A 55,999-nucleotide genomic window follows, 5' to 3' on the forward strand; every position below is an offset into this window, starting at 1 on the left:
CCGCGTAGAGTCCGACCGACGCGATGTCGATGGCGATCCACAAGTGCCAATTCTCGATCCAGCGCCGCGCCATCATCACCTGCGCCGCTATGCTCGCCATCGCGATGCCGGCGTCGATCCAGGGGTATGCGGCATCGGTAAGCCGCGCCATCGTCAGCCCCCAGGCCAGCGTTGCCGCTACCACGCCGATCCCCCACGCCAGTCGATCGCGGGCCGGCATTGCGACCACCGTGACCTCGCCGTCATGCGCGGCATGGCGCAGCCACTGCCGCCACCCATAAGCGTTCGCGATAAGAAAGAAGCCCTGGAGCAGCATGTCGCTATAAAGCCGTGCATCGAAGAAGACGACTGCGCTCACCGCCACCATCACGATCCCGAACGGAAAATTCCAGACGCTCCGCCGCACCACCAGAACGATGGTGACGATGCCCAGGACGAACGCGATCGCTTCCAACGTACCCACGTCCGCCACCTAGCATTCGTGTGCCGCAATGGCAGCCTCGAGTCCTTACAAATGCCGGTTTCCGCGGCCGATTACGTCCCTTGCGCACCGGCGAGCCGCTGGCTATACGCCCGCCTCCAAGCACCGCCCGCGCGTGTCAATCGACCGTTCGGATTCCGTCGGGGAGTAGCTCAGCCTGGTAGAGCACTGCCTTCGGGAGGCAGGGGCCGGAGGTTCGAATCCTCTCTTCCCGACCACTCATCCGTCCGATTATACCAAAGCCCGCGCCATCCGCATCATCGGCACCGCGATCCCGTCCACGTCGGCCGCGAACGCCTCCACCTCGGTATAGCCGCACGCGCGGTACAGTGGCACGCCCGCCAGCGTCGCCATCAGTTCGGCGCGCGCAAAGCCCGCCCCACGCGCCGCATCTTCGCACGTGCGCAGGATCGTGCCGCCGATGCCGCGGCGGACGTGCGCCGGATCGGTGTACATCGCGCGGATGCGGGCCGGCTCGCGCGCCGGATCGAGCATGCGAGCATCGCGCGGCACCACGCCTGCGTCGCCACCGAACAGCGTCGCGCGCCGGCTCCATCCGCCGCATCCGGCCAGCAGGCCGTCGATTTCGGCGACCAGATAGGTGCCGTCCGACACCAGCTGCCGGTCCAGCCCCATGACCTGGTGGCTGGCGACGACCTGCGCGGGCGTCAGCACGTCGTTCTGGAGCATGGCGATCGCACGATCCATGAGCGCGGCGATCGCAGGTATGTCGTTTTCGGAAGCCCAGCGGTATGCAATCATCATATCGCGGTTCCGCTCAGCCCCATGGGCCGTCAAGTCGGTGCGACCAATCGACACCCCGTTCCGGCTCGGCTAGATATGGGAGAATGACCGATCTTCCCGCAACACCTCTGCTCGATACCGTCGCCACGCCCGCCGATCTGCGCCGACTCGCGCCCGAGCAGCTGCGCCAGCTCGCCGATGAACTGCGCGCCGAGACGATCTCGGCAGTCGGAACCACCGGCGGCCATCTCGGCTCGGGGTTGGGCGTGGTCGAACTGACCGTCGCGATCCATTACGTTTTCGATACGCCGGGCGACAAACTGGTCTGGGATGTCGGCCATCAATGCTATCCGCACAAGATCCTCACCGGGCGGCGCGATCGTATCCGCACGTTGCGCACCGGCGGCGGGCTGAGCGGCTTCACCAGGCGCAGCGAGAGCGAATATGATCCGTTCGGCGCGGCGCATTCATCGACCTCGATCTCGGCGGCGCTGGGCTTCGCGACCGCCAGCAAGCTGCAGGGCGCCGCGGCCAAGGGCATCGCGGTGATCGGCGACGGCGCTATGTCGGCGGGCATGGCCTATGAGGCGATGAACAATGCAGGGGCCGCGGGCAACCGGCTGGTCGTGATCCTCAACGACAACGACATGTCGATCGCGCCGCCGGTGGGGGGGCTGAGCGCCTATCTCAGCCGCATGGTGTCGAGCCGCGAGTTCCTGGGGCTGCGCGAGTTGATGAAGCGGTTCGCGCGCAAGCTGCCGCGCCCGCTGCACACCGCCGCGCGCAAGACCGACGAATTCGCGCGCGGGATGACGATGGGCGGCACCTTGTTCGAGGAACTGGGCTTCTATTACGTCGGCCCGGTCGACGGCCACAATCTCGACCACCTGATCCCGGTGCTGGAGAACGTCCGCGACGCAGAGGAAGGACCGATCCTGGTCCATGTCGTTACCAAGAAGGGCAAGGGCTATGCGCCCGCCGAGGCGTCGGCGGACAAATATCACGGCGTCCAGAAGTTCGACGTTATCACCGGTGCCCAGGCCAAGTCGCCGCCGGGGCCGCCGCAATATCAGAACGTCTTCGGCCAGGCGCTGGTCGATGAAGCCGCCGGCGACCCCCGCATCTGCGCGATCACCGCGGCGATGCCGTCGGGCACGGGCCTCGACAAATTCGCCGCGGCCTATCCCGACCGCTTCTTCGACGTCGGCATCGCCGAACAGCATGCGGTGACCTTTGCCGCGGGCCTGGCGGCGCAGGGGATGCGGCCGTTCTGCGCGATCTATTCCACCTTCCTCCAGCGCGCCTATGACCAGGTCGTCCACGACGTCGCGATCCAGAACCTGCCCGTCCGCTTCGCGATCGACCGCGCCGGGCTGGTCGGCGCCGACGGGGCGACCCATGCCGGATCGTTCGACGTCACCTATCTGGCGACGCTCCCCAATTTCGTGGTGATGGCCGCCGCCGACGAAGCCGAGCTGGTCCACATGACCCACACCGCGGTGCTCCACGACAGCGGCCCGATCGCGGTTCGCTATCCGCGCGGCAACGGCACCGGCGTCGCACTGCCCGCCGCGCCCGAGCGGCTGGAGATCGGCAAAGGCCGCGTGGTGCGCGAGGGCAAGACCGTCGCGATCCTGTCGCTCGGCACCCGGCTGGGCGAGGCGCTGAAGGCCGCCGAGGTGCTGGAGGCCAAGGGGCTGTCGACCACGGTCGCCGACCTGCGCTTCGCCAAGCCGCTCGATGTCGCGCTTATCCGCCGCCTGCTGACCACCCATGAGGTCGCGGTGACGATCGAGGAGGGCGCGGTCGGCGGCATGGGCGCGCACGTGCTGACGATGGCGAGCGATGAGGGTCTGATCGACGGCGGTCTGAAACTGCGCACGATGCGTCTGCCTGACACCTTCCAAGACCAGGACAAGCCAGAGGTGCAATATGCCAAGGCCGGGCTGGACGCCGACGCGATCGTCGAAACCGTGCTGACGGCGCTGCGCCACAATTCCAGCGGGGTGGCCGAGGCGCGGGCTTGATTCGAATTCGTTGGAGCTTGGCCCCCGCGATCGTCCCCTTGCAAGGAAGGATCGCCACCCTGTCCGCTCCTGAAGAAAACGACACCGGCTTGCCCGCAAAAGCGCGATGATATACATTGACGGCACCGTATAGCAGGGAAGGGTGTCATGCAGGTCGCGAAATGGGGCAACAGCCTGGCGGTACGCATCCCTGCCGACGTGGCCCGCCTGCTCGATTTGAAGGAGGGCGACAACATCGACCTTTGCGCGCTCGACGGCGGCCAGATCGCGGTCATTACCGACCAGCAGCGCCGGGCCGAGGCGCTGAAGCGCCTGAGCGACTTGGCGGTGACCTTTCCTGCCGATTACAAGTTCGACCGCGACGACGCGAATGCCCGTTGAACGGCATTTCTTCGACAGCAACGTCCTTGTCTACACGATCGAACGCGACGCCCGGCGGCAGAGCATCGCGCAAGACCTCCTCGCCCAAGGCGGCGTAATCAGCGTTCAGTGCCTCAACGAATTCGCACGCGTCGCACATCGCAAGCTCGGCTTGTCCTGGCCCGAGGTCGAGCAGGCACGCGACGGCTTCCTGATCCTGTGCGAGCCGGTTCTGCCGCTCACCCTCGCCATCCACAAGGCGGGCATGTCGCTGGCATCGGCACTACGCCTGTCGATCTACGACGCGCTGATCGTCGCTGCGGCGCTGTCGGGGAATTGCGATGTCCTTTATTCCGAAGACATGCACGCCGGCCTCGTCATCGACGGGCGGCTGCGCATCGCGAACCCGTTCGCGCCCACCTGATCCAGCCCGCCCGATCCGTCAGCCGCGCAGATGCGGCGCGCCGTCCGCCGCCTTCGTCGCCAGGATCGCGCGGGCATCGCCCGGCGTGTGCGCGCGGCCCTGCCGGTCGCCGCTGGCGGCGATCACCCGTTCCAGCAGATCCTGCCCCTCGGCCCAGGCGCCGATCCCGCTCGCGGCGTTGAGATGCCCGAGCGCCCCGGCTTCGATGAACAGGCTGCCCCAGTCCGCCGCCATCGAATGCGCCCGCGCGATCGAGACCCAAGGGTCGTCGGTCGATGCGACCACGATCGAGGGGAACGGCAGCGGCACGCGCGGCACCGGCGCGAAGCCCGCCAGTTCGCGCTGGACCCCGGCGCGGTCGGCGTCGGCAGGCGCCACCAGCAGCGCGCCCGCCACCGGCCAGCCATAAGGCTGCGGCGAAAGCTGCGCCCACCACGCCACCGCCTGGCACCCCAGGCTGTGCGCGGCGAGCACCACCGGCGCGTCCGCCCGCCGGATCGCTTCGTCGAGCCGGGTCACCCAGGCATTGCGGTGCGGCGTATCCCACATGCCCAATTCGACCCGCAGCGTGTCGAGCCGCGTGCGCTCCCATAGGGTCTGCCAGTGCGCAGGCCCCGATCCGCCGAGGCCAGGCACGGTAAGGACGGTTGGACGAACGGCATCGAACGGTGCGAACGAACCCATCAGGCAGCTCCTTCTCCAAGGTGAAGGGCGTGGTCGAAACGGCGCTCTAGGGTGCGCCGACACGGCCACGCCCCCGCTGTCGAACCTGTTCCCACCGGGTCGATAGGCAATGGCTCTGCGACGAAAAGATGGCGGCTTGCGGCGATCCGATCGGGCGGCGATATGACAGCGATGGCCAGACAGCGCGCGGACCAGATGCTCGTCGATCGGGGCCTTGCCGAGTCGCGCACGCGCGCGCAGGCGCTCATCATGGCGGGGCTCGTTTTCGCGGGTACGCGCAAGGTCGACAAGCCGGGCCAGGCCCTCGCCGGCGACGTGGTCCTCGACGTCCGCGGCCGCGATCATCCCTGGGTTTCGCGCGGCGGCATCAAGCTGGCGCATGCACTCGCGCATTTTGCCTGGGACGTTCGCGGCGCGGTGGCGATGGACGTCGGATCGTCGACCGGCGGCTTTACCGACGTGCTGCTGACGAACGGCGCCGCCCGCGTCTATGCGATCGACAGCGGCACCAATCAGCTCGCCTGGAAGCTCCGCCAGGATGCGCGCGTCGTCGTTCACGAACAGACCAGCGCGCGCATACTCACCCCCGCCCACATTCCCGAGCCGATCGACCTGATCGTCTGCGATGCGAGCTTCATCGGCCTTGCCAAGGTGCTCGGCCGTCCGTTGACCTTCGCGCGGGCTGGGGCGCGTCTGCTCGCGCTCATCAAGCCGCAGTTCGAAGCAGGGCGCGACGAGGTCGGCAAGGGCGGCGTGGTTCGCGATTCCAGCATCCACGCCCGAGTCTGTGCCGATGTCGGGGCGTGGCTGACGACATCCGGCTGGAGGGTCGAGGGCATTGTCGAAAGCCCGATCACTGGCCCGGAAGGCAACGTCGAATTCCTGATCGCGGCGCACTTGGGTTAGCCCGGCGTTCGAGCCTCGCATCGTCCGGGAATGGATCACCCGCGGAACGAGGCGCGCTTGCTCGCGGTTTACGGATCGCCCGCGCTGCGGCAAGGTCGTCTTGGTACGGACGAAGGGGACTTGCGTGGGTGGTATCGCTTCCAGGGGACAGTTGCGGATGTCGTTCTTCCGCTGGGCGGTGGTCACCGTCCCCTTGGTACTGCTGCTCGGCTTCGCGTCCGGGCTTGCGGTGCCCGCGGGCGACGAGAACCGCTGGTACATGGCTCTCGTGAAGCCCGCGCTGACGCCGCCCGGCTGGGTCTTCCCGGTGGCCTGGACGACGCTTTATATCCTGCTCGGGCTGGCGATCGCGGTGATCCTCCACGCCCGCGGTGCGCGGGGCCGTGGGCCGGCGCTGGCGCTGTTCGCGGCGCAATTCGCGCTCAACCTGGCCTGGACGCCGTTGTTCTTCGGGATGCACCGTGTCGGCGCGGCCTTTTGGGTGATCGTGGCCATGCTGGTGCTGAGCATCGCGACGACCTTCGCCTTTGCGCGCATCCGCATCCTGGGCGCCTGGTTGATGGTGCCCTATCTTGTGTGGATCAGCTTTGCCGGCGTGCTTACCTGGCGGATCGGCCAGCTCAATCCCGACGCGCAAACCCTTGATCCGGGCTCTCGCACGTCCCAGATGCTGTGACCAAGGCACTGCCTCGCGCACCGAAGGACGATTGATGCAGACCGAAAACCGCCTGTTCGACGATATCGCCAAGATGCTCAACGGCGCCGCGGGCACGCTCGCGGGCATGGGCCGCGAGGCCGAAGGCAGCGCCCGGACGCGTGCGCGCGAGTGGATCGGCGGACTGGACTTCGTAGGGCGCGACGAGTTCGAGGCGGTCAAGGCGATGGCCGCGGCGGCGCGGGACGAGGCGGACGCCTTGCGCGCTCGGCTCGACGCGCTCGAGGCCCTCAGCGGGGCGGCGGACACCGCTGCCGAGGCCGCGCTGGGGTCTGCGGCCTGACCCGCGACAAACGTCCGCGCTTGCGCCGCGAGGCCGTCCGCGAGACAAGCGCGTCATGACCATGCTCGATCAATCCGAACATGACGATGAATCCCAGGCGCCGATCGACATGCTCGAGGCCTATTACGACGCGCACGGCTGGGACCACGAGCGCCAGGACGACGAGGTCGTCGCGACCGTCAAGGGAAGCTGGACCACCTACGAACTGCGCGCGCTATGGCGCGAGGACGACAGCGTCCTTCAGTTCCTGGCCTTTCCCGACATCAAGGTGACCGATGACCGCAGGCCGGCGGTCTATGAGACGCTCGGCCTCGTCAACGAGCAGCTGTGGGTCGGCCATTTCGAATTGTGGTCGTCGAGCGGCGTCCTTCTCTATCGCCATGCAGCGATGGTCGATGGTGGGGGGGAGGGGACGATGTCGCTCGCCGCCGCCGAACTGCTCGTGGAATCCGCGATCGAGGAATGCGAACGCTTCTATCCCGTCTTCCAGTTCGTTCTCTGGGGCGGCAAGACGCCCAGGGAAGCGATCGCGGCGGCGTTGATCGAGACGCAGGGCGAGGCGTGACCTCGGGCATGACACTTGCGGCCGGTCCGCTGTGGCTGATCGGTTGCGGAAACATGGGCGGCGCGATGCTGCGCCGGTGGCTCGCCGCAGGACTTGATCCTGCCGAGGTGACGGTCGTCACGCGGAGCGGCCGCGGCGTTCCCGAAGGCGTCCGATCGGTACAGGCGCTGCCCCGCGAGGAGAACCCTGCGACGATCCTGCTCGCGGTCAAGCCGCAGCAGATCGACACGGTCGCGCCGATGCTTGCCGAGGTCAGGCCGGGGCTGCTGATCTCGATCCTGGCCGGAGTCGAAGTCGCGGCGCTCGCCGCGCGCATCCCCGCCGACGCGATCGTCCGCGCGATGCCCAATCTGCCGGTTGCGATCGGCCGCGGCGTGGTGGCGCTTCATGCGCCCGCGCTTGACCTTGACGGAAGGGCGACCGTTGAGGCGCTGGCGGCGCCCCTGGGACATCACGAATGGATCGCCGATGAAGCCGCCTTCGACGCGGTGACCGCGCTTGCGGGGTGTGGCCCCGGCTTCCTCTTCCGCTTTGCCGATGCGCTGGCCGCAGCAGGCGCAGCGCTCGGCCTGCCCGCCGATCAGGCGGCTCGGCTTGCGCTGGCCACGCTGGAAGGATCGGCGATCATGGCCGCCGCGTCTGACGTTTCCCCGGCGATGCTGGCGGATCGCGTCGCTAGCCCCGGCGGATCGACCCGCGAAGGGCTGAACGTCCTCGATCGCGACGACGCGTTGGTGCGGCTCCTGACCGATACCCTGGCTGCCGCCGCCCGTCGCAACGCAGAAATGGCCGCAGCGGCGCGCTGATCGCGCTCGACGGGCTTTACAGCCGCGGGAGCGTCACGCCGCGTTGGCTCATATATTTGCCGGCGCGGTCCGCGTAGCTCACCTCGCAGGGTTCGTTGCCTTGCAGGAACAGGAACTGGCACGCGCCTTCATTGGCATAGATGCGCGCGGGAAGCGGAGTGGTGTTGGAGAATTCGAGCGTGACGTGCCCTTCCCAGCCGGGTTCGAGCGGGGTGACGTTCACGATGATGCCGCACCGCGCATACGTCGACTTGCCCAGGCATATGACCAGCACATCGCGGGGAACGCGAAAATATTCGACGGTGCGGGCCAGCGCAAAACTGTTCGGCGGGATGATGCACACGTCCGTCTTGCGATCGACGAAGCTGTTGGCGGCGAAATCCTTCGGATCGACGATCGCGCTGTCGACGTTGGTGAAGATCTTGAACTCGTCGGCGACGCGCGCGTCATAGCCGTAAGACGACAGGCCGTAGCTGATGCAGCCGTCGCGGCGCTGCGATTCGGTGAACGGCTCGATCATCGCATCGGCCAGAGCGCGCTCGCGAATCCAGCGGTCGGACATTACGGACATGAGCGATCCCCCTTCGCGGCCCTCTTCGCCGGATTGACGCACCTGGGCAAGGCGGCTGTCGGATCATCAACCAATGCCCAGATCCGCTGGGCCAAACGCATCGGGCAGCAACTCCGACAGGCGGTAGGTCCGCACCGCATCGCCCTGCGCTGCGCCGCAATGCACGGGAAGGTCGATGCCTGCCATCTGCGCAGCTTCGTTGATGACCTGGCGGCAGCGGCCGCAGGGGCTGACCGGGGTATCGCCGGTGGCCTGACCGCCCGAGTCCATCGCGCCGCCGATAACGCCGATCGCGACGATCTGACGCAGCCGCCCTTGCGCGCTGGCGGTCGCGATGGCGACGGTTTCGGCGCAAAGCGACAGGCCGTAGCTGGCGTTCTCGAAATTGGCGCCGGTGACCAAAGTGCCGTCGCGCATGAGCAGTGCCGCGCCGACCGCGAAGCGCGAATAGGGGGCGTGCGCATTGCGTGCCGCCGCCCGCGCGGCTTCGATCAGCATCGTGACTTCTGCCGCCGTCGTCATGGTGCCACCACGTCCCAATTCACCGGACCCTCGATGCCGTCGATGCGGCGGATGTCGCTTGCCCGCCAGATCCGCCACGCGCTGCTGGCGTAATCGGGCGGGAAGGCATTGCCGACCGCCCAGATCGGGCGGGCGATCGTCGTGGACAGCGCATAGTCGCGCTCCATCGGCCGCGAGATGCGCAGCAGGACGGCCTTGCCGGTATGTGCCTCGATCCGTTCAACGAAGCGTGCGAGTTCCTTCGCCAGCGCCGGTCTTTCCGGGCGAGCGATGCAATCGTCGCGATAGTCGAGGTCGACGGCGGCAGGCAGAGCGTCGGTGCTGCGGGGCACGAAGGTGTTGAAGGCGTCCGCCTGGGCGACCGCGCGTTGACACAGCGAATAGAGGTGAACGGCACCACGGCGCAGCCCGGCCTGGGGCAAAGCGGCCCAATTGGCCTCGAACCGCGGATCGCGGCGGTCGGCGCCGGATGTTGCGACGATATAGGCGAAGTCCGCGCCGCTCGCGCGTACGCTTCCCCATTCGACGGCGGGCGGGTTTTCGGGCAGGTCGATGCCCTGCAACGGATATTTCGCGGACGACGGGTGCCAGGCGGTGGCCCAACTCCATGCGCCAACGCCGGCGGCGGCGATCGCGGTGAGTCCGATCGCGGCCTTTGCGACGAAACTAACCACGGATGTGCAGCACGCAGATCAGCGTGAACAGGCGGCGCGCGGTGTCAAAATCGACCGCGATCTTGCCCTCCAGACGCTCCATCAACAATTCGGCCGCTTGATTGTGGATGCCGCGCCGCGCCATGTCGATCGTCTCGATCTGTTGCGGCGTGGCGGCGCGGATCGCCTGGTAATAGCTGTCGCAGATCGCGAAATAATCGCGGATCGGGCGGCGGAAGCGGCCGAGGGCGAGGACCAGCGTCTCCAGCGGCGTATCGTCCTCCCGCCGGATCGCGATCGCCAGCCGGCCCTCCTCGACCGACAGAGCGACCCGGTAGGGGCCGACATAGCCGTCCGCATGGACGCGCTGCGGCGCGAAGTGGTTCTCCTCGATCAGGTCGAAGATCGCGATCCGCCGTTCCTGTTCGACGTCGGCCGAGCGCCACAGGATGGTGCGTTCGTCGAGCTGCACGTCGATGATCCGGGGGTCGGCCATCCAGTTGCGATAGAGACGATTTCACGCAGCCACAATCTATCCCGTCATTCACCGCAAGGTCGTTTGAGCCGGGCCGGGGAGCAGATAAGGGCTGAGCATGGCTACCCTAGCACTCGCGACTCCGCCCGCCCCCGAACTCCAGCAGCTGCCGCGCAATGTCGAGGCCGAGGCCGCGATGCTGGGCGCGATGATGATCGACAATCGGCTGGCCGACGATCTGGTCGACAAGCTCGACCCCTCGCACTTCTTCGAGCCGTTGCACGGACGCATCTTCGCGGCGATCAAGACGCTGCGCGGCAACGACATGCTGGCGACGCCGGTGACGCTCAGGCCGATGTTCGATGCCGACGAGGGCATGAAGGAACTGGGCGGGCCGGCGTATCTGGCGGGGCTGACCGGGTCGGGCGCCGGGCTGATCGGTGCGCGGCAGTTCGCGCAGCAGATCTACGACCTGGCGATGCTGCGCGCGCTCGTCAGCGTCGGGCGCACGCTGGTCGACCGGGCGATGGACACGTCGGAGGAGGTCAATCCGCGCGCGCAGATCGAGGCGGCCGAAGAGGAGTTGTTCAAGGTCGCGGCGGACGGCGGGGCCGAAAGTTCGGTCAAGACCTTCGCCCAGGCGACGACCGCGGCCGTAAAGATGGCCGAGCGCGCGCTGAATTCGGGCGGGAATCTGTCGGGCGTGACGACCGGGCTGGACAGCATCAACGCCAAGATCGGCGGCATGCACCATAGCGACCTGATGATCCTGGCCGGGAGGCCGGGCATGGGCAAGACGTCGCTGGCCACAAACATCGCCTTCAACGCGGCGCGGCGGTGGATGCGCGACATGGCGGACGGCATCGCGCCCGCTGATTCGGTCGGCGCGAAGGTCGCCTTCTTCTCGCTGGAGATGAGCGCGGACCAGCTGGCGACGCGTATTCTGGCCGAGCAATCGGGGATCAGTTCCGAATCGCTGCGCATGGGCAAGATCAGCAAGGCCGAATTCGGGCAACTGGCCGCGGCCGCCGCGGAACTGGAGAATTTGCCGCTGTTCATCGACGACACGGGCGGGCTGAGCATCGGTGCGCTGCACACCCGCGTGCGGCGGCTGCAACGGCGGCACAATAATCAGATCGGGCTGGTCGTGGTCGATTACCTCCAGCTGCTGACCAGCGGCGGCAAGAACAAGGACGGCAACCGCGTCCAGGAAATTTCCGAGATCAGCCGCGGGCTGAAGACGATGGCCAAGGATCTCGACGTGCCGGTGCTGGCACTGTCGCAGCTCTCCCGCGCGGTCGAGCAGCGCGAGGACAAGACGCCGATGCTGTCGGACCTGCGCGAATCGGGATCTATCGAGCAGGACGCCGACATGGTGTGGTTCGTCTACCGCGAGGATTATTACGTCGCGGCCAAGGAGCCGAAACGCCCGATCGAGGGCGACAGCGCGAAAGTGTTCGAGGATCATGCCGCGTGGATGGTCGACATGGAGCGCTGCTACGGCCTGGCCGAATTGATCGTGGCCAAGCAGCGCCACGGCGCGACGGGCAAGGTGCGGATGAAGTTCGACCCGACGATCACGAAATTCTCGGATTATGCGGGGTATTGAACGCCAAGGATCCGTTTGAAACACGCTCTTTCGCGCGTTTCAGATTTTCAGCGATAGGGCGCGAGGGCCAGCACCAGTTCGGCCTGGCGGCGGGTGCCGGTCTTCTGGAAAATCGCTTTTAGCTGGCTGCGGATCGTCTCGACGCCGACATCGCGCCGCGCTGCGACGGTGACGAGGTCGTGGCCCATCGCGAACAGTTCGGCGACCGCTGCCTCGGCGACGGTCATGTCGAACGCCTTGCGCAACGCATCGGCGGCGGAGGTCGGCAGATCGGGTCGCTGCACGCGGATGGTCAACAGGACTCGCGCGTCGACCGGCCCCTCATGGTCTCGATCGGGCAGGCGATGAATCTCGACCAGGATCGGCGAGCGTTGCTGCGCGCTGGCGATGACGAGCTTGACCGGGAGGCCGGCCGGGGTTCCCGCCTGTGTCGTCTGGCGGAAGGCGGCGGCCAGCGCCGTCTCGCACTGCCCGACCACGGCGGTCAGACGGCCCGCGCGCACGGTGAGGTAGGATGCACTACGCACCAGCTGCTCCGCGGCGGCCGAGATCGCGATGATGCCGCGGCTGGCGCCGAGCAGGATCGCGGGTCCGACCAGCATCTCCACGGTGTCGAGCAGCGTCTTGGTTTTCATGTCGTCGAGATGCGTCGCGAGCGACAGCGATGCCGACAGCGAGGGGGCGAGCGCCTCCAGGACTTTGCGCTTGTGGTCGTCCGCCGGACCGGCGCTTCCCGGCCAGAGCATGGTCAGCCCGCCGAGGCGGCCGCCCGGCGGACCCGCGAGGCGGACCAGCCCGCAATGCGGCACGTCGTGTGTCTTGAAGAGCCCCTGGTAGATCGGTGAACGAGCGATCTGCTGCTGGTCGATGAAATCCTCGTCCACCAAGCAGCGCATCGCCGGCCCGCTCACGATCGCACGACTGCGTGGGTTGAAGGCAGGATCATAGCCTCGGCAGGCCATGTATTCGTCCGCGGCGTCCAGCGCATGCTGGGTGAAGACGTTGAGCATCAGATTGCCGTCGTGATCGACCAGCGCCAGCTGGCCCATCCGCGCGCCCAGCATGTCGGTAAGGGCGGTCAGCGGATCGGCCCACGACGTGCGACCCGTCGCGGCCGAGCGAAAGTCCTCCTCCAGAATGGCCAAAGCCTGCATCGAATCCCCCGATCCCGTCCGGAACTTTGCCGAAATGGCTGGCTTGCGCAAGCCTCACCCGAACGGGTGATGAAGCGCAGGTTGGCGGCCGGTAAGGAGCCGGACGCGGGGGCCGATCGGGTGGGACCGGCGCCGCGATCACAGGGAGCATGTATGAATAGGATTTCGCTGATTGTCGCCGTGGGAGCAGCGTCGCTTTCCGGCCAGGTCGCGGCGCAGGATGCGCCCGCGTCCGCTCCGGGCGATCGTGGGGTGATTTCGGCGGCGGTGACCGCGGGGACCCTGGGCATCGGCCCGGAGGTTGGCTTCCGCTTCTCGGATCACATCGGCGTGCGGGGCAGCGCGACGTTCTTCGGCGTTTCCAGCGACTTCGATTCGGACGACATCACCTATCGGGGCAAGCTGAAGCTGAAGTCGTTCGGTGCGATGCTCGACGTGCATCCGTTCGGCGGCGCATTCCGGGTTTCGGCGGGCGCACGCATCAACCGCAACCGCGTCAACGTCTCGGCGACGCCCGGTCCCAACAATACCGGCACGGTGACGGTGGGCGACGAGGACTTCACCGCGGCGCAGGTCGGCACGCTGTCAGGCCGCGCTACCGTGAAGAAGGTCTCGCCGGCGCTGACGCTGGGTTGGGCGGGCAAGAACCAGCCCGGCCTGTTCTTCCTGGCCGAAGCCGGCGTGCTGTTCCAGGGTGCGGCGCGGCTCCGCGATTTCCGCGCCAGCGGATCGGCCTCGACCAACCCGCGGTTCACTGCGGCGCTGGAGCGCGAGCGGCGCGACCTGCAGGACGATGTCGACAAGGTGAAGGTCTATCCGATCCTGCAATTCGGGATCGGCTACCGCTTCTGAGTGCATCGTCCGGCGCCCCTGGGGGGAGGCGCCGGACGATCAGAACACCGGGTCTTTCGCCCGGCTTCGTGGCGACGTGGATGCCGCATTCCACCGTGTCCCAGCAGCGCCAGCGGCCGGCCCTCGAAGCGGGGCGGGCGTGCGGGTGCCGGACTGGAACCGTTGCGGCCCGTAACGAGATTCACGCATATTGCGGCCACACATGCGCAAGGTCACGGGAAGGTCGCGCCAAGGAGCGTGCGTGTTGGTGGGCTTCGGCGGGGGCATCCGCGGATGAACATGGCTGCAGACCGCGACGCTTCACACCTTTCACGCCGATCCTGCATTTTCCTGTCGCAGTGGTGAAATTAAATTGCGCGATAGGAGCGCGACTTCCGACGAGGCGGAGCGGACGAGGCCATCGCGCAGGGTTCAATCGTTTCGGGCATTTCAGAGAGCGGTCGGGCGAGACGAAGCCTGCGCGAACCCTGGCACAGGTGTTCGGCTGTAGGACAGCGGCTGGTTAGTCGGCATGCTTGGCTATCGCTACGATCGTGTCGAACGCGGTTGCAAACCGATCAACCGCGCGAATCCTTGACGTCTGTGAGGTCGAGCGTTTCGAACCCGTCGGCGGATACCCGGCGGCGTATGAGGCTGCCGACTGGAGTGACGTAGTTCGATCCCTTGGTAATTCGCTCTATATGATAGACACTCTCTGCATCCGGCATGGCCGCATCTGCGGGCGGGTTGGCCGCGGCGGCATATCGGCGACCTTCGATCTGTGCGAGCACCGCATCGGCCCAGGACGGCGACTTGGAACTGCGCAAGATCTCGACCTCGGCGGTTCGGCCATCCGGACGGATCCAGAAGCCGACATCCATCCACTCGACACCGGAGGCATCCGTCGACCGCGCCTGAAAGGTATCGGCCTGGCCGACCTTCCTCGCACTGGCGTTGGCTGCCGCCAGCCGGTCCGGCTCGAACGGCGGAGACCATATAAGCGCGGGCCTCGCCGCCTGGCTCCGACCGATGAGGCCGGCCAGTGTCGTCATCTCCGCATCGTCGGCGTCACGCGCAGCGATCCGAAAGCGCATGATTCGCAGGGCGATTCGCACGCGTGGGTCTTTCGCCGCCGGACGCGCTTCGATCGCATCGAGCATCCGTCTTGCCTGTGCCTTCTGGCCCGTCGCAGAAAGAAGCCAGACACGCCGTACCGCAACCATCAACGCGGCCGTGTCCTGTCCTGCGTCGACGGCATTTCGCTCCGCCGCACGATAGCTGGAGTCGGCCCGTTTATATTGGCCGAGCTTGATCCACATGTCCCCCAGCGCCGGAGCCGCAGCGCGGACCGCAGGATCATCGGCGGGCAGATTGTCGCGCAGCGTGCGAACCCGGTTCGCGACCGCGCGCTTGTAGATGTCCTGATCGCCTTCGTGGAGCGCCACTGTGGCATAGGCTTCGTACAGGGCCGCGACCGGCCTCGGCGCGCTGGCGGCGTGTCCGCGATTGCGCTTGATCGCCGCGGCGAGTGTGCGCTTGGCATCCAGATATCGACCTTCGCGGAATTGGACTTCCGCAAATGCGATAGACGCCCGCGCATCGCGCAGCGGCGTACATTGTCCTCGACGACATATGGCCTGCTCCTCCAACAGGCGCTTGCCCGTGACGATGACGTCGGGCGTCGACGCCTGAAGCAGCAGCAGAAGTCCGAAGACCATGGACACGCCAACCCCTTGCAATCCCGGCCGATAGGCTGCCCGCATTCGCATTGGGGATCAAGAGAGGCCGGGCCGCCGGCGGCTAACGCCAAAGCTCGGCGATCAGCCGTTCACCGTCCGGATCGTAGGCGACGAGTTCGGATCGCGTGAACGGAAAGAAATCGTTGCGGCTGAAATAGGCTTCGCTCAGTTCGGCGAAATATTCGGCCGCGTTGGTCCGCGCATAGGCGTCGGTAATCGAGCCGTCGCCCCGTGCGACTTTTCGGTAACGGCCGCTGTCCATCATTCGGCGATAGACCCGATCGATCTCGGCGCGGTCCTTTTCCGGGAGCCGTGCGTGATAGGCGTGCGCGAGTTCGTGCAATATGGCGCCGGGTTGCACCTTGGCCGTCTCGATAAAGAAACCCGCGTCGGACAGCTCCATGCCGTCCACCATCTCCACGCTCCGGCCGTGCGTGATGAGCCAATTCGGATCGCGATGGAACATGCCGCCGGGACCGGCATGGTCGTGAAGGAAGATCGGCGCCGTGCGGACCCGCAGCAGCGCCGCCGGTGGCAGGACCGCTTCGGCCTCTTCGAGCATGCGCGCGACCGTGGCGAGCGCGGTCCGGGCCGGTTCGGCGGCGGGATCGAGGGCCTGATCGATCAACACATGCCACTCCGGTCTGACGGCGACGGGGCGGTAGCGGCTCGTACCCACGTAGGTGCCGGCGAACACGTCACCGATCCGAACCGCTTTTCGGCAGCGGCCGGCGGGATCGGTCAGCTTGAAGGTGTGGCCGATGAAGGTCCGAATAGATAGGAATGCGCCGGGCGCGATCACGCCCTGATCGACTTCTTTGCCCTGCGGATCGATCCAGAAGAGTCGAAGCGGAACTTTTTGGCCATTCTGCAAGGTATGACTGACGCTTGGCGTCCCGGCCTCCACCGATTTCGACGCCGCAGGACGAGCACAGGTGGGCGAAGCGACGGCAAGAGTGGCCAGCAACACGGCAGCAGCAATCAATGCAACATCCTCGACAGCTTGCCCGTATCCTACGCTGTCAAATGCGGCAGCTTCGCGGCAGTCCGCTCATGCTATCGCACTGAGCAGCGAGGATAAGCCGCCCGGATCATGCCCTCAGAAAACCGGGTCTTCGCCCGGCTTGGTCGCGACATGGATGCCGCATTCCACCTTGTCCCAGCCGCGCCAGCGGCCGGCGCGGGGGTCTTCGCCGGGCTGGACCTTCGACGTGCAGGGCGCGCAGCCGATCGAGAGATAGCCTTGTGCCTCGAGCGGGTGGCGAGGGAACTGGTGTTCAGCGAAATAGGCGTCGAGGCGCGGCTTGTCCCAGTCGGCCAGCGGGTTGATCTTCAGCCGGCCCTCATCGGCCTCGAACCGCGGCAGGGCGGTGCGGGTGCCCGCCTGGAATCCCTTGCGGCCCGAAATCCAGGCCTCGAAGGGGACGAGGGCGCGGCGCAGCGGCTCGACCTTGCGCAGGTCGCAGCAACCGTCGGGGTCGTAGGACCAGCGCAGCCCGGTAGCGTCCTTAGCGGCGAGCAGACGCGGGTCAGGGCGAAACACGCGCAGGTCGGTCAGTGCGAGACGTTCAGCGAGTCCGTCCCGATAGGCCAGCGTCTCGCCGAAGATCTTCTGCGTATTCGTGAAGATCACCGGCACGTCGCGGTCGATCTGCGCGACCATGTGGAGAAGCACCGCCGATTCCGCACCGAAGGAGGATACAGCGGCCACCTTGCCCGCAAGTTCGCCCCGCAGCAGCACGCCGAGCATCGTCGCGGCATCGACACCGGCAAAGCGCGCTTCGTACGCAGCGGCATCTTCGGCGGTGTAGAGGCGGCCGACGTCGATCGTGTCGAGCTGGCGAGCGGGCTCACCCATGCCGACGCTTCCAGATCGGCGCGGCGCCGTCGGTCGAGGCCTGGTATTGGAAGGCGTAGCGATCGAGGCTGCGTTTGAGCGTCTCGGCGTCGATCTCGGCCTCGGGGGCGAAGCTGTCGAAGCCGCAGCGCCGCATCAGGGGGAGCTGATCGACCAGGACATCGCCCGCCGCGCGCAACTCGCCGGTATAACCGCCCTCGCGCAGGATCGCGGCGGCGGAATAGCCGCGGCCGTCGCGGTAGCTGGGGAAGCTCACCTCGATGAGCGCAAGCTGGCCGAGATGGGGAAGGAGCGCGCGGGCGTCGTCGCCCGCCTCCAGGCGGACGGCATTGGCGTTTGTCTGCCCGGCGAGGAACGCGTCGAGGGTGATCGCCGGCTCGTCATGCACGGGGTCGTCGCGGAAGCGCAGGAGGGGTTCGCCGGCGGTGTCTGCCTGATCGGGATCACCCATAGATCGCCTCCTTGAACGTCTCGAAGCCGACGCGGCGATAGGTGTCGAGGAAGCGTTCGCCGTCTTCGCGCAGGGCGACGTAACGTGTCGTGACCCGCTCGATCGCATCCACCACGCCGTCTTCCGAAAAACCGGGGCCGGTGATCCGCGCGAGGCTGACGTCGTCGGCACCCGAGCCGCCGAGCGAGAGCTGGTAGTTCTCGGTGCCCTTCTTGTCGACGCCGAGGATGCCGATGTGGCCGGCGTGGTGATGGCCGCAGGCGTTGATGCAGCCCGATATCTTGAGCTTCAATTCGCCCAGATCGCGTTGGCGATCGGCGAAGCGGGTCGAGATCTTCTGCGCGAGCGGGATCGAGCGGGCGTTCGCCAGGCTGCAATAATCGAGGCCGGGGCAGGCGATGATGTCGCCGATCAGGTCGAGGTTCGCCTCGGCCAGTCCGGCTTCGGAGAGCGCCCGCCACACCGTGTAGAGGTCGGCCTTGCGGACGTGCGGCAGGACGATGTTCTGCGCATGGGTGACGCGCAATTCGTCGAAGCTGTAGCGTTCGGCCAGGTCCGCCATAAGGTCGATCTGGTCGGCCGACGCATCGCCGGGAATGCCGCCGGTGGGCTTTAGGCTGATGGTCACGATCGCGTAGCCGGGTGCCTTGTGCGGCCGGACGTTCTGATCGAGCCAGCCGGCGAAATCGGGGTCATCCGCCCCGTTCGCCCTGAGCGTATCGCCCGAGGCCTGTGCTTCGACTTCGCTCAGCACGAACGGAGGGAGGGCTTCGGATGCCGAAACCTCGAAGGCGGGGGGGGCGAACATCGCGGTGATGCGGGCGAGTTCGGCGGCAGGCGGGTCGATCCCCAGCGCCTTCACCGCGCCGAACTCCTCCTCCACCTGCCGGCGGTATTCGTCCGCGCCGATCTCGTGCAGCAGGATCTTTATCCGTGCCTTGTAGATATTGTCGCGGCGGCCGTAGCGATTGTAGACGCGCAGGCACGCCTCCAGATAGCTCATCAGCTCGTCGGCGGTGACGAAGTCACGGATTTCATGGGAGATCATCGGCGTGCGGCCCATGCCGCCGCCGACGAAGATCTTCGCGCCCAGGATTCCGTCGCGCTCCAGCAGCTGGATGCCGATGTCGTGCAGGCGCATCGCCGCGCGATCTTCCTGCGCGGCGATAACCGCGATCTTGAACTTGCGCGGCAGGTAGGTGAATTCGGGGTGGAAGGTGCTCCACTGGCGGATCAGTTCGGCCCAGGGGCGCGGATCGGCCACCTCGTCCGCGGCAGCGCCCGCGAACTGGTCGGCCGAGATGTTGCGGATGCAATTACCCGACGTCTGGATGGCGTGCATCTCGACCGTCGCGAGTTCGGCGAGGATGTCGGGCGCATCCTCCAGCTTGATCCAATTATACTGGATATTCTGGCGGGTGGTGAAATGGCCGTAGCCGCGGTCATACTTGCGCGCGACACGGGCGAGCATCCGCATCTGGCGCGCGTCGAGCGTGCCATAGGGGACGGCGACGCGCAGCATATAGGCATGAAGCTGCAGATACAGGCCGTTCATCAGCCGGAGCGGCTTGAACTGGTCCTCGGTCAATTGCCCGGCCAAGCGGCGGCGGACCTGATCGCGGAACTCGTCGACGCGGGCATCGACCATCGCCTGATCGGAGGTGTCGTATTTATACATGATGGATCAATTCCTCCCCGGCACGGGGAGGGGGATCATGCGTAGCATGGTGGAGGGGGTTCTCCACGCATGGTCCGCCTGGGGCCGGCCCCCCTCCACCACGCCCTGCGGGCGCGGTCCCCCTCCCCGTGCCGGGGAGGAGTTCAAAAGAAACATCATATCACCCAGCTCCCGGCGCTCGCATCGGCGGGCTTCAGCGTCAGATCGACGCGCACTGTCGGGCCGAGGGCGCGAATGCGGTCCTTGATGTGGGCGGGGCGGGGGCCGTCGGGGGTCATCGCGGCGTCGATCACATAGGGGACGTTGACGCGGCGCGCGCCTTCCTCGGCACGCGCAATGCTCTCTCCGTCGTGACCGACGTCGCAGGCATCCTCGACATGGCGCGACCAGCCGCTGCCGGTCCACCAGACGACATCGCCGCTGGGCAGATCGTTGCCGGTCAACAGCTTCATGCGTCGATTCCTTCGGCGACGCGCGCCCAGCGTGCGAGCTTGTCCTCGGCGTCAGAGAGTTCGACAACCTCGCCGACGACGATGATTGCCGGCGATGCCACCTTCTCACGCGCCACCATCGCGCCGAGATCGGCCAGCAGCGTCTTGATCGCCCGGTGCCCTTCGAGCGTACCGCGCTCCAGGACCGCGACCGGCATGTCGGGGGCCACGCCGTCGGCGATCAGCTTGTCCGCGATCGCGCTGGCGGTGGCGACGCCCATGTAGATGACCAGGGTACGCCCCTGCCCGGCGAGGCCGGACCAGTCCTGCTCGCGCAACCCCTTGCATTGGCCCGCAACGAAGCTGACCGCGCTGGAATGATCGCGGTGGGTGAGCGGCAGCATCGCCTCCGCCGCGCAGCCGAGTGCGGCGGACACGCCCGGGATGACCTCCACGGCCAGGCCGGCGGCGCGCACCGCCTCCACTTCCTCGCCGCCGCGCCCGAAGATGAACGGGTCGCCCCCCTTCAGCCGCACGACGATGGCGCCGGTGCGGACGTGCGCGACGATAAGCGCGTTGATCGCCTCCTGAGGCAGGGTGTGGCGGTCGCGCTTCTTGGCGACCGAGATGCGCTGAGCCTCCGCGGGCGCGAGATCGAGCACGCGCGGGTCGATCAGGCCGTCGTGAACGACGACATCGGCGCGCGCCAGCGCCTCCACCGCACGCACGGTCAGGAGTCCGGGATCGCCCGGCCCCGCACCGACCAGGATGACGCGGCCGCGCGCGGTGGGATCGAGAAGGCTTGCCATGATGCGGTAAATGGCGGCGCGGCGCGCCGCGGGCAAGGCGAAGGTTGCTTTGGGGGCGGGTAGGATTGCTTGGGGGTATGTGCCTGCTATGAGCCTCCATGGCCGATCCTGTCATCATGTGTCAGAACGAGCGATGGAAGTCTGTCTCTCGCACCATGTTCCAGCTTGGAGCCGTTCTACTGTCGGCTGCTGTCATCGAGATGTACCGGAACGGACGGGCTACGCTCGAGACGGGAGGCTGGCTAACGATCGCTGCCGGCCTTATGTATGCTGGATGGAAGGTGTTGACCCTTCTGGAATCGGAGAGTTGAGATGTCGACCGGTGGCGCACTCGTGATGCTGATCGGTGCCGCAATTCTGCTGTTCGTGTTTGTTCTGTACCACGTCGAAAAGCGGAAAATGGCGGCCTACAAGGCGAAAAAGGCCAGGTTGCAGACCGAGGCGACCGCTAACCGTCCCTGAGGCCGATGCCGATCGAGGCGCGGGCGGCTTCGGCTTCGTTGCTGACGACCGGGTAGGCGCAATAATCGGCGGCGTAATAGGCGCTGGGGCGGTGATTGCCCGACCAGCCGATCCCGCCGAAGGGCGCGCCGGACGAGGCGCCGTTGGTCGGCTTGTTCCAGTTGACCACGCCCGCGCGGATGTTGGCCCAGAAACGGTCGTAGAGCGCAGGCGTCTGGCTGATGAGGCTGGCGCTCAGTCCGTAGCGGGTGTCGTTGGCGATCGCGATCGCCTCGTCGAAATCGTCGCAGCGGATGACCTGGAGAATGGGGCCGAACAATTCGAGATCGGGGCGGTTCTGCATCGCGGTGACGTCGATCATCGCCGGATAGAGGAACGGGCGCGCCTCTATCGGCCGTTCGAGGTGTCGGATCGCGCGCCCGCCGTTCATCAGCAGGGCCAGGAAGCTCTCGGTCAGCTGGTCGGCGGCTTCGTTGTCGATCACCGGACCCATGAAGGGTGCCGGATCGGCATGCGGTTCGCCGACGATGATGCGCGACGTCAGGCGCTTCAGCTGGTCGATGAGCGCATCGTACAGGCGTCCTTCCACGATCAACCGCCGCGCGGCGGTGCAGCGTTGCCCCGCGCTGGTGAAGGCCGATTGCGCGACCAGGATGGCCGCGGTGTGGATGTCGGGCGTGTCCCAGACCACGATCGGGTTGTTGCCGCCCATCTCCAGCGCCAGAATCTTCTCGGGATGGTCGGCAAAGGCGCGGTTGAGCGCAAGGCCGGTGTGCGCCGACCCGGTGAAGAGCAGGCCGTCGATGTCGGGATGCGCGGCCAGCGCCTTGCCCTCCGCCGCGCCGCCCACCAGCAGGCGGACGCAGCCTTCGGGAACCCCAGCCGCGCGGTAGCAATCGACCAGCATCGCGCCCGCCGCCGGTGTCTTCTCCGATGGCTTGAAGACCACCGCATTCCCGGCGAGCAGCGCGGGGACGATGTGGCCGTTGGGCAGATGCGCCGGAAAATTATAGGGGCCGAGCACCGCCAGCACGCCGTGCGGCTTGTGACGCACCGCCATGCGGCTGCCCATCGGCGCGTCCACGCGGCGCTGCGCGGTGCGATCGGCATAAGCGGCGATCGAGATTTCGACCTTCGCGATCACGCTTTCGACCTCGCCGCGGGCTTCCCAGATCGGCTTGCCGGTTTCGCGCGCGATCAGGTCGGTGAAAGCGTCCGCCTTTGCCCGGACGACGTTGGCGAAGCGGCGCAGCGTCTCCGCCCGGTATGCGAACGGGCGCGCGGCCCAGCCCGCCCAGGCGGCCCGCGCGGCGGCGACCTCCGCATCGGCATTGCCGACGGGGCGGCGCCAGAGCACCGCGCCGGTGGCGGGTTCGGTCGAAACGATCTCCTGATCGGCCATGCGGGTGTTCGTCATTCCCCCTGATTATGGGGTGCTTGTGCCCGATGCGGTCCTGCGCTGTCCAGCGCCGCACCGAAATCGCGTATCGCGGCGACCTTTGCGTCGAAGGCGGACCAATCGTCGCGATCAGCGATGCGCGACCAGATGTCTTCGACTTCGCCGATGAGCATGCTGCACGGCGCCCCCTGCCAATGCGGATGCGAGCGATTCGCACGAGGCGTGTGACCGGGAAGTGCGGCGCGGACATCGTCCCATGCGCTGTCGTAATCTTTCGGCAGCGTGCCGCCGAACACGTCATGAAAGAAGCGGTCGATCGCGACGCCGGTGGTGCGCAGGGCCTGTTCGACGAGAGTGACGAGCGCGCGATCGGCGTCCGCCTCTCCGGGCGTCAGCCCCATCCGCCAGAGGATCGCGGCGGTCACTTCGTGCTGATACACATCGGCGAAGCGGGCGAGCGCGGCGATCAGCGCGTCGCTGTTGGCGATGGTGCGCAAGGACACCGCAAGCTGCATCGCGTCCCAGTGGATCGCTTCGGGCTGCCTCGCGAAGGCGTATAGCCCGGCGTGATCGAAATAGGCGGCGGTGAATTGGGGATCCCATGTCGGCGCGAACCGCCAGGGGCCGTAGTCGAAACTCTCCCCCGTCACGTTGATGTTGTCGGTGTTGAGGACGCCGTGGACGAAGCCTGCCGCCATGTAGCGCGCCGCCAGGCGGGCGGTGCGCGCGACCACCAGGTCGAGGAGGCGGATTGGGTCATCGCCGTCCTCGCCATAGAGTTCGCGCAGCACGTAGGCGACGAGACGACGCAGATTAGTGTCGTCGCGCAGATAGGCTAGCCGCTGGAAGGTGCCGATGCGGATATGGCCGTGGCTGAGCCGCACGAGCACCGCCGAGCGGGTGGGGGAAGGTTCGTCGCCGCGATCCAGCGCCTCGCCGGTTTCGATCAACGAGAGGCTGCGCGAGGTAGGGACGCCGAGCGCTTCGAGCATTTCGGAGGCGAGGACTTCGCGGACCCCGCCCTTCAGCGTCAGGCGGCCGTCGCCGAAGCGGCTCCACGGGGTCGTGCCCGATCCCTTCGTGCCGAGGTCCATGAGCCGGCCTGTTGAATCGACCATCTGCGCGAAGGTGAAGCCGCGGCCGTCGCCGATGTCGGGATTGTAGTTGCGGAACTGATGCCCGTGGTAGCGCAGCGCCAGCGGTTGCTGGAGGGTGCCGGGCAGGGGCACGAAGCGGCCGAAGGCGGCGGTCCACTCCGCATCGTCCAGGCTCGCCAAGCCGATCTCGGTTGCGGCGCGATCGTCGCGGAAGCGCAGGCGGGTCTGTGGGAAGTCGGCGGCCTCCACGGGATCGTAGAAGGCGTCCCCCAGCGTGAGGATGGCAGCGGCGGGGCGATAGGCTTGCGGGTCGACAGGCATGCGCGGATATGGAGGGCTGACAAGGCGGGGCGCAACCATGCAGCTGTACGAAAACCGATATTGGTGGTCGAAAGACGGCTTGCGGCTGCACGCGCGCGATTATGGCGGTGATGGGGCTGGAGCGGATCAAGGGCGTCCGCCGATCCTCTGCCTGCCCGGTCTGACCCGCAACGCGCGCGACTTCGACGATTTCGCGCGGCGGCTGGCCGGCGGTCGGCGGGTGATCGCGGCCGATCTGCGCGGGCGCGGAGAGAGCGCCTATGCCAAGGATCCGATGACCTATGGGCCGCTGACGTACGTCCAGGACATCGAGGCGCTGCTCGCTGACTTGGGACTCGCGCGGTTCGTGGTGGTGGGCAATGCGCTGGGCGGAATCGTCGCGATGCTGCTGGCGGCAGCCGGGCCGGAGCGGATCGCGGGCGCGATCATCAACGACGTCGGGCCAGAGATCGAGGCGGCGGGGCTGGCGCGCATCCGCAGCTATGTCGGCCGGGGCAGCGCTTATCCGACGTGGATGCATGCCGCGCGTGCCGTTGCCGAAGCGCATGGCGACGTCCATCCGGGCTGGGAGATCGAGGATTGGCTGGCGATGGCGAAACGGCTCTACCGGCTGAATTCGGGCGGGCGCGTGGTGCTGGATTACGACATGAAGATCGCCGAGCCGTTCCGCGTTCCCGGCAACGAAGCGGGGCCGGACATGTGGGGGGCGCTGGCCGCGCTGCGCCAGGTGCCGGTGCTGGTGGTTCGCGGCGGCCGATCCGACGTGCTGTCGGCGCGGGTCGCCGCGCGGATGATCGCGAGCCTGGATCGTGCCGAACTGGCGGAGGTGCCCGGCGTGGGGCATGCGCCGACCTTGAGCGAGCCGGTGCTGGCAGCGCCAGTCGGAAGGCTGCTGGCCAGCGCGCGCCTGAGCGTGTTTGACGAGGGAATCGCATGACCGATCATTCGCCCACCAGCCTGCGTGGCCGCCGTGCGCTGATTACCGGGGGGACGACCGGCATCGGTCGCGCGATGGCGGTGATGCTGGCGGCGCGCGGGGCCAGCGTGTTCGTCTGCGGGAACGATCCGCAGCATCTGGCGGATGCGCTGGCCTCCATCCACGCCGTACAAGAGCATGCGGGCGGTAGCGGGGGTATGACCATCGACCTGTCGGTGGCGGATAACGTCGCGCGCTTCTTCGATGCGGGCGAAGCGGCGCTGGGCGGGTTCGACATCGCGATCGTCAACGCCGCCGTCGCGGCGCGCGGGCTGACCCAGATGACCGAGCCGGAACTGCGCCATGCCATCGCGCTGGATTTCACCCATTATCTGCTGAGTGCGCACGAAGCCGCGCGGCGAATGGAGAAGATCGGCGACATCGTCCTGATCGGGTCGATGAGCGCGCATGTGCTGGGGCCGAGTTCGACGGTCTATGCCGGGATCAAGGCGGGCGTCGCGGGCTTTTCGGAGGCGCTGCGCCGCGAACTGGGGCCAAAGGGCATCCGCGTCGCGCTGGTCGAGCCGGGCAAGACCGGGAGCGATATGCAGAAGCCCGACGTCCCCGACGACGAGCAGCGGCGGATGATCGCCGAAGAGACGATGCTGGCGGCGGAGGACATTGCGGCGGGCGTCGAGTTCCTGCTGACGCAGCCCAGCCGTAGCGTCATCCAGCAGATCGTGATCGTACCGCGCGCGCAGGAGGGGGAATGAGCGACCGTGCGTTCGACCAGCTGGTCTTCACCCCTGCCGACGTCGATCTGTCGCGCTCGCCGTTGGCCGGCAGGATCGACGCCGAGACCTATGTGCTGGGCGCTTTCAATCCGGGGATGACGCGGCTGCCGAACGGCAATCTGCTGCTGATGGTGCGCATTGCCGAGGCGCTGCGCGAGCCGGTGCGCGACGGGCATATCCATGCGATCCGCTGGGCGGATGGGGGCTATGTGCTCGATGCTTGGCCTGTGGGCGAGGTCGATACCAACGACCCGCGCAAGTTCGCGATCCGCGGCCAGCCGTGGCGGGTGCTGGCGCTGACCTCGCTGTCGTGGCTGCTGCCGGTCGAGCTGGATGCCGCGGGACGGCGGGTCGTCGCGGTGCATTACGACCGCGCGATCGCGCCCGCGGCGTCGTACCAATGTTACGGCGTCGAGGATGCGCGGATCAGCCGGGTCGGCGAACGCTGGCTGATGACCACCTGTTCGGTCAGCCCGGAACGGCATTGCACCACGCTGTATTCGTCCGACGACGCGGCGGACTGGCGGCTGGAGGGCATCGTCCTGGACCATCAGAACAAGGACATGCTGATCTTCGAGGGGCGGATTGCCGGAGAATATTGGGCGCAGACGCGGCCGCTGGGCGACCTGTATTTCGCCTATCCGCCGGGCAGCGAATGGCTTGCCGGCCCGTCGATCAACCTGTCGCGCTCGCCCGATGCGCTCCATTGGAGGCCGCACGACAAGCCCGGCATCCGCCCGCATGCCGCGACGACCGCCACCGCACGGATGGGCGGGGGCACGCCGCCGATCCTGACCGACCAGGGCTGGTTGACCTTGTGGCACGGGGTCGAGCCGTCGGGCGTGGTCGGTATCTACCGCACCTATTGGTCGATTCTGGACCGCGACGACCCGAGCGTCACGCTGCGAACCGAACACGCCGCGCTGCTGGAGGCGGCACCGGCGCTAACCGAACCGTTGAAGGACGTGATGTACGTGGAGGACGTCGTCTTCACGACCGGGATCGCCGATGCGGGGGATCATTATGTCATCGCAAGTGGCGAGGCCGACCTGGTGTGCCGCATCACCCACATTCCCAAGTCCGTTTTCGCGCGCTAATCGCCCTGCCATGCCACGCCCGCACATCCTGCATTTGCATTCGAGCTTCACGCTGGGCGGCAAGGAGTGGCGCGCGGTGCGGCTGATGAACGCGTTCGGCGATGCCGCGCGGCATACCATCGTGTCGGGCGTGCCGGATGCGCTGGACGCGCGGGATGCGATTGCCAAGGGAATCGCATACGAGATCGCGCAGAATCCGCCGCCGCTGACCGGGCGGCCTTCGGTGGCGCGCTACGAGGCGATCGCGCGGTTCATGCGCGGGTTCGATCTGGTGCTGACGTACAATTGGGGCGCCATCGACGGGGTGATGGCCCGACGCTGCTTCTCCAAGGGCCTGCCGCCGCTGGTCCACCACGAGGACGGGTTCAACGCGGATGAGGCAGGCGGGCTGAAGCGCGAGCGCAATATCTATCGCCGGATCGCGCTTCCCGCCGCGCACGCGCTGGCGGTGCCGTCGGTCGCACTGGAGTCGATTGCGCTCAAGACCTGGAAGCAGCCGCCCACGCGGGTCCACCGCATCGCCAACGGCATCGCGACCGCGCTCTATGCGAACAAGCCCGATGCAAAAGCGATCCCCGGTTTCGTCCGCAAGGATAAAGAGGTCGTGATCGGTGCGCTGTCGGGCTTGCGCGAGGTGAAGGACTTGCCGGCGCTGGTGCGGGCCTGCGGCGGGCTTTCGGGCAAGTTCCGGCTGGTGATCGTGGGAGAGGGGCCGGAGCGTGGTACGATCATGCAGGCGGCAGCGGCGATGGGCATCGCCGACCGCCTGGTGATGCCCGGATTCCTGCCCGATCCGCATCGCTACGTCGGGCTGTTCGACATTTTGGCGCTGTCGTCGCGCTCGGAGCAGTTTCCGGTGTCGGTGGTGGAGGCGATGGCCGCCGGGTTGCCGGTCGCGGGGCCGCCGGTGGGCGACGTGCCGAAGATGATCGCGGCGGAAAATGCGCCGTTCATCGCCAAATTCTCGGGCGAAGTCGCGCTTCGGGACGTGATCCAGCCGCTGCTGCTCGATGCCGGATTGCGCAAGACGGTTGGCGAGGCCAACCGCGCAAAGGCGCGCCGCGATTACGATGAGGACGTGATGCTGGCGCGTTATCGTGCGCTATATGCCGGGGCACTCGGGCAGCCGGGCGCTTTTGACTGAGAATGCAGCAAAACGGTCGCGCCCGCGACGCCATTGGGTATATATGATCCATGTTCCGTTCATCAAAAGGTAGCGCCGCGTGTTCAAGGGCCTGACCCCGATCATCTACAATGGCCGCGAGGTCTGGCCATTGGTGGAGGGCGGCAAGGGTGTCGCGGCGACCAACCATGCGTCGGCCGGCGCCTGGGCGGCGGCGGGCGGGATCGGTACGGTCTCCGCGGTCAACGCCGACAGTTACGATCCTGACGGCAAGATCATCCCCCAGATCTATCGCGCGCTTACCCGGCGCGAGCGGCATGAGGAACTGGTCCAATATGCGATCGACGGCGCTGTCGAGCAGGTCCGCCGCGCATACGACATCGCGGGCGGGCGGGGCGCGATCAACATCAACGTGCTTTGGGAGATGGGCGGCGCGCAGCGGGTGCTCCAGGGCGTGCTGGAGCGCACCAAGGGGCTGGTCGCGGGCGTCACCTGCGGCGCGGGCATGCCGTACAAACTATCCGAGATCGCGGCTGAGCATCAGGTGTCGTACCTGCCGATCGTGAGTTCGGGCCGGGCGTTTCGGGCGTTGTGGAAGCGCGCCTATTCCAAGGCGTCGGAATGGCTCGCGGCGGTGGTCTATGAAGACCCGTGGCTGGCGGGCGGGCACAACGGCCTGTCGAATGCCGAAGACCCGCTGAAACCCGAAGACCCGTTCCCCCGCGTCAAGGCGCTGCGCGATACGATGCGCGAGGGAGGGATTCCGGACTCCACGCCGATTGTGATGGCGGGCGGGGTTTGGTATCTGCGTGACTGGGAGGATTGGATCGACAACCCCGAACTGGGATCGATCGTCTTCCAATATGGCACGCGGCCGCTGTTGACGCGCGAAAGCCCGATTCCGGACGGGTGGAAGGCCAAGCTGACCCAGATCGACGAAGGCGAGGTGCTGCTCCACCGCTTCTCGCCGACCGGATTCTATTCGAGCGCGGTGCGCAATCCGTTCCTGCGCTCGCTGGAGGCGCGATCGGCGCGACAGATCGCGTTTTCCACGCAGGAAGCCGGGGACCATGTGTTCCAGCTGGACGTCGGGGTGAAGGGCAAGAATTTCTGGGTGACGCGCAACGACCTGCTCAGCGCGCGCGGGTGGTTCGGGGAAGGATTCACCGATGCGCTGAAGACGCCCGACAACACCCTGGTTTTCGTGTCGCCCGGCGAGAAGGCGGAGATTCGAAAGGATCAGGCCGATTGCATGGGGTGCCTGTCGCAATGCCTGTTTTCGAGCTGGGCGGACAGCGAGACCAATTCCACCGGGCGGTTGGCCGACCCGCGCAGCTTCTGCATCCAGAAGACGCTGCAGGATATCGCGCATGGCGGCGATACCGACCAGAACCTGATGTTCGCCGGCCATTCGGCGTATAATTTCAAGCGCGATCCCTTTTATTCGAACGGCTTCGTGCCGACGGTGAAGCAATTGGTGGATCGCATTTTAACTGGGGATTGAGTTTCGATCGTCGCGCGGCTTGGTAGAGGGTATCCGTCATGGGATATGAGAAGGCAATCAGTGTCGATATAACGGGCGAACTCGCTGAATATATCTCTTCGGCGGTCGGCGAATATGGCCTTTACGAGGCGTTCAGGGCGGAGCTTCAGGAGGCATTCGCCGAACCCGAGTCCAACCACCGATACGTGACGGCGGAGGATGTGATCGCGCGAAACAAACTTCGCGGCTGACGATGCCGCGTTTACCGCATACGTGCGAAGGCGGATGACTGCCTGGATGACATCGCGGGCTATACGCGCGAGCGTTGGGGGCGGGCACAAGCGGCAAAATACATCGAAGACCTATTCGCGTAATTCGAGGCGATCGCCGCGCACGAAGTGCCTTGGGTAAAGCTCCCGAAAGACTATGGTATCGATGGCTACCGCCGGCGCTGGCGCGGTCACGTGATCTATTGGAAAGAGGACACGCACGGCGTGGCCATCGTCAGCGTCCTGCATGCGCGGATGGATCAACTCGCCCGACTTCGGGACGATCTCGGCGGCGGATAGCAGCCGCCGTCCTTCGGCTCTCCGAGACTGTTTGAAAACGCGTGAAAGAGCGAGTTTCGCAGGCGGTGCCACCCTCCGCAGCCATTCCACCGATGCTGCGCGTCGCCGGAACCTTGGGCTGGCACCGCACAACGCGTTACTGGGCGTTTTAAACGGACTCTCAGTCCTTGGGGAAGAACCGCTCCACCACGTCGCGTGCCAGCCGCGCGGGGCGCAGCGTTTCCGCATCCAGGCAGCACCAGCTCGACTTGACCTCGGCTAGCACGTCTTCGCCGCGCTTGATGATCGTTTCGTAGAAGGCGCGGGCGCCCTGGACCTTTTCCAGCAGGACGGTGGCGATCACGTCGTCGTCGAGGAAGGCGGGCTTGCGATAGGTGATCTCGTGTTTCAGCGCGACCCAGAGGTGCTGGGCCACCGCTTCGGGGGGCGCCAGACGCTGCCAATGGCTGATGACGGCGGCCTGCACCCATTTGAGATAGCTGGCGTTGTTGACGTGGCCCATGAAGTCGATGTCGTCGGACACGATGCCGACGGCGTAATGATGCGGGGCGGGTGCGGTGATCACGCGACAGCATTAGCATGAAGCATGTTACGGCGCGATGAAGACTTCGAAGGTCGCTCTAGATTCAGACTCGCTCACGTTTGCACATATCCGGAGTGTCGACGGTGTTTGGCGCACTCAATCGGGCGGGAAGCGATGGAGGATGGTTTTCAGCGCGGCGACGATAGCGTCGAGCGAGCGTGGGGCGGCTCGTCGGAGCAGCGCGTTGATCTTGGCGAAGCCTGTCTCGAGCGTAGTCGAGAGAACCTGCTCGATGGGATTGAAGTCGGGGCTGTAGAGCCTGCCCCGGCGAAGGCCGGGCGGAAGGTAGAGCAGCCCCATGCCGGCATTCTCCAGGCAGTGGCGGATGCCGGAACCTTGTGGGCCGGCAGGTTGTCGCAGACCACGATGCTGTCGGGCGACAGTTCGGGGATGAGGTGATCGGTAAGCCATTGCTGGAAGATGCGCCCGGTCATTCCTGTCCTGAGCGAAGTCGAAGGGGGCGTATCGATCAGCATCGGCGCGGCGATGCCGTCGTGGCGCAGCCCGGCGACGAAGAGCCTGCCCTCACGAAGGTGGGGGTCGAGGTCATCCAGTGGCCGTGCGCCGCCTTGCCGAGCAGCGGCTTGCCCTTCTCGCCCCATCCGCGCAGCCGGGTCATGCTGGTCGTCGTCCCGGTCTCGTCGACGAACACCAGTGCGTTGAAGTCGAGCCCGGCCTGCGCCACCCGCCAAACCGCGCGCGCGATGGCGACGTCAGGCCGATCCTGCTCGGTCGCGTAGATCGTCCATTTTCTTGTGCCGCAGCCCCAGCTTGCGCACCGTCCGCCAGACGCTTGCATAACTGACCTCGACGCCTCGACTGGCCAGGTCGCTCCGCACCTCGCTCAAGGTCAGCTCTGGCGTCTCGGCCAGTCGCTCGCCGAGCCAGCCCGCTTCCTCCAGCAGCTTCGAGCACCGGTCGCCTCCTGTCGGTCGGGCTGCATGGCTGCTCTCACGCCGATAGCGGCGATACCAGTTGCCCGCCGTGCTCGGCGCCACGTCGAACACCGCGCCAACATCACGGCAACTCCTGCCCGCCGCCATCGCCGTAACCACCCGACAGCGCAGATCGTCCGAATACGCTTTGCCCATGCCAGCCTCCTTCCGGCCGACATCTTGAATCAGAAAATCACGCCCGTGTGAATCCCGTCCGATTCAACCCGGTCGAGGTCGACTCTAAATCCAGCCTTCGAGCACCTGGTCCGGCGGGCGGTGGCCGTCGGCCCACATGCGGATGTTTGCCATCACCTTTTCGCCCGTGGCGACGCGGCCTTCGTAGGTGGCCGATCCCATGTGCGGGGTCATGACGACATTGGGCAGTGCCAGCAATCGCGGGTCGATCGCGGGTTCATGGCGCCAGACATCTAGGCCGGCGCCGGCCAGCCGGCCGTTCTCCAGCGCGTCCGTCAGCGCGTCCTCATCGACGATGCCGCCGCGGCTGGCGTTGATGAGGTAGACGTGGGGACGCATGAGCGCGATGCGCGCGGCGTCGATCAGATTCTCGCTTTGCGCGTTGCGCGGGGTGTGGATCGTCAGGATGTCGATGCGGCCCAGCATCGCGTCGAGATTGGGATGCCACTGCGCCCCGAACTCGGCCTCCACCACCTTGGGCAGGCGGTGGCGATTGTGATAGTGAATGGTCAGGCCGAAAGCGCGCGCGCGCCGCGCCACCGCCTGGCCGATGCGGCCCATGCCGACGATGCCCAGCGCCTTGCCGCCGATCCGGTGGCCCAGCATTCCGCCGGGACTCCAGCCCTTCCACGTGCCCGAGCGCACCAGCTTCTCCCCCTCCGCCAGGCGGCGGGGCACCGATACGATCAGCGCCATCGTCATGTCCGCGGTGTCTTCGGTCAGGACGCCAGGCGTGTTGGTGACGATGATGCCGCGGGCGCGTGCGGCCTTGAGGTCGATATGGTTCACGCCGGCGCCGAAATTGGCGATGAGTTTCAACCGATCCCCCGCGCCGGCGATCAGGTTCGCGTCGATCGAATCGGTGACGGTGGGCACCAGCACGTCGCAATCCCGCATCGCCGCGGCCAGCCCTGTACGATCGAGCGATTGATCGGCCCGGTTGATTCGCGTGTCGAACAGCGCCTCCATCCGCTCCATGATCGTGTCGGGGAGTTCGCGGGTGACCGCAACGCTGGGGTTCGGACACCGCCGGGAAGAGGTGGGACGTTCGGCCATGCGCGGAGGCTTGGCAAGCGACCCGACGTGCGTCAATGGTTGAAGGAACGCGGCCGGACGCGGTAGGGTTCAAACCCGATCACGGCCGTTGTCCGGATTGGGTTTGAACCCTAGGTGGCGCGCATGCGTATCCCGATCTTCGCGACAGCCGTCCTGGCATTGGCGCTGCCATCCCCTGCTCCCGCGGCCGATGCCAAGCGCAAGGTGCCGTATCTCGCCTCCATCCAGGCAAGCCGCGCACGGATGCGCACCGGCCCGGCGCGTACCTATCCGGCGAGTTGGCTCTATCAGCGCAGCGGCCTGCCGGTGCGGGTGGTCGCTGTGATGAAGGAATGGCGCAAGGTCGAAGACCCCGACGGCACGACGGGCTGGATGCAGGGCAACCTGCTGAGCGACACGCGCACCGCGATCGTCAAGGCCGGGCCGCCGATCGAGATGCGCGAGCGACCCTCCAGCGCCGCCAAGCTGATGTGGCGCGCGGCTCCGGGTGTGGTCGGCCGGATCAGCGCATGCGCGAACGGCTGGTGCCGGTTCGACGTGATGGGGCAGGCGGCTTATGTGACGGTCGGCGGCTTGTGGGGGGTCGAGCCGGGCGAGGTGCTGCCGTAGCGATTGCTCTGCGCACGATGGCCGGTGCCCGCTGGTTCAATCGTCGACGCGTGGCGCGGCCACTGCGGCCACGTTGATCGTCACCTGCAGACTTAGCGCATGGTCCATCTGCGCGCGCGAACCGCCGCGGGACAGCCGATATTGATTGAGATAGCCGAGGTCGGCGCTCGCCAGTCGGCCGATCGGCAGCGTGACACCGGCGACATTGCGCATCCGGTCGTAGCCGCGGCGCTGCCCCCAGCGGGTGCTGTTGGGAAAGTAGAAGCTCTCGTGGCTGACGAACAGCGCCAGGCCGTCGGTTTCGAGCCGGTGATTGTAGCGGACCAGCGGGCGGATACGAAAGCCGATCTCGTCGCCGCGCGGATGGAAGCGTTCGTCGATCCGGAATCGGGTGACGACCGGGCCGAAGCTGGCGATCACATGCTGGCGCAGGCGATCCTCGTCGTCGGCCAGATTGCCGTTATGCGCGCCGACCTTGCGATACCCGACGCCCAGTTCGATCCGGTCGGACAGACGATAGCCCAAGATGCCGCCGAATTCGGTCTGGAACAGCCCATCGGCACGATCCCCGAAGCGCGCGATCTGCTCCAGCGTCACGCGTACCCCGTCCGCCAGGGGCACGTTGGTGTTGACCTGAAACCAGAGCTGTTCGTCCTGCTGCTGCGCCCGCGCGGGCAAGGCGGCGAGCAGAAGCGGACCGGCCAGCAGGCCGCGACGCGCCGGGCGACGATGCCGCAAAATCCTATACCAGCTCGAGCGCCATCGCGGTTGCCTCACCGCCGCCGATGCACAGCGAGGCCAGGCCGCGCCGCTGTCCCGAACGCTCGAGCGCCGACAGCAACGTCGCCAGCACCCGCGCGCCGCTGGCACCGATCGGATGGCCCAGCGCGCACGCGCCGCCGTGGATATTGACGACGTCGTGCGCCAGGCCGAGGTCGCGCAGCGCGATCATGGCGACGCAGGCGAAGGCTTCGTTCACCTCGTAGAGGTCGACATCGCTCGCCGACCATCCCGCCCGCTCCAGCGCCTTGCGCATCGCGAATACGGGGGCTGTGGCGAAGCGGGCGGGTTCGTGGGCGTGGGCGGCATGGGACACGACGCGCGCGACCGGCTTGATCCCCAGGCGCTCGGCGACGCTCATGCGGGTCATCACCAGCGCGGCCGCGCCGTCGGAGATGGAGGAGGCGTTGGCCGCGGTGATCGTGCCGTCCTTGGAAAAGGCGGGCTTGAGCGTCGGGATTTTCGCCACATCGCCGCGGGCGGGCTGTTCGTCGAGCGAGACGGTCTCGATGCCCTTGCGGCCCTTCACCTCGACCGCGACGATCTCGCGGTCGAAGGCACCGCTCTTCTGCGCAGCCTGCGCGCGCTGTAGCGATTCTATCGCGTAATCATCCATCGCGCCGCGGGTGAACTGATATTCGGCGGCGGTTTCCTCGGCGAAGCTGCCCATCAGGCGGCCGGGTTCGTATGCGTCTTCCAGCCCGTCCAGGTACATGTGGTCGTACAACGTGTCGTGGCCGATACGCGCGCCGCCGCGGTGCTTCTTCGAGAGGTAGGGGGCGTTCGACATGCTCTCCATGCCGCCGGCGACGAGCAGGTCGGCCGAGCCCGCGGCGAGCGCGTCATGCCCCATGATCGCCGCCTGCATGCCCGAACCGCACATCTTGTTGACGGTCGTGCCCTCGACATGCGTGCCTAGCCCGGCGCCGATCGCCGCCTGGCGCGCGGGCGCCTGGCCGAGGCCGGCGGGGAGAACGCAGCCCATGTAGATGCGCTCGATCGCCTCCGCCTTCACCCCGGAGCGATCCACCGCGCCCGTGACCGCGGTGGCGCCGAGCTGGGTGGCGGAGGCGCCTGCGAGCGTGCCGGCGAACGAACCCATCGGGGTGCGGGCGTAGGACAGGATGACGATCGGATCGGACACGGTCACGGGATGCTCTCCAGAAGATCAGGTACGTGCAGGATGCCGCCTGCCTCCCTTCGCCCTGAGCACAGTCGAAGCGCATGGCCTGAGGCCGTGCCCTTTGACTTCGCTCGGGGCGACCGGAGGTGGCGCCGGTCCCACCTGGTCCCAACTTAGGGACTCGGGCGCGTGCGTTCCACTGCGGCGGCACTATAGTCCTGCGCGATGGCTGGCATGGACATGGTGGCGTGGGGCGCCGGACTCGCGATCCTGGGCGCCATCGTGGGGAGTTTCGTCGCGGCGCTGGTGGTGCGTTGGCCCGCGGGGCGATCTGTGATGCGCGGGCGATCGGCTTGCGATGCGTGCGGGGCGACGGTGCGGGCGCGTGATCTGGTGCCGGTGGCGAGCGGGCTGGTGTTGCGCGGGCGGTGCCGGGATTGCGGAGCGATGATCGATCCGGTGCATGCGTGGGTGGAACTGGCGGCGGCAGTTGTCGGGGCGGTCGCCGGAGCGTTGGCGGCGGGGCCGGTCGCGCTTGCGGGGGCGGTGTTCGGGTGGCTGCTCCTGGCGCTGGCGATGCTCGACCTCAGGCATTGGTGGCTGCCGGATCGGCTCACCGCGACGCTGGCGCTGGCGGGGATAGCGGCAGCGCTGGCCGGCGTGTCGCCTGATCTCGGCGAGCGGCTGATCGGCGGGGCGGCAGGCTTTGTCGCGTTGTGGTCGATCGCGGCGGGATATCGCAAGTGGCGCGGGCGCGATGGGATGGGCGGCGGCGATCCGAAGATGCTGGGCGCGATCGGATTGTGGCTGGGATGGCGGATGCTGCCGGCCGTGCTGCTGATGGCGAGTGTCGTTGGGCTGGGCTGGGTCGCGTGGCAGGCGGCACGGGGGCGGCGGCTGGCGGCCGATGATGCGGTGCCGTTCGGGGTGCTGCTCGCGGTGGCGGCTTACCCGGCGTGGCTGGTCATGATAGCGTCGACACCATGATGCTATTGGCCCTGCTTCTCCAATCCGTCGCGCTCTCTCCTCCTGGCCCGATTCCCGGCGTGCTGCCCAAGCAGGCGCTGCCCTCCAAAGGCTGTGCCGCCTATCTCTGGAGCGTCGCGGACCGTTCGCTGGTCGCCATGGCCAGCGCCGATCCGGGGCAGCTGCGCATGACGATCGACGGCAGGATCGTCGATGTCGGTCAGGCAGCGGCGCGGGGGGCGGGGGATTACGGCTTCGCCGCAGTGACGGACTATGCGGGCGGCGACCTGAGCGCGACCCTCGACATGACGGTCGCGCGCCGGCCCGATCTGGCGGCCGGCGCGGCGGTGCCGAGCGGCACGCTGACGATCGCGCGCGCCGGGCACGATGTAGTGGTCGTGCCGGTAGCGGGGGTGATCGGATGCGTGTGATGGATGATCTGCTGACGGCGCAGCGCGCGGCGTTCACGGCCGAGATGCCGGTCAGCCTGGCTTCTCGCCGCGATCGGCTGAAGCGTGCGGCGGCGATGGTGCGCGATAACGCTGCGCGGTTCTGCGACGCGCTGAGCGAGGACTTCGGCCACCGCAGCCGCGATCAGTCGATGCTGACCGACATCGCGGGTTCGATCGGGCCGATCGACCATGCGCTCAAGCACCTCGACGGCTGGGCGAAGCGCGAGAGGCGCAAGGTGCAGTTTCCGCTGGGGCTGCTGGGCGCGCGGGCGTGGGTGGAATATCAGCCCAAGGGCGTAGTCGGGGTCATCGCGCCGTGGAATTTCCCCGTGAACCTGGTGATGGGGCCGCTTGCGGGCATCTTTGCTGCCGGCAATCGGGCGATGGTGAAGACCAGCGAATTCACGCCGGCGACCGCCGCGCTGTTCGAGCAGGTGGCGGCAAGGTATTTCGCGGCCGAGGAACTCGCGTTCGTCAGCGGCGGGCCTGATGTCGGGCAGGCGTTCGCCTCGCTGTCCCTCGATCATCTGCTGTTCACTGGCGCGACCGGGATCGCCCGGCATATCCTGCACGCCGCCGCGGACAATCTGGTGCCGGTGACGCTGGAACTGGGCGGCAAATCGCCGGTGGTGATCGGCGCGGGCGCGGACATCGCACGCGCAACCGAGCGGGTGGCATTAGGCAAGATGCTGAATGCCGGGCAGATATGCCTGGCTCCGGATTATGTGCTGGCCCGGCCGGAGGACGAGGCGGCGGTGGTCGCGGGGCTGAAGGCAGCGGCATCGGCGATGTATCCGACGCTGCTGAGCAACCCCGATTATACCGCGATCATCAACGACCGGCATTTCGCGCGTCTGTCCGGCTGGCTCGACGATGCGTGGGCCAAGGGGGCCACAGTCGAGACGGTGAACCCGGCGGGCGAGGATTTCACCGCTTCGAACGCGCGCAAGATGCCGCTCCACATCGTCCGTGACGCGACCGACGACATGCTGGTCATGCAGGAGGAGATATTCGGTCCCGTCCTGCCGATCGTCCGATACGACGGCATCGACGATGCGATCGCGCGGATCAATCGCGGGGGCCGGCCGCTTGCTTTGTACCATTTCGGGACGGACGAGGGCGAGCGGCGGCGCGTGCTGGACCGTACGGTGTCAGGCGGCGTGACTCTGGACGACGTGATCTTCCACGTCTCGATGGAGGATCTGCCGTTCGGCGGCGTCGGGCCGTCGGGGATGGGGAGCTATCACGGCGTCGATGGCTTTCGCACCTTCAGCCATGCGCGCGCGGTTTTCAAGCAATCCAGGCTCGATGTCGCGAAGATCGCGGGGATGAAGCCGCCTTATGGCAAGGCGCTGGCCAAGACGATCGCGCGGCAGATGGGGCGGTAATTTCTCCTCGCTGGCGGGGAGGGGGACCAGCCGTAGCTGGTGGAGGGGGTTCTCCGCACAGGGAATCGCTGGTGGCACGCCCCCTCCACCACCACGCTGCGCGTGGCGGTCCCCTCCCCTTGCAGGGGAGGAATTAGGTTATGCCGTAGTGGATCGGCTTGAAGCTGCCGCCGTTCGAGGCGGGGGCCGAGCAGGCGGTCAGGCCGATGACCAGGTCCATCGCGGCGCGAAAGGCGATATGGTCGCCCGCCTTGCTGACCGGCGGCAGGACGCTCAGCCGACCGCCGGCATCGACGGGCACGTTCATGAAGCAGTTGAACGCGATCGGAATGCGATCGGGAGCCACGCCATAGGGTTCGAGCGCGGCGACGAGATTTCCGAAGCAGCCGCGATGCGCCGGCAGATCGGGGTAGAAATGGTGGAACGTGTCGTAGGAACACGGCGTCAGCAGGAAGTCATGCACGCCCACCGTATCCGCGACGATCTCCAGCATCACGCGCGAGCGGTTGGAATAGAGTGAATGCCCCGTCGTCAGCCGGATCGTCTCGGCATAATCGAGCGTGCGGCCCGAGGAGATGACCTCGTCCAGATCGTCGGCGTTGAACGCCAGCAGATCGGCCACCTGCATGCCGCGCGGGTCGATGACGGTGAGAATCTGCCCTTCGCTCAGCCGGAATGCCGTCCCCGAGCGTTCCGGAATTTCCTGAGCGCTCACTTGGAACCGGCATAGTGGAAGGGGCAGCGCCAGTCAGCGTCCACGACCCGGCCGCTATACTGGCGGGCTTCGCTCAGATCGCCGTGGCGCGAGAGCATGGGGTTGCGCGACCCGGCGATCGCCTCGTCGCGAACCATGATCTTCTCGCGCAGGCCCTCATATTTGCCCTCGGCGCGCAGCGTCTCGAACTGGTCGTGGAGGTTGAAGACCATCGCCGGGCGCGCGAAGCGGCGGGCGAGGCGGCTGGCATTGGGGTGGAGACCGACGACGAAGAACGCCTCGCCACCGAAGCTCAGCGAGAAATGCGGCGAATCGGGGTCGGCGCTGACGCGTTCGTCATAGGGCTGGCCGCGCCACACGTCCTTGTCGGAGAGCGACTGGATGCGCTGCCACACCGCCGCTTCGAACGCGGGTTCGTCCAGTTCTTCGGGGCCTTCGAACACGACCGCGAAGCTGCGGAACAGGCCGGGGTTTTCGCGGTAAGCCTCAGCGAAGCGGATCAGGCCGTCGTGGATGCGCAGATCGTCCCAGGCGCTGTCGATACGATTGGCGGCCAGCACGTTCAGCGTACCCTTCGCCAGCGCGGCCTTGGCACCGACGCAGGGGAAGGCGCGATCAGCGACATGCGCCTCCAGCATGGCTTCGAACTGACCCTGCGCATCGTGGCGCCAGGGGAACATCGGGGTGTGGGGACTGGTCATCGGCCAAGCGTTACGTTCGACTCGGGCATGTCGTTCCCGCTGCCGTCCTGATCCAAGTCATAGTCGCGTGGGCGGCCAGGGCTGGTGTCCCGCAGCGGGGCGGGGCAGGATGATCTCATGACCCAGACACTGTCGCTCGATGCGTTCCTGCCGTTTCGCCTTTCGGTGGTGTCGAACGTCGTGTCGGGGGCGATCGCATCGACGTACCAGGCGCTGTTCGGGCTGCGCATTCCCGAATGGCGGCTGGTCGCGGTGATCGCGGAGAGCGACGGCCTGTCGCAGCAGGCGCTGGGCGCGCGGACGCGGATGGATAAGGTGACGGTCAGTCGCGCCGCAATCGCGCTGGCGGAGCGCGGGCTGATCGAGCGGCGCGACAATCCGGCGGACCAGCGGTCTCACCTGCTGTCGCTCACCCCCGACGGGCGCGGACTGTACGAGCAGGTGGCGCCCAAGGCGCTGGAGATGGAGGCGCGTATCTTCGGCGGGGTCGATCCGGCCGAGCTGGCGCAGTTTCGTGCGATACTGGATCGCATCGAGGCGGCGGCGGGCGGATTGGAGGGTTGATCCGCCGCGTCGCGATGGCCTAGACGCGGCAGGCCCTCCCCAGGCATCGTTCGTTATTCGCCAAGGAGGTTCCATGCACGACCGCGCCGGCCTGAAGGTCGCCCCCGAACTCGCCGAATTTCTCGATCGGCGGGTGCTCGCGCCGCTGGAGATCGACCCGCAGGCTTGGTGGCGCGGCGTGGCCGACATTTTCGCGCGGTTCGTGCCTGAGAATGCGGCGCTGCTGGCCAGGCGCGAGGAACTGCAGGCGGCGATCGACGCGCGCTATTTGGCGGGCGGCGCGGTGGACGAGGCGTTCCTGCGCGAGATCGGCTATCTGGTGCCCGAGCCGGCGCCGTTCACGATCGGCACCGCGAACGTCGACGCCGAGATCGCGACGATGGCTGGGCCGCAACTGGTGGTGCCGGTGCTGAACGCGCGCTTCGTGCTGAACGCGGCGAATGCGCGCTGGGGGAGCCTGTACGACGCGCTGTACGGCACCGACGCCTTGCCGGGCACAGCGGCGGCGGGCGGATACGACCGCGCGCGGGGCGCGCAGGTGATCGCGCGGGCGCGCGCCTTCCTGGACGAGGCGGTGCCGCTGGCAACGGGGTCGTGGGCCGATGCGGCCTGGCCCGTCGTGCTGGCCGATGAGGTGCAGTTCGCTGGGACGCGCGGCGAATCGCGGCTCTACAGGAACACCGGCTTGCACATCGAAGTCGTGGTCGACCGCGCCCATCCGATCGGCCGTACCGATCCGCTCGGCATCGCCGACGTCCGCCTCGAATCGGCGCTGACCGCGATCGTCGATCTGGAGGATTCGATCGCGGCGGTCGATGCCGAGGACAAGGTCGCGGCCTATGCCAATTGGCTCGGGCTGATGGACGGGACGCTGGAGGAGACGTTCGAGAAGGGCGGCGGCGCGATGACCCGGCGGCTGGCGGCCGACATCGCTTATATCGACGCGCAGGATCGGCAGGCGACGCTGCCCGGCCGGTCGCTGCTGTTCGTGCGCAACGTCGGCCATCTGATGACGACGCCGGCGGTGCTGCTGCCCGGCGGCGGCGAGGCGCCCGAGGGCATTCTCGACGCGATCGTCACGTCGACGATCGCGTCGTTCGACCTCCGCAGGCTGGGCCGCTTCGTGAACAGCCGCAGCGGATCGGTGTATATCGTCAAGCCCAAGATGCACGGGCCGGAGGAATGCGCCTTCGCCGACCGGCTGTTCGATGCGGTCGAGGATCTGCTCGGTCTCGCGCGCCACACGATCAAGATCGGGGTGATGGACGAGGAGCGGCGGACGTCGGCCAATCTGGCGGCGTGCATCGCCGCGGTGAAGGACAGAATCGCGTTCATCAACACCGGCTTCCTCGATCGCACCGGCGACGAGATGCACACCGCGATGCGTGCCGGGCCGATGATCCCCAAGGCCGAGATGAAGGCGAGTGCCTGGATCAGGGCCTATGAGGATCGCAACGTCCGCATCGGCCTCGCCCACGGCCTGTCGGGACGCGCGCAGATCGGCAAGGGGATGTGGGCGGCGCCCGACCGGATGGCCGACATGATGGCGCAGAAGATCGCGCATCCCGCGAGCGGCGCGAACACCGCCTGGGTGCCGTCGCCGACCGCGGCGACGCTGCACGCGATCCATTACCACCAGATCGACGTGTTCGCGCGGCAGCGGGAGATCGCGGGCGAGGCGGTGCCCGCGCTCGGCGACCTGCTGAGCGTGCCGGTGGCGCAGGGGCGCAACTGGACGCCGCAGGAGGTGGCGCGCGAACTCGACAACAATGCGCAAGGCATCCTGGGCTATGTCGTGCGCTGGATCGACCAGGGCGTGGGCTGTTCGAAGGTGCCCGATATCGACGACGTCGGCCTGATGGAGGACCGCGCGACATTGCGCATATCGTCGCAGCATATGGCGAACTGGCTGCTCCACGGGGTGACGACCGAGGCCGAGATCGACGCGGCCTTCGCGCGGATGGCGGCGAAGGTCGATGCGCAGAATGCGGGCGATCCGGCGTATCGCCCGCTGGTGGGGAATGAGGACGGCGCGGCCTATCGCGCGGCGCGGGCGCTGGTGTTCGAAGGGGTGGCGCAGCCGAGCGGCTATACCGAGCCGCTGCTGCATGCTTTCCGGGCGCTGGTGAAAGCGGCAAACGCTTGATGGTGAAGGCTATTGCAACCAATCCGCCGCATCGGCGTTGCGCGTGAGGGGTGGTGCCGGTAACGGCCGTGCCGCCGGCGCCAAGGGGGTAAGGTCTTTGCAATTTCGACGCGTGAACGGGCGGCATTTCTGGATCGCGTCCGCGCTCGTCGCCGCTTTTCCTGCCGCCGCACAGATTTCGCAGCCCGGAAGCGCGCCCGCCAAAGGCCCGGATGCGCCCAAGGCTGATGCACCCAAGGTTGGCACCACGCCGCAGGCGGGCGAGGCGCCGGTGCCGGCCCCCGCGGGCCCGATCGTGCCCGAGGCCGAATTCGACGCCGCGCTGCCGCCGCTGAGCGGGGATATCAATGCGCCGCTGGAGGCGATGACGCCGCCCACCTCAGGCACGACGCTCCCCCCTGTGACCTCGGTGCCTGTTACGCCGCAGACCGCGACTCCCCCGGCGACCGGCCCGGCTGCGACTGGCGATGTGCTGCCGCCCGCGGCGGTGCTCGACGCCGAACTCGCGCAGCCGCTGGCGCCGCTGGGCACGTTCGACACCGCGCCGCTGGAGACCGCCGCCGACGTCGCCGATCGCGATGCGCCCGAAATCCGCTACGAGACCGTGCTCGCCGGCCTCGACATCCAGGATCTGGAGAGCCGGTTCAAGGCGCTGTCGGCGCTGCGCGAGGGCGACGGCAAGGCCGCGAACGAGACCCAGGTCGCGGCGCGGGCGCGCGAGGACGAGGCGCTGGCGGTCAGGCTGCTGAAGTCGCTGGGCTATTACGATGCGACCGCGCTGTCGGTCGTCGAGACGATCCCGGCGGGATCGCCGCGATCGGTGGGCCGCCTGCGCGCGACGGTGACCGCGACGCCGGGGCGGCTCTATACCTTGTCGTCGGTCACGGTGAACGCCGATGCGACCGTGCCTGAGGGGCTGGTGCGCCGCGAACTGCCGCTGAAGGTGGGCGATCCGATCCAGGCGGATCGCATCCAAGGGGCCGAGGCGAATGTGTCGCTGCGGCTGCCGCAACAGGGCTATCCCTTCGTCAAGGTCGGCGAGCGCGACATCCTGCTGGAGGATCAGTCCCCCGAGGCGGTCGGCGCGTATACGCTGCCGGTCGATACCGGGCCGCGCGCGTCGTTCGGGCAATTGACCACCGAGGGCGATCCGGTCTTCGACCTGAAGCACCTGAACGTCTTCCCGCGCTTCGACGGCGGCGACCTGTATGACACGCGCAAGGTCGACGATCTGCGCGATGCGCTGGTCGCGACGGGGCTGTTCCAGACCGTGTCGGTCGAGCCGGTGCGCACCGGACGGCCCGGCCCGGATGCCACCGAGCAGGTCGATCTGCTGATCCGCCAAGCCAAGGGGCCGGCGCGCACGCTGGCGGGGCAGGCGGGCTATTCGACCGGGCAGGGCATGACGCTGGAGGGCAGCTGGGTCCACCGCAACCTGTTCCCGCCCGAGGGCGCGCTGATCGTGAACGCGACCGCCGGCACGCAGCAGCAGGGCGCGGGCGCCAGCTTCCGCCGCCAGAACGCCGGGCGGCGCGACCGCACGGTGACGCTGACCGCCTCGGCGCTGCACCAGAGTTACGACGCCTTCGATGCGTTCACGGGGACGCTGTCGGCGCGGATCAGCTATGATTCGACGCCGATCTGGCAGAAGAAATTCACCTATGCCTTTGGCGTCGAACTGGTCGGCACGAACGAGAGCGTCTATGATTTCGCCAGAGGCGCGCGCGAGCGCGGCACCTATGGCATCGCGGCGCTGCCGGGGCAGGCGATGTTCGACCGGTCGGATTCGCTGCTCAACCCGACCAGAGGCTATCGCCTGAAGATCAACGTCAGCCCGGAGGCTTCGGTGCGCGGCGCGGTGCGGCCCTATGCGCGGACGATGATCGAGGGCACCGCTTATTATCCGGTCGGGCAGAGCCTGGTGATCGCGGGGCGCGCGCGGGCGGGGTCGATCTTCGGGATCGCGCGCGACGATCTGGCGCCGTCGCGGCGCTATTATGGCGGCGGCGGCGGATCGGTGCGCGGCTATGGCTATCAGCGGCTCGGGCCGTTCGATCCGAACGGCGACCCGGTCGGCGGGCGATCGCTCAACGAATTCGCGCTGGAGGCACGCTATCGCTTCGGCGATTTCGGCATCGTGCCGTTCGTCGATGCGGGCAACAGCTATGAAAGCACCTTCCCGACCGGATCGGACCTGCGCTTCGGCGCCGGGATCGGCGGGCGGTTCTATACCAATTTTGGTCCTTTGCGGGTCGACGTCGCGACGCCGCTCAACAAACGGCCGGGTGACGGGCGGGTCGCGCTCTACATTTCGATCGGGCAGGCATTCTGATGGCCGACGACACTGCCCGGATCGAAGAGGCGAGCAACGTGGCCGCTCATCGCCCCTTGTGGCAGCGTGTCCTGAAGTGGATCGGCATCGCGATCCTGTCGCTGGTCGGGCTGGTCGCGATCGTGCTGTTCGGGATCAACACCGATCCGGGGCGGCGCTTCGTGGCGGACCAGATCGGCGGCTATACGACCGCGACCGGGCTGAATATCCGGGTCGGGCGGATCGACGGATCGCTCTATGGCAAGATGGTGCTGTCCGATCTGCGGGTGGCGGACCCCAAGGGCGTGTTCCTGACCAGCCCGCGGCTGGACGTGGATTGGCGACCATTCGCCTATGCGCAGAACCATATCGACGTGCGCACGCTGTCGGCGGGGCTGGTGACGCTCGCCCGGCGGCCGGAACTCAAGCAGGTGCCGAGCGATCCGAACGCGCCACTGCTCCCCGATCTTGATATCGACGTGAATGCCTTGCGGATCGCGCGGTTCGTGATCGGCGCGCCGGTGACCGGCCAGACGCACGTGCTGAGCATCGATGGCAGCGCCCATATCGCGGACCGCCGCGCGCAGCTGACCGCCAATGCGCAGGCGCTGCGCGGCGCCGGCGTGGCGGGTGGTGACCGGCTGGTGCTGCGGCTGGATGCGGTGCCGGCGGAGAACAAGCTCGACGTGAACGTCAAGCTCCAGGCCCCGACCGGCGGCGTCGTGGCGACGATGGGCGGACTGGAAGCGCCGCTGAGCGTTGCTGTCGATGGGCGCGGTAGCTGGGCGTCGTGGCAGGGTCGTGCGGTGGCGACGCTGGGTGGCGGCGAACTCGCGAACCTGGCGCTGAGCGCGCGCGCCGGACATATCGAGGTACGCGGGCCGACGCGCCCCGGCCTGTATCTGGAAGGGCCGGTCGAGCGGCTGACCGCGCCGCGGCTCGACGTGGCGATCGACACGACGCTGAACGACCGGCGGGCGGATACGCGGATGACGCTGCGTTCCGACGCGCTGTCCGTCGATGCGGGTGGGCTGATCGATCTCGCCGCCAGCCGGTTCGGCAATTTCGCGGTGGATGCCAAGCTGCTGACGCCGGGTGCGATCGCGCCAAGGCTGCGTGGGCGCGACGTCACCGCGCGGTTGGTGCTCGATGGCGCGTTCGCGACGCCGACCGTCGACTACAAGGTGAAGGCCGCGGCGATCGGCTTCGGCGACATGGGCGTCGAGGACCTGTACGCCGAGGGGCTGGCGCGGGTGAACGCCGACCGCATCCTGGTGCCTCTTAACGCACGTGCGAAGCGGATCACCGGGCTGAACGCCGCGGTCGGTGGTCTGGCGAACAATGCGACGATCCAGGGTGACCTGGCGATCGCGATGCCCAACATCCTGTCGGACAATCTGCGCATTCGATCCGACAACGTCGATGCCACCGCGGTGCTCGTCGCGAACATGGCGACCGGGCGTTATACCGGCGCACTCAAGGGGCGGATCAACAATTACCGCGTCGACAGCATCGGCATACTGAACCTCACGACCGACGCCAACCTGGTGACGACGCCGGGCGGCTTCGGGATCAAGGGGCGCGTGGTCGCGCAGACGCGAGAGATCTTCAACGATGGCCTGCGCACCTTCCTGGGCGGCAATGCGGTGGTCCGTGCGGATGTCGGCTACGATCCAGCAGGGTTGGTGACCTTTTCCGGTGTGCGGATGAACGCGCCGCAGTTCCGCATCACCCGCGGGTCGGGCCGCTATGCGCTGAACACCGGCGCGCTGCTGGTCGATGCGGATGCCTATTCGACCCAATATGGGCCGGTGACCGCGCGGATTACGGGCAGCGCGACCGCGCCCATCGTCGTAGTTCGTGCGGCGCGGCCGGGTCTCGGCGTCGGGCTGGCCAACGTGCAGGCGCGGATCGTCGGACGAGGCGGGGCGTATGCGGTCACCGCGAGCGGCGGCACCAATTACGGTCCGTTTACCGCCGATGTCCTCGTGCGGCCTGGCACGCAGCTGGCGATTGACGTGCGCCGCGTGGTGTTCGCCGGGATCGCGGCGAGCGGGCGGCTGATCCAGAGCATGGCGGGGCCGTTCGCGGGCAATCTGCGCTTTGCAGGTCAGGGTCTCACCGGCGACGTGCGGCTGGCGAACCAGGGCGGATTCCAGCGAGCCGACGTGGCGGCGCGGGCGAACAATGCGACGATTCCCGGCATGGTAGATTTCACGATCGGCCGCGCGATCATCAACGCCAGCGCGGTGCTGACCCCCACCCCCCAAGTCGTGGCCGACGTGCAGATCGCCGACGTGCGCTATGGCGCGGTGGTGCTTCAGGCAGCGCGCGCGAAGGTGAATTATGTCGGCGGACGCGGCACGGCGCAGGCGCTGGTGACGGGTTCCAGCGGCGTGCCGTTCCGACTGGCGGTGAATGCCAAACTTGCGCCCAACGATTATATCGTCGCGGCGCAGGGGAGCGCGAACAACATCGCGTTCCGCACGGTCAATCCGGCGCGGATCAGGGGTGCGAAAAGTGGCTATCTGCTGTCGCCGACCCGGATCGACTTCGGCGGTACAGGCGGCGGGTCGCTGCGGCTTGCGGGGCGCTATGGGCCGGGCATGGCGGTGCAGTCGCGGCTCGACCGGCTGGACCTGTCGTTCCTCAACGCGCTGATGCCTAACCTGGGCATTCAGGGGCAAGCGACGGGCAGTCTCGACTTTGCGCAGGCGACGAGCGCCAGCTTCCCAACCGCGGACGCGCGCGTGACGGTGCGCAATTTCCAGCGAACCGGGCTGGCCGCGGTGTCGCAGCCGGTAGACGTCGTGTTTGCAGGGACGCTCGATCAAGGCGGCGGTCAGGGGCGCGCGCTCGTGCGGCGTGGCGCCAACGTCGTCGGGCGGATGGTCGCCACGCTCAACCCGCTGCCGCCCGGCGCCGGGGCCTGGACGACGCGATTGCTCGCGGCGCCGCTTGGCGGCGGCATTCGTTACAATGGGCCTTCGGCGGTGCTGTTCAGCTTTGCAGCCTTGCCCAACCAGCAGTTGAGCGGGCCGATCGCACTGGCGGCCGATTTCTCGGGTCAGGTGCGCGCGCCGCGGGTGAACGGGCTGATCCGTGCCGACAACCTGACTTACGACAACGAAGTCTATGGCACCCGGCTGTCGCAGATGCGTCTGGCCGGGCGGTTCAACAACGACCGGCTGGAGATTGCGACACTCGATGCACGCGCCGGTGACGGCACCGTCAAGGCGCAAGGGTCGATCGGGCTGGCAGCGGCGAGCGGCTTTCCGATCGACTTCCGTGCGACGCTGAACAACGCGCGTCTTGCCCGCAGCGATTCGCTGGGGGCGACCGCGACGGGCTCGATCCGTCTGACGAACGGCCCTCAGGGTGGGCTTATCCAGGGCGACCTGACGATCCCCGAGGCGCGCTATGCGATAATCCGTCAGGGGCAGGCCGAGGTGCCCGAACTGACGGGCGTTCGCCGCCGCAGTCAGATCCGTATCGCGCGGTCTACCGATCGCCCCGTCCCGCCGGCGCCTGCGGGCAATTTCAAGCTCGATATCCGGGTGCGGGCCAACAACCAGCTGTTCGTCTCCGGCATGGGGCTGGAGTCCGAATGGAAGATGGACATGCGGGTCGGCGGCACGAGCACCGCGCCGGTCATCACCGGCGGACTCGATCTCGTCCGCGGCACGTACAGTTTCTCGGGCAAGCGGTTCGAGGTGACGCGGGGCACGGTGCGCTTCCGCGGCGGCGCGCTGCTCGATCCGGACATCAACATCCAGGCATCGACGACGGTCAACGGCATCACCGCAGTCATCAACGTCACCGGCACTGGGCAGCGTCCGCAGATCAGCTTCACCTCGACGCCCGCATTGCCGCAGGACGAGGTGCTCAGCCGTCTGTTGTTCGGCAGCAGTCCGGAAAATCTATCGGCGACCGAGGCGATCCAGCTGGCGGCGGCGCTCAACTCGCTGCGCGGGTCGGGCGGCGGCGGGCTGAACCCGCTGGGCAAGCTGCGGTCGGCGACCGGCTTCGATCGACTGCGTATCCTGGGGGCGGATGATGCTACCGGGCGGGGTACGAGCCTGGCGGCAGGCAAGTATCTGACCGACAACATCTATGTCGAGATCGTCACCGACGCGCGCGGCTTCACCGCCACGCAGATCGAGATCGCGCTGAGCAAGGCCCTCAGCCTGCTGTCGTCGACCGGGTCGTTCGGCGGATCGGGTGCTTCGCTGCGGTATTCCCGGGATTATTGAGGACAGCCGCCCACGCTTGCGATACGTCTTCATCTGCAACCGGCCGTGAAGCCGGGAGGAGGGATGGCGATGGAGCATTTCGACGTGGTCGTGGTCGGCGCCGGGATTTCGGGCGTCGGCGCAGGCTATCACCTCCAGACGCGCTGCCCAGGCCGCTCCTATGTGATCCTCGAAGGCCGCGCGGCGATCGGGGGTACATGGGACTTGTTCCGCTATCCCGGCATCCGCTCGGATTCCGATATGCACACGCTCGGATTCGCCTTCCACCCCTGGACGCAGGAGGCGTCGATCGCCGGCGGCGATGCGATCCGCGGCTATATCGAGGAGACGGCCCGGACCTACGGCATCGACCGGCACATCCGCTTCGGCCACCGCGTCCGCACGGCCGCCTGGTCGACCGAACATGCGCGCTGGACCGTGGAAGGCGAAGGGCCGGACGGGCCGATCGCCTTCACCTGCAATTTCCTGAACCTGTGTTCGGGCTATTATGATTACGCCAAGGCACATTCGCCGGACTTTCCGGGTGCGGCGTCGTTCGGCGGGCGGATCGTGCATCCGCAATTCTGGCCCGAAGACCTGGACTATGAGGACAAGCGCGTCGTCGTGATCGGCAGCGGCGCGACCGCGGTGACACTGGTGCCCGAGATGGCGAAGACCGCCGCGCAGGTGACGATGCTCCAGCGGTCGCCGACCTATGTCGTGTCGCGCCCGGCGCGCGATCCGATCGCCAATTGGCTGCACGCCAGGCTGCCGCGGCGAGCAGCATACGGCGTGACGCGGTGGAAGAACGTGCTGCTCGGCATGATGTTCTTCCGCATAGCGCGCAAGAAGCCCGAAAAGGTCAAGCAGCAGCTGCTGGGGATGGTGCGCGAGCATCTCGGCCCCGATTACGACATCGCGACGCACTTCACCCCGCGCTACAATCCCTGGGACCAGCGGCTATGTCTGGTGCCAGACGCCGATCTGTTCGAGGCGATCAAGGCTGGTCGCGCGTCGGTCGAAACCGATACCATCGAGACCTTTGTCACGGACGGCATCAGGCTGACGTCGGGCAAGATGCTGCCCGCCGACATCATCGTCACGGCGACCGGGCTGGAGCTGCAGATGGCGAGCGGCATCGCGTTCACGCTGGACGGTGTTCCGCTCGATCTGGCGACGCGGCTGCATTACAAGGGAATGATGTACGACGGCGTGCCGAACCTGTCGACGACCTTCGGCTACACCAACGCATCATGGACGTTGAAGGCCGATCTGACCGCAATGTACGTGTGTCGGCTGCTGAACACGATGACGAAGCGCGGGCTGCGCCAGGCGACGCCATATAACGATGATCCCGATGTCGCCGAGGAGCCATTCCTGGATTTCAGTTCCGGCTACGTTCAGCGCGCGATCGGGCGACTGCCCAAGCAGGGTTCGAAGAAGCCGTGGAAACTCAATCAGAATTACGCGCTCGATATCATGGCGCTGAAATTCGGATCGGTCGATGATGCGATGCGTTTCTCGAACCCGGCAGTCCGGCATGTCGCAGCCTGAAAAGGGCCCGCACGTCGATCAAGAAGCACTGAGGCGATGCGCCGCCAAGCACAGCAGATAAAGGCCCGCGGCGCTCGAACGCGGCTGATGACAGCCGCTATGTGCTCCGCGGGCCGATAGTCGTTATTTTACCAAGGCTTGATGTTGCTGTCGCTGATAAGCGCCAAAATGAACTTCAGCATGATTCTCTCCCTCGTTGACGGTTCGACGAAACCGCTTCGCGAGCGTAATGGATAACCAAGCGTTAAACAATCTCTTCAACACTGGTTTCACATATGAGAGCGGTTTTAAGCCAATCTTCAGACCCGTGAATTAGTCGGTAGGGCATGAAAGATGCCCCGTCGCCGCTGTCGCTATCCGACGCCAGCCACCCGGCTACGGCGAAGCCTGACGATACGGTGCTCTGGTGCGCCCTCGCGGTCGCCGTCATCGCCAATTATCAGGTTCTCCGTCGCCATCTCGGCCGGCCCGGTGCTGCACACGCAATCGGCGCAGTGGCAAATCGGTTGGCGGAAGCGTTTCCGGAGCTCGTGCCGGCGGTCGTCGGGCATGACCGCATCGAACTCACGTTCCGGCCGGCTGGCTATGGAGCGCTTCATACGATGCTCGCACGCATCGACGCCGCTTGCCAATCGCCGTTTTCGATCGATGGCGAGGAGCATCGTATCGAACTGCTGCTAGGCGCAAGCGCCACACCTGCGGGGGCCGGCGACGAACTACGGCTGATCGAGGAGGCCGAGCATGCGCTGGAGGATGCGCGCATCGAACGGCATCCCGTGCTTCGCGCGCTTCCCGGCACCGCTTCGGTCGATCGCATCGCGTTGAAGCGCGATCTAGCCGGCGCCATCGCGGGAGGTGCGCTGTTCCTGCAGTATCAACCCAAGGTCCATCTGCGCCGCCAGGAAGTCGTCGGGGTCGAGGCGCTGGTGCGTTGGCGGCACCCTACGCGCGGCCTCATTCCGCCGGGCGACTTCATCCCGATCGCAGAGGAATCGCGCGATATCGTCGCCCTGACCTTGTGGACATTGCACCAGGTCATCGCGGATCAGCGCAGGCTTGCTGCGATGGGGCACGAGCAGATCATGTTCATCAACGTCGCCGGTGCGCTGCTCGGCGACGTTCGGTTCGTGCGGGCGGTGCGCGAGATCGTGCCGGCGAGTGGCGCGCGCCTTGGCTTCGAGATCACCGAGACGTCGGTGATTCGCGATCCCGAGAGTGCCATCGCCAATCTCAAGACCTTTGCAGACCTGGGCATCATCCTCGCAATCGACGATTATGGCGCGGGGCTATCCAGCCTGGCGTATCTCAAGCAACTGCCGGCGCGAGAATTGAAGATCGACAAGATGTTCGTCACCCAGCTGACGAGTTCGAACAGAGACCCGCTGATCGTCCGATCGACCATCGATCTTGCCCACGCACTGGACATGGAAGTCGTCGCCGAGGGGGTCGAAACGCCGGCCGCCCTTGCGCTATTGTCCGTCATGGGCTGCGACATGGCGCAGGGGTTTTTTATCAGCCGCCCCGTCGCGATCGAGGCACTGGTCACGTTTCTGCGCGAATATCGTCCAAAGGCTTCTGGGAAATTTCCGGTGCCGTTCGCGTCGCTGGGTGCAAATCGCGGGCGCGGTTGATCGATGCGATTGCGCGTACTCGCCCTCGGTTTAGCGCTGGCTGCGGCCATTTTGCCCGGCGCTTCGGCACGGGCCGAGCCAAGCCGTGAGGCGGCCGAGACAACTATCGCCAAGGCGCGCGCCGCCATGCTCGTCGATCCTCATCAAGCGCAGACCAAAGCACGTCTCGCGCGAGAGCAGATCGACCGAATTACCGACGAATCTGTTCGGGGAGGGCTGCGCGCTACGGCGCTGTGGCTCGAAGGCGAAGCGGCGTATCGGTTGAAAGAAATGGATCTTGCGACCGCGAAGCTGAAGGAGGCTTTTCTTCTCGCGCACCGCTATTCGCCCGGCTCCAGGCTGGAAGGCGACATCTTGGTGTCCAGCGGGAGCATGCACGGGGAAACGGGGCAGGTCGTCGTCGCGCTCGCGGAGTTTCAGCGTGCGCACGCCATCTTCCTGAGGCTGAAGGATGCTCGCAACCGCGCCATCGCCCTCATATGCATTGCATCCCTCTACAGCGACGCAAAGGACTATTCCACCGCACTCAAATACTTCGATCAGGCCTTGACCGTCTTCAGCGGCGATCCCGGGCTCAGTTTGTCGATGCAGAACAATCGCGCCGCCGTATTACGCGATCTCGGTCGATATGAAGAAGCGGAACGCGGATTTCGCGCTGCCCTGGTGATTGCAGATGGTATGCAGAGCGACGCGCTCACCGCCCAGATATTGCGAAACATTGCGCGTTCCCAGCTCAAACACGACGATGTGGTCGGCGCGAACGAGACGATTGCAAGAGGACAAGCGCTGTATAGTCGGCTCGACGCTTATAACCGGCAGGCAATGTCGGGTGTCGCTGCCCAAGCCGCCTTTCAAAGCGGTCGAGTGGATGAAGCGGCGACGTTGATCGAGCGCAGCTTTGCCGGCGTCGATCCGAAGGCCACGCCCTTTGCTTTTCGCGACGTCCATGAAACCGCGTATCGGGTATTCAGCGCGCTCGGCCGATATCAAAGTGCGCTGGTCCACCTTCTCGCCTTGAAGCGGCTCGACGATCAAACCACGCGGCTGGCGACTTCGAGCGGTGCGGCGCTCATGGCGGCGCGCTTCGACTTTGCCAATCAGGAATTGCGGATCGCCCGGCTGAAGGCCAACGATCTGGAGCGCCGGGTCGCCGCGGAACGTCAGCATGCCGCGACGCAGCGCTATATCGTCATCGGTGGCGCTGCATCCACGGCACTCGTCATCCTCGCGCTGGCGGTGGGGCTGATCGTCGTCCGACGGAGCCGCAATGATGTGCGTGCCGCCAACGGCGACCTAGCGCTCGCCAACGCTGCGCTGGGCAAGGCGCTTGCCGCAAAGACCGAGTTCCTGGCAACGACGAGCCACGAAATCCGTACCCCGCTGAACGGTATTCTGGGCATGACCCAGGTGATGCTCGCCGATCCCATGTTGCCAGCCGTGACACGCGACCGGCTGTCGGTGGTGCATGGCGCCGGAACGACGATGCGCGCGTTGGTCGACGACATCCTGGACGTTGCCAAGATGGAGACGGGCAAGCTGACGCTGGAAACCGCGCCGTTCGATCTGGCGGAAACGATTCTGGATGCGACGCGATTGTGGGAAGCGCAGGCGGCATCCAAGAACGTGGCGTTCGTCCGCACCCTCGACATCTGCCCCGGGATGGTCTGCGGCGATGCTGCGCGGGTTCGGCAGATCGTGTTCAACCTGCTGTCGAACGCCCTGAAATTCACCACAGGTGGCGAGATCGCGATCGGCGCCCATTGGTCGAGCGACGGCCGCGCAATCATCACAGTGCGCGACACCGGAATCGGCATCGCCGCGGACAAGCTGGAGGCGATCTTCGAATCCTTCCGCCAAGCCGATGCCGGAACGACGCGGCAATTCGGAGGAACCGGATTGGGGCTGGCGATCTGCCGCCAACTGGCGCGCGCCATGGGGGGCGATGTCGGGGTGGAAAGCGAGTTGGGGCAGGGGTCCGTTTTCACCGTTACCCTGCCGCTCAATCCCGTCGTGGATGCGCCCGGCCTCGCGCCATGCATAGATCAGGCTGCAGCCGCACTCGTGCCCGCGCTCTTGATACTCGACTGCAACCCTATCACCCGCAGCCTCTTCCGGACGCTGTTGATGCCGCATGCCGCGCGGATCGTCTTCGCCGAAGATGCTGCCGAAGCGGCCCTCTTGATCGGCACCGGGTCGATAACCCGGGTGCTGATCGACGACGCCACGGTGCGGTCCGGCGACCTTGTCTCGGACCTCCGCACGATCGTCCATGCGGCGCGCGGACGAGCCGCCGTCACGCTCCTGCTATCCAAGAACGACGATGCGGAACGCGCGAGGCTGGACGACATCGGCATCGACTGCATCGCGACCCGCCCGATCGACGGGCCGTCACTCGTCGCATCATTGTTTCGGCAAAGTAACGACCAGCTTGTCATGCGGGCTGCATGAGCAGATATGCCAGCGTATGACCGGCCCTTCGATCACCCGTACTGCGCCATCGCGGCGATGAAGGTGCTGTTCATCGAGGACGACCGGATGAACCGGCGGGTCGTCAAGGACATGCTGGGCGTCGCCAGCGTCGATATGGTCGAGGCCGAAAGCGCCGAGGCTGGATTGGCGATGCTCGACGCGGAAGATTTCGATATTCTGCTCGTCGATCTGCGCATGCCGGGGATGGACGGTATCACTGCGATCCGGCACATTCGCGCCCGCGCCGATGCAAAAGCCAAGGTGCCGGTGATCGTGGTGACCGCGGACACTGCGCTGGACCTGCGCGAACGGTGTTTGGCCGCGGGCGCGGACGACGTGCTGTTCAAGCCGGTGGCGATGGACGCGCTGTTCGATGCGATGGGCCGCATCCTCGCGCGCGATGCGCAGGCGGGGGGCGCGATCTTCTAGGCGCTTGGGCGGGGGCATCGACCAACGCATTGATTCACTCGCCGGGATCATATCGCACCCGGCCGCAGGGGCACGCGGAGCACGCGGTCGCCCGCGGTCAGGAACAATGCGCCGCCGCTTTCGCCGAACGCGCAATTCGCGATCGGTCCGTCGACCGCGATCAGGCCGAGCCGCTCGCCTTCCGGCGACAGGACATGCAGCCCGCCCGGCCCGGTGCAGAAGATCGTTCCGTCGGGCGCGACCTTCATGCCGTCGGGCAGACCGGGGCCGGTCAGCGCTCCGGCGTCGAGCAATGGTCGCCGGCTGCGCGGGAGCCCAGCCGAGTCGAGATCGTACACCAGGATGAGCGGCGCCGCTTCGTCTGACACCGAAACGTACAACCGCCTCTCATCAGGCGCGAGCGCGATGCCGTTAGGTCGGGTGAGCGTGGCATCCAGCAAGTCCACCCGCCCGCCCGGAGTCCAGCGATACACACCGTTGTGTGGCAACTCCTTGGCCGCGGCGCGATCGCCATCGGCAAGGCCGTAAGGAGGATCGGTGAAGTAGATGGCGCCCGATCGCGCGATGTGGAGATCGTTGGGGCTGTTGAACCGCTTGCCCGCGTAACGACTGGCCAGGATCGTGCGCTTGCCGGTCGCCAGGGCGATGCGGACGAGGGCGCGGTTTCCGCTGTCAGCAGCGATCAGCCGACCCGCGCGATCGAGCGCCAGGCCATTCGATCCGGGTTCGCGCACGACCTTCGGGTCGGTTCCGGCGGCGCCCGACGGCGACAGCGCCACGGTGACTCCATCCCTTCGCGTCCACCGTCGCATGATGTTGGCGGGCGGATCGGAGAACAGCAAGGCGCGCTCGGCGGGAAGCCACACCGGACCTTCCGCCCAGCGCATGCCGGTGGCGACCGTTTCCGGCACCGTATCGACTGCGAAGAAGCGGTCCAGCGCAGGCGAAAGGCGGTGGATACCGGGAGCGAACTTTACCGCTGGGCCGGCGGAAGCGCGGGTCGCCAAGAGCGTGATCCCGCCTGCCATGACGGACCGGCGGCTGGGATCCCGCGCCGGCAGCGCGGTGGGGGGCGCCTTCGCCGTCATACCGTCACCCCCGTCCGGTTGGTACTGGCGTCTGC

57 protein-coding genes and 1 tRNA gene (2 of these 58 running past the window's edge) are annotated in these 55,999 nt (G+C 66.9%); 30 read left to right on the top strand and 28 right to left on the bottom strand.

Annotation, left to right across the window (positions count from 1 at the left end; genetic code table 11):
- Positions 1-463, bottom strand: the 5' portion of a protein-coding gene (gene pnuC, locus VF643_RS15590; RefSeq protein ID WP_331044306.1) for a nicotinamide riboside transporter PnuC. It extends 125 nt beyond the left edge of the window; only the first 463 of its 588 coding nucleotides appear in the window; it begins with the start codon at positions 461-463; its stop codon lies off the left edge, out of view.
- Positions 464-622: 159 nt separating this feature from the next.
- On the opposite strand from pnuC, the gene VF643_RS15595 reads away from it, so the two are divergent.
- Positions 623-699: transfer RNA gene (locus VF643_RS15595), tRNA-Pro, on the top strand.
- Positions 700-712: 13 nt separating this feature from the next.
- Here the strand turns inward: VF643_RS15595 and VF643_RS15600 are convergent.
- Positions 713-1,246 (bottom strand): GNAT family N-acetyltransferase, encoded by a 534-nt coding sequence (locus VF643_RS15600; RefSeq protein WP_331044307.1) that lies wholly within the window; start codon positions 1,244-1,246, stop codon positions 713-715.
- 83 nt (positions 1,247-1,329) lie between these two features.
- Here VF643_RS15600 and dxs point away from each other — a divergent pair, with 83 nt between their 5' ends.
- The 3 genes from dxs to VF643_RS15615 all read left to right on the top strand — a co-directional run bounded on the left by dxs (position 1,330) and on the right by VF643_RS15615 (position 4,036).
- Entirely contained in the window at positions 1,330-3,252 is a 1,923-nt protein-coding gene (gene dxs / locus VF643_RS15605) for a 1-deoxy-D-xylulose-5-phosphate synthase (RefSeq protein ID WP_331044308.1), read from the top strand.
- 147 nt (positions 3,253-3,399) lie between these two features.
- Positions 3,400-3,633, top strand: coding sequence for an AbrB/MazE/SpoVT family DNA-binding domain-containing protein (locus tag VF643_RS15610; protein ID WP_331044309.1), 234 nt, complete (start codon positions 3,400-3,402; stop codon positions 3,631-3,633).
- A complete protein-coding gene (locus VF643_RS15615; RefSeq protein WP_331044310.1) occupies positions 3,623-4,036 on the top strand; it encodes a PIN domain-containing protein in 414 nt (137 codons plus the stop codon). Before VF643_RS15610 ends, VF643_RS15615 begins: the two co-directional genes overlap by 11 nt.
- Before the next feature lie 18 nt (positions 4,037-4,054).
- On the opposite strand, the gene VF643_RS15620 is transcribed toward VF643_RS15615, so the two are convergent.
- Positions 4,055-4,720 (bottom strand): RBBP9/YdeN family alpha/beta hydrolase, encoded by a 666-nt coding sequence (locus tag VF643_RS15620; protein ID WP_331044311.1) that lies wholly within the window; start codon positions 4,718-4,720, stop codon positions 4,055-4,057.
- 171 nt (positions 4,721-4,891) lie between these two features.
- Between VF643_RS15620 and VF643_RS15625 the strand changes: the two genes are divergently transcribed.
- From VF643_RS15625 to proC, 5 genes are all read left to right on the top strand, one after another.
- Positions 4,892-5,626, top strand: coding sequence for a TlyA family RNA methyltransferase (locus tag VF643_RS15625; protein WP_331044312.1), 735 nt, complete (start codon positions 4,892-4,894; stop codon positions 5,624-5,626).
- A gap of 157 nt (positions 5,627-5,783) precedes the next feature.
- Positions 5,784-6,302, top strand: coding sequence for a TspO/MBR family protein (locus VF643_RS15630; protein WP_331044400.1), 519 nt, complete (start codon positions 5,784-5,786; stop codon positions 6,300-6,302).
- Positions 6,303-6,336: 34 nt separating this feature from the next.
- Positions 6,337-6,624: an accessory factor UbiK family protein gene (locus VF643_RS15635; RefSeq protein ID WP_331044313.1), complete on the top strand. Its 288-nt coding sequence runs from the start codon at positions 6,337-6,339 to the stop codon at positions 6,622-6,624.
- Between the two features lie 61 nt (positions 6,625-6,685).
- Complete coding sequence (locus tag VF643_RS15640; RefSeq protein ID WP_331044401.1) at positions 6,686-7,189, top strand: YbjN domain-containing protein; 504 nt, start codon at positions 6,686-6,688, stop codon at positions 7,187-7,189.
- Positions 7,190-7,197: 8 nt separating this feature from the next.
- Positions 7,198-7,995 carry a pyrroline-5-carboxylate reductase gene (gene proC / locus VF643_RS15645; protein ID WP_331044402.1) on the top strand — a complete coding sequence of 266 codons (798 nt, stop codon included), beginning with the start codon at positions 7,198-7,200 and terminating at the stop codon, positions 7,993-7,995.
- Between the two features lie 16 nt (positions 7,996-8,011).
- Here proC and dcd read toward each other — a convergent pair whose 3' ends face one another.
- The 4 genes from dcd to VF643_RS15665 form a co-directional block, all read right to left on the bottom strand.
- A complete protein-coding gene (dcd, locus tag VF643_RS15650) occupies positions 8,012-8,566 on the bottom strand; it encodes a dCTP deaminase (protein ID WP_331044314.1) in 555 nt (184 codons plus the stop codon).
- Between the two features lie 66 nt (positions 8,567-8,632).
- On the bottom strand, positions 8,633-9,088 hold the full coding sequence (locus VF643_RS15655) for a cytidine deaminase (protein ID WP_331044315.1): 456 nt from the start codon (positions 9,086-9,088) through the stop codon (positions 8,633-8,635).
- Complete coding sequence (locus VF643_RS15660) at positions 9,085-9,762, bottom strand: GH25 family lysozyme (protein ID WP_331044316.1); 678 nt, start codon at positions 9,760-9,762, stop codon at positions 9,085-9,087. The genes VF643_RS15655 and VF643_RS15660 overlap by 4 nt, the downstream gene beginning before the upstream one ends.
- Positions 9,755-10,237: a UPF0262 family protein gene (locus VF643_RS15665; RefSeq protein WP_331044317.1), complete on the bottom strand. Its 483-nt coding sequence runs from the start codon at positions 10,235-10,237 to the stop codon at positions 9,755-9,757. The genes VF643_RS15660 and VF643_RS15665 overlap by 8 nt, the downstream gene beginning before the upstream one ends.
- A gap of 97 nt (positions 10,238-10,334) precedes the next feature.
- On the opposite strand from VF643_RS15665, the gene VF643_RS15670 reads away from it, so the two are divergent.
- Positions 10,335-11,825 carry a replicative DNA helicase gene (locus VF643_RS15670; protein WP_331044318.1) on the top strand — a complete coding sequence of 497 codons (1,491 nt, stop codon included), beginning with the start codon at positions 10,335-10,337 and terminating at the stop codon, positions 11,823-11,825.
- A 47-nt stretch (positions 11,826-11,872) separates the two neighbouring features.
- On the opposite strand, the gene VF643_RS15675 is transcribed toward VF643_RS15670, so the two are convergent.
- The gene (locus VF643_RS15675; RefSeq protein WP_331044319.1) at positions 11,873-13,030 is read right to left on the bottom strand and encodes a helix-turn-helix transcriptional regulator; all 1,158 of its coding nucleotides are present in this window, start codon (positions 13,028-13,030) and stop codon (positions 11,873-11,875) included.
- A 102-nt stretch (positions 13,031-13,132) separates the two neighbouring features.
- Between VF643_RS15675 and VF643_RS15680 the strand changes: the two genes are divergently transcribed.
- Positions 13,133-13,831 carry a hypothetical protein gene (locus VF643_RS15680; RefSeq protein ID WP_331044320.1) on the top strand — a complete coding sequence of 233 codons (699 nt, stop codon included), beginning with the start codon at positions 13,133-13,135 and terminating at the stop codon, positions 13,829-13,831.
- Between the two features lie 557 nt (positions 13,832-14,388).
- Here the strand turns inward: VF643_RS15680 and VF643_RS15685 are convergent.
- The 7 genes from VF643_RS15685 to cobA form a co-directional block, all read right to left on the bottom strand.
- On the bottom strand, positions 14,389-15,528 hold the full coding sequence (locus tag VF643_RS15685; RefSeq protein ID WP_331044321.1) for a hypothetical protein: 1,140 nt from the start codon (positions 15,526-15,528) through the stop codon (positions 14,389-14,391).
- Between the two features lie 82 nt (positions 15,529-15,610).
- Positions 15,611-16,534, bottom strand: coding sequence for a hypothetical protein (locus tag VF643_RS15690; RefSeq protein WP_331044322.1), 924 nt, complete (start codon positions 16,532-16,534; stop codon positions 15,611-15,613).
- A gap of 114 nt (positions 16,535-16,648) precedes the next feature.
- The gene (locus VF643_RS15695) at positions 16,649-17,407 is read right to left on the bottom strand and encodes a phosphoadenylyl-sulfate reductase (RefSeq protein WP_331044323.1); all 759 of its coding nucleotides are present in this window, start codon (positions 17,405-17,407) and stop codon (positions 16,649-16,651) included.
- On the bottom strand, positions 17,400-17,858 hold the full coding sequence (locus tag VF643_RS15700) for a DUF934 domain-containing protein (RefSeq protein ID WP_331044324.1): 459 nt from the start codon (positions 17,856-17,858) through the stop codon (positions 17,400-17,402). Before VF643_RS15700 ends, VF643_RS15695 begins: the two co-directional genes overlap by 8 nt.
- A complete protein-coding gene (locus tag VF643_RS15705) occupies positions 17,851-19,536 on the bottom strand; it encodes a nitrite/sulfite reductase (RefSeq protein WP_331044325.1) in 1,686 nt (561 codons plus the stop codon). Before VF643_RS15705 ends, VF643_RS15700 begins: the two co-directional genes overlap by 8 nt.
- Before the next feature lie 155 nt (positions 19,537-19,691).
- Complete coding sequence (locus VF643_RS15710) at positions 19,692-19,988, bottom strand: DUF2849 domain-containing protein (RefSeq protein WP_331044326.1); 297 nt, start codon at positions 19,986-19,988, stop codon at positions 19,692-19,694.
- A complete protein-coding gene (gene cobA, locus VF643_RS15715; protein WP_331044327.1) occupies positions 19,985-20,776 on the bottom strand; it encodes a uroporphyrinogen-III C-methyltransferase in 792 nt (263 codons plus the stop codon). The genes VF643_RS15710 and cobA overlap by 4 nt, the downstream gene beginning before the upstream one ends.
- A 312-nt stretch (positions 20,777-21,088) precedes the next feature.
- On the opposite strand from cobA, the gene VF643_RS15720 reads away from it, so the two are divergent.
- Complete coding sequence (locus VF643_RS15720; protein ID WP_331044328.1) at positions 21,089-21,238, top strand: hypothetical protein; 150 nt, start codon at positions 21,089-21,091, stop codon at positions 21,236-21,238.
- On the opposite strand, the gene astD is transcribed toward VF643_RS15720, so the two are convergent.
- A complete protein-coding gene (gene astD, locus VF643_RS15725; protein ID WP_331044403.1) occupies positions 21,225-22,640 on the bottom strand; it encodes a succinylglutamate-semialdehyde dehydrogenase in 1,416 nt (471 codons plus the stop codon). The two genes, VF643_RS15720 and astD, sit on opposite strands and share 14 nt — an antisense overlap.
- Before the next feature lie 11 nt (positions 22,641-22,651).
- Complete coding sequence (locus tag VF643_RS15730; RefSeq protein ID WP_331044329.1) at positions 22,652-24,055, bottom strand: protein adenylyltransferase SelO family protein; 1,404 nt, start codon at positions 24,053-24,055, stop codon at positions 22,652-22,654.
- Positions 24,056-24,092: 37 nt separating this feature from the next.
- On the opposite strand from VF643_RS15730, the gene VF643_RS15735 reads away from it, so the two are divergent.
- The 6 genes from VF643_RS15735 (at position 24,093) to VF643_RS15760 (ending at position 29,719) form a co-directional block, all read left to right on the top strand.
- The gene (locus VF643_RS15735) at positions 24,093-24,992 is read left to right on the top strand and encodes an alpha/beta hydrolase (RefSeq protein WP_331044330.1); all 900 of its coding nucleotides are present in this window, start codon (positions 24,093-24,095) and stop codon (positions 24,990-24,992) included.
- Entirely contained in the window at positions 24,989-25,744 is a 756-nt protein-coding gene (locus tag VF643_RS15740) for an SDR family oxidoreductase (RefSeq protein ID WP_331044331.1), read from the top strand. The genes VF643_RS15735 and VF643_RS15740 overlap by 4 nt, the downstream gene beginning before the upstream one ends.
- The gene (locus VF643_RS15745) at positions 25,741-26,862 is read left to right on the top strand and encodes a glycosidase (protein ID WP_331044332.1); all 1,122 of its coding nucleotides are present in this window, start codon (positions 25,741-25,743) and stop codon (positions 26,860-26,862) included. The genes VF643_RS15740 and VF643_RS15745 overlap by 4 nt, the downstream gene beginning before the upstream one ends.
- 10 nt (positions 26,863-26,872) lie before the next feature.
- On the top strand, positions 26,873-28,006 hold the full coding sequence (locus VF643_RS15750) for a glycosyltransferase (protein WP_331044333.1): 1,134 nt from the start codon (positions 26,873-26,875) through the stop codon (positions 28,004-28,006).
- 79 nt (positions 28,007-28,085) lie between these two features.
- On the top strand, positions 28,086-29,489 hold the full coding sequence (locus tag VF643_RS15755; RefSeq protein ID WP_331044334.1) for an NAD(P)H-dependent flavin oxidoreductase: 1,404 nt from the start codon (positions 28,086-28,088) through the stop codon (positions 29,487-29,489).
- A 38-nt stretch (positions 29,490-29,527) separates the two neighbouring features.
- Positions 29,528-29,719, top strand: a complete 192-nt coding sequence (locus tag VF643_RS15760) for a hypothetical protein (protein ID WP_331044335.1) — start codon at positions 29,528-29,530, stop codon at positions 29,717-29,719.
- A gap of 478 nt (positions 29,720-30,197) precedes the next feature.
- Here the strand turns inward: VF643_RS15760 and VF643_RS15765 are convergent, their stop codons facing one another.
- The 5 genes from VF643_RS15765 to VF643_RS15785 all read right to left on the bottom strand — a co-directional run bounded on the left by VF643_RS15765 (position 30,198) and on the right by VF643_RS15785 (position 32,806).
- Positions 30,198-30,602: an acyl-CoA thioesterase gene (locus VF643_RS15765; RefSeq protein WP_414713884.1), complete on the bottom strand. Its 405-nt coding sequence runs from the start codon at positions 30,600-30,602 to the stop codon at positions 30,198-30,200.
- A gap of 114 nt (positions 30,603-30,716) precedes the next feature.
- Complete coding sequence (locus VF643_RS16180) at positions 30,717-30,920, bottom strand: hypothetical protein (protein ID WP_414713885.1); 204 nt, start codon at positions 30,918-30,920, stop codon at positions 30,717-30,719.
- A 169-nt stretch (positions 30,921-31,089) separates the two neighbouring features.
- On the bottom strand, positions 31,090-31,305 hold the full coding sequence (locus tag VF643_RS15775) for a hypothetical protein (RefSeq protein ID WP_331044336.1): 216 nt from the start codon (positions 31,303-31,305) through the stop codon (positions 31,090-31,092).
- A 28-nt stretch (positions 31,306-31,333) separates the two neighbouring features.
- Positions 31,334-31,711 carry a helix-turn-helix domain-containing protein gene (locus VF643_RS15780; protein WP_331044337.1) on the bottom strand — a complete coding sequence of 126 codons (378 nt, stop codon included), beginning with the start codon at positions 31,709-31,711 and terminating at the stop codon, positions 31,334-31,336.
- A gap of 84 nt (positions 31,712-31,795) precedes the next feature.
- Positions 31,796-32,806, bottom strand: coding sequence for a D-glycerate dehydrogenase (locus VF643_RS15785; protein ID WP_331044338.1), 1,011 nt, complete (start codon positions 32,804-32,806; stop codon positions 31,796-31,798).
- Positions 32,807-32,929: 123 nt separating this feature from the next.
- On the opposite strand from VF643_RS15785, the gene VF643_RS15790 reads away from it, so the two are divergent.
- On the top strand, positions 32,930-33,415 hold the full coding sequence (locus VF643_RS15790) for an SH3 domain-containing protein (protein WP_331044339.1): 486 nt from the start codon (positions 32,930-32,932) through the stop codon (positions 33,413-33,415).
- Between the two features lie 36 nt (positions 33,416-33,451).
- Here the strand turns inward: VF643_RS15790 and VF643_RS15795 are convergent, their stop codons facing one another.
- Positions 33,452-34,153: a DUF2490 domain-containing protein gene (locus VF643_RS15795; protein WP_331044340.1), complete on the bottom strand. Its 702-nt coding sequence runs from the start codon at positions 34,151-34,153 to the stop codon at positions 33,452-33,454.
- A gap of 4 nt (positions 34,154-34,157) precedes the next feature.
- A complete protein-coding gene (locus tag VF643_RS15800) occupies positions 34,158-35,339 on the bottom strand; it encodes an acetyl-CoA C-acyltransferase (protein ID WP_331044405.1) in 1,182 nt (393 codons plus the stop codon).
- Between the two features lie 213 nt (positions 35,340-35,552).
- Here VF643_RS15800 and VF643_RS15805 point away from each other — a divergent pair, with 213 nt between their 5' ends.
- Genes VF643_RS15805 through VF643_RS15815 form a run of 3 tightly spaced genes read left to right on the top strand, consistent with a single transcriptional unit; the run spans position 35,553 to position 38,124 of the window.
- Positions 35,553-36,305, top strand: coding sequence for a prepilin peptidase (locus VF643_RS15805; RefSeq protein WP_331044341.1), 753 nt, complete (start codon positions 35,553-35,555; stop codon positions 36,303-36,305).
- Positions 36,302-36,715, top strand: coding sequence for a hypothetical protein (locus tag VF643_RS15810; RefSeq protein WP_331044342.1), 414 nt, complete (start codon positions 36,302-36,304; stop codon positions 36,713-36,715). The genes VF643_RS15805 and VF643_RS15810 overlap by 4 nt, the downstream gene beginning before the upstream one ends.
- Positions 36,715-38,124, top strand: coding sequence for a coniferyl aldehyde dehydrogenase (locus VF643_RS15815; protein WP_414713886.1), 1,410 nt, complete (start codon positions 36,715-36,717; stop codon positions 38,122-38,124). The genes VF643_RS15810 and VF643_RS15815 overlap by 1 nt, the downstream gene beginning before the upstream one ends.
- A 133-nt stretch (positions 38,125-38,257) precedes the next feature.
- Here the strand turns inward: VF643_RS15815 and VF643_RS15820 are convergent, their stop codons facing one another.
- Entirely contained in the window at positions 38,258-38,839 is a 582-nt protein-coding gene (locus VF643_RS15820; protein WP_331044344.1) for an urea carboxylase-associated family protein, read from the bottom strand.
- Positions 38,836-39,540 (bottom strand): guanitoxin biosynthesis heme-dependent pre-guanitoxin N-hydroxylase GntA, encoded by a 705-nt coding sequence (gene gntA, locus VF643_RS15825; protein WP_331044345.1) that lies wholly within the window; start codon positions 39,538-39,540, stop codon positions 38,836-38,838. Before gntA ends, VF643_RS15820 begins: the two co-directional genes overlap by 4 nt.
- Positions 39,541-39,657: 117 nt before the next feature.
- Between gntA and VF643_RS15830 the strand changes: the two genes are divergently transcribed.
- The 8 genes from VF643_RS15830 (at position 39,658) to VF643_RS15865 (ending at position 54,876) form a co-directional block, all read left to right on the top strand.
- A complete protein-coding gene (locus VF643_RS15830; RefSeq protein WP_331044346.1) occupies positions 39,658-40,104 on the top strand; it encodes a MarR family transcriptional regulator in 447 nt (148 codons plus the stop codon).
- 73 nt (positions 40,105-40,177) lie between these two features.
- Entirely contained in the window at positions 40,178-42,250 is a 2,073-nt protein-coding gene (locus VF643_RS15835; RefSeq protein WP_331044347.1) for a malate synthase G, read from the top strand.
- A 175-nt stretch (positions 42,251-42,425) separates the two neighbouring features.
- On the top strand, positions 42,426-44,582 hold the full coding sequence (locus VF643_RS15840) for a BamA/TamA family outer membrane protein (RefSeq protein ID WP_414713887.1): 2,157 nt from the start codon (positions 42,426-42,428) through the stop codon (positions 44,580-44,582).
- The gene (locus tag VF643_RS15845) at positions 44,582-48,814 is read left to right on the top strand and encodes a translocation/assembly module TamB domain-containing protein (RefSeq protein WP_331044349.1); all 4,233 of its coding nucleotides are present in this window, start codon (positions 44,582-44,584) and stop codon (positions 48,812-48,814) included. Before VF643_RS15840 ends, VF643_RS15845 begins: the two co-directional genes overlap by 1 nt.
- A gap of 63 nt (positions 48,815-48,877) precedes the next feature.
- Positions 48,878-50,347: an NAD(P)/FAD-dependent oxidoreductase gene (locus VF643_RS15850; RefSeq protein ID WP_331044406.1), complete on the top strand. Its 1,470-nt coding sequence runs from the start codon at positions 48,878-48,880 to the stop codon at positions 50,345-50,347.
- Between the two features lie 326 nt (positions 50,348-50,673).
- Positions 50,674-51,978, top strand: coding sequence for an EAL domain-containing protein (locus tag VF643_RS15855; protein WP_331044350.1), 1,305 nt, complete (start codon positions 50,674-50,676; stop codon positions 51,976-51,978).
- Positions 51,979-51,987: 9 nt separating this feature from the next.
- On the top strand, positions 51,988-54,426 hold the full coding sequence (locus tag VF643_RS15860) for an ATP-binding protein (RefSeq protein ID WP_331044351.1): 2,439 nt from the start codon (positions 51,988-51,990) through the stop codon (positions 54,424-54,426).
- A gap of 57 nt (positions 54,427-54,483) precedes the next feature.
- Positions 54,484-54,876: a response regulator gene (locus tag VF643_RS15865; RefSeq protein ID WP_331044407.1), complete on the top strand. Its 393-nt coding sequence runs from the start codon at positions 54,484-54,486 to the stop codon at positions 54,874-54,876.
- A gap of 47 nt (positions 54,877-54,923) precedes the next feature.
- On the opposite strand, the gene VF643_RS15870 is transcribed toward VF643_RS15865, so the two are convergent.
- Positions 54,924-55,964, bottom strand: coding sequence for an SMP-30/gluconolactonase/LRE family protein (locus tag VF643_RS15870; RefSeq protein ID WP_331044352.1), 1,041 nt, complete (start codon positions 55,962-55,964; stop codon positions 54,924-54,926).
- Positions 55,961-55,999, bottom strand: the 3' end of a protein-coding gene (locus tag VF643_RS15875) for an MFS transporter (RefSeq protein ID WP_331044353.1). 1,527 nt of this gene lie beyond the right edge of the window; 39 of the gene's 1,566 nt are visible here — the last part of the coding sequence; its start codon lies off the right edge, out of view — the gene reads right to left on this strand; its stop codon occupies positions 55,961-55,963. The genes VF643_RS15870 and VF643_RS15875 overlap by 4 nt, the downstream gene beginning before the upstream one ends.

The sequence above is a fragment of the Sphingomonas sp. genome (assembly GCF_036387595.1).
Taxonomy (GTDB): domain Bacteria; phylum Pseudomonadota; class Alphaproteobacteria; order Sphingomonadales; family Sphingomonadaceae; genus Sphingomonas.

Bases quoted from the DNA above. Each gene is read 5' to 3' on its own strand.
- VF643_RS15610 (WP_331044309.1), top strand. From the start codon at position 3,400: ATGCAGGTCGCGAAATGGGGCAACAGCCTGGCGGTACGCATCCCTGCC.
- VF643_RS15635 (WP_331044313.1), top strand. From the start codon at position 6,337: ATGCAGACCGAAAACCGCCTGTTCGACGATATCGCCAAGATGCTCAAC.
- cobA (WP_331044327.1), bottom strand. From the start codon at position 20,776: ATGGCAAGCCTTCTCGATCCCACCGCGCGCGGCCGCGTCATCCTGGTC.
- gntA (WP_331044345.1), bottom strand. From the start codon at position 39,540: ATGACCAGTCCCCACACCCCGATGTTCCCCTGGCGCCACGATGCGCAG.
- VF643_RS15815 (WP_414713886.1), top strand. From the start codon at position 36,715: ATGGATGATCTGCTGACGGCGCAGCGCGCGGCGTTCACGGCCGAGATG.
- VF643_RS15760 (WP_331044335.1), top strand. From the start codon at position 29,528: ATGGGATATGAGAAGGCAATCAGTGTCGATATAACGGGCGAACTCGCT.
- dxs (WP_331044308.1), top strand. From the start codon at position 1,330: ATGACCGATCTTCCCGCAACACCTCTGCTCGATACCGTCGCCACGCCC.
- VF643_RS15620 (WP_331044311.1), bottom strand. From the start codon at position 4,720: ATGGGTTCGTTCGCACCGTTCGATGCCGTTCGTCCAACCGTCCTTACC.
- VF643_RS15850 (WP_331044406.1), top strand. From the start codon at position 48,878: ATGGCGATGGAGCATTTCGACGTGGTCGTGGTCGGCGCCGGGATTTCG.
- VF643_RS15705 (WP_331044325.1), bottom strand. From the start codon at position 19,536: ATGTATAAATACGACACCTCCGATCAGGCGATGGTCGATGCCCGCGTC.
- VF643_RS15695 (WP_331044323.1), bottom strand. From the start codon at position 17,407: ATGGGTGAGCCCGCTCGCCAGCTCGACACGATCGACGTCGGCCGCCTC.
- VF643_RS15670 (WP_331044318.1), top strand. From the start codon at position 10,335: ATGGCTACCCTAGCACTCGCGACTCCGCCCGCCCCCGAACTCCAGCAG.
- VF643_RS15790 (WP_331044339.1), top strand. From the start codon at position 32,930: ATGCGTATCCCGATCTTCGCGACAGCCGTCCTGGCATTGGCGCTGCCA.
- VF643_RS15735 (WP_331044330.1), top strand. From the start codon at position 24,093: ATGCAGCTGTACGAAAACCGATATTGGTGGTCGAAAGACGGCTTGCGG.
- VF643_RS15865 (WP_331044407.1), top strand. From the start codon at position 54,484: ATGAAGGTGCTGTTCATCGAGGACGACCGGATGAACCGGCGGGTCGTC.
- VF643_RS15740 (WP_331044331.1), top strand. From the start codon at position 24,989: ATGACCGATCATTCGCCCACCAGCCTGCGTGGCCGCCGTGCGCTGATT.
- astD (WP_331044403.1), bottom strand. From the start codon at position 22,640: ATGGCCGATCAGGAGATCGTTTCGACCGAACCCGCCACCGGCGCGGTG.
- VF643_RS15870 (WP_331044352.1), bottom strand. From the start codon at position 55,964: ATGACGGCGAAGGCGCCCCCCACCGCGCTGCCGGCGCGGGATCCCAGC.
- VF643_RS15785 (WP_331044338.1), bottom strand. From the start codon at position 32,806: ATGGCCGAACGTCCCACCTCTTCCCGGCGGTGTCCGAACCCCAGCGTT.
- VF643_RS15685 (WP_331044321.1), bottom strand. From the start codon at position 15,528: ATGGTCTTCGGACTTCTGCTGCTGCTTCAGGCGTCGACGCCCGACGTC.
- VF643_RS15655 (WP_331044315.1), bottom strand. From the start codon at position 9,088: ATGACGACGGCGGCAGAAGTCACGATGCTGATCGAAGCCGCGCGGGCG.
- VF643_RS15750 (WP_331044333.1), top strand. From the start codon at position 26,873: ATGCCACGCCCGCACATCCTGCATTTGCATTCGAGCTTCACGCTGGGC.
- VF643_RS15720 (WP_331044328.1), top strand. From the start codon at position 21,089: ATGTCGACCGGTGGCGCACTCGTGATGCTGATCGGTGCCGCAATTCTG.
- VF643_RS15835 (WP_331044347.1), top strand. From the start codon at position 40,178: ATGCACGACCGCGCCGGCCTGAAGGTCGCCCCCGAACTCGCCGAATTT.
- VF643_RS15745 (WP_331044332.1), top strand. From the start codon at position 25,741: ATGAGCGACCGTGCGTTCGACCAGCTGGTCTTCACCCCTGCCGACGTC.
- VF643_RS16180 (WP_414713885.1), bottom strand. From the start codon at position 30,920: ATGGGGCTGCTCTACCTTCCGCCCGGCCTTCGCCGGGGCAGGCTCTAC.
- VF643_RS15805 (WP_331044341.1), top strand. From the start codon at position 35,553: ATGGACATGGTGGCGTGGGGCGCCGGACTCGCGATCCTGGGCGCCATC.
- VF643_RS15630 (WP_331044400.1), top strand. From the start codon at position 5,784: ATGTCGTTCTTCCGCTGGGCGGTGGTCACCGTCCCCTTGGTACTGCTG.
- VF643_RS15600 (WP_331044307.1), bottom strand. From the start codon at position 1,246: ATGATGATTGCATACCGCTGGGCTTCCGAAAACGACATACCTGCGATC.
- VF643_RS15730 (WP_331044329.1), bottom strand. From the start codon at position 24,055: ATGCCTGTCGACCCGCAAGCCTATCGCCCCGCCGCTGCCATCCTCACG.
- VF643_RS15830 (WP_331044346.1), top strand. From the start codon at position 39,658: ATGACCCAGACACTGTCGCTCGATGCGTTCCTGCCGTTTCGCCTTTCG.
- VF643_RS15640 (WP_331044401.1), top strand. From the start codon at position 6,686: ATGCTCGATCAATCCGAACATGACGATGAATCCCAGGCGCCGATCGAC.
- VF643_RS15855 (WP_331044350.1), top strand. From the start codon at position 50,674: ATGAAAGATGCCCCGTCGCCGCTGTCGCTATCCGACGCCAGCCACCCG.
- VF643_RS15615 (WP_331044310.1), top strand. From the start codon at position 3,623: ATGCCCGTTGAACGGCATTTCTTCGACAGCAACGTCCTTGTCTACACG.
- VF643_RS15780 (WP_331044337.1), bottom strand. From the start codon at position 31,711: ATGGGCAAAGCGTATTCGGACGATCTGCGCTGTCGGGTGGTTACGGCG.
- VF643_RS15625 (WP_331044312.1), top strand. From the start codon at position 4,892: ATGGCCAGACAGCGCGCGGACCAGATGCTCGTCGATCGGGGCCTTGCC.
- VF643_RS15810 (WP_331044342.1), top strand. From the start codon at position 36,302: ATGATGCTATTGGCCCTGCTTCTCCAATCCGTCGCGCTCTCTCCTCCT.
- VF643_RS15700 (WP_331044324.1), bottom strand. From the start codon at position 17,858: ATGGGTGATCCCGATCAGGCAGACACCGCCGGCGAACCCCTCCTGCGC.
- dcd (WP_331044314.1), bottom strand. From the start codon at position 8,566: ATGTCCGTAATGTCCGACCGCTGGATTCGCGAGCGCGCTCTGGCCGAT.
- VF643_RS15665 (WP_331044317.1), bottom strand. From the start codon at position 10,237: ATGGCCGACCCCCGGATCATCGACGTGCAGCTCGACGAACGCACCATC.
- VF643_RS15680 (WP_331044320.1), top strand. From the start codon at position 13,133: ATGAATAGGATTTCGCTGATTGTCGCCGTGGGAGCAGCGTCGCTTTCC.
- VF643_RS15845 (WP_331044349.1), top strand. From the start codon at position 44,582: ATGGCCGACGACACTGCCCGGATCGAAGAGGCGAGCAACGTGGCCGCT.
- VF643_RS15710 (WP_331044326.1), bottom strand. From the start codon at position 19,988: ATGAAGCTGTTGACCGGCAACGATCTGCCCAGCGGCGATGTCGTCTGG.
- proC (WP_331044402.1), top strand. From the start codon at position 7,198: ATGACACTTGCGGCCGGTCCGCTGTGGCTGATCGGTTGCGGAAACATG.